The sequence below is a fragment of the Janthinobacterium sp. GW460-12-1-14-LB5 genome, from assembly GCF_059423585.1.
On sequence record NZ_JBWKYD010000006.1, the window covers coordinates 112,384 to 169,000 of the forward strand.

Below are 56,617 nucleotides of genomic sequence, written 5' to 3' on the forward strand. Positions count from 1 at the left end.
CCGCGCCGCATCCTGCCGCTGCTGCGGGCCAGCGGCGCGCTGCTCAAGCACGCCACCACTGCCCTGCCCGTCGTGCTGGCACTGGCGCGGCGTTTCAGCAAGAAAGAAACGCCGCCGTAACTATTTTTGTTCCTGGCTGCATCCAAATGGCGAGCCCGTGCGTATGTAGGATATCAACCAGCCGGTTGAGCCAACGACCAGGAGTTCGCCATGCATGCCTTCATCGCCCCACGCCATACCGCCCCCTCGCTCACCGTCCTGTGCGCCGCCCTGCTGCTGAGCGCCTGCGCTCCCATGGGCGCGCGCTATTCGCAGCAACAATTGCCGAACGCCGTGCAAGTGCCCGATGGCCACCAGGTGGCCATGCAGACGGTGGGCGTGGGCAAGATCGCCTATGAATGCAAGGCAAAGAAAGATAGCTCCGGCCATGAATGGGCCTTCGTGGGACCGGACGCGGCCCTGAACGACCGCAGCGGCATGCAAGTGGGCACGTATGCGGGCCCACCGGCCACCTGGGCCAGCCTGGACGGCTCGAAAGTGACTGCCACGCAAGTGGCCGTAGCGCCAGCCGGGGCGGGCAATATCCCGTATCAACTGGTAAAAGCCAATCCGGCCACGGGCAGCGGCGCCATGCAGGGCGTCAGCTACATCCAGCGCGTGGCCACCAGCGGCGGCGTGGCGCCAAGCAGCCCCTGCGGCATGGACACCGTCGGCGCCAAATTATGGGTGCCCTACCAGGCCGACTATATCTTCTGGAAAGCCGCATAAACACGCGCCAGGCCGGCCCAAGCCGCTTCCCGGCATGGGCCGCGCCGTCAACCGCGTCGCCTTACTTGCCCAGTTCATCCCCCATCTCGCGCCCGCGCTGCGCGGCCGCCTTGATGCCCTTGACGATGGCCGCCTTCACGCCGCTCTCTTCCATGCTGGTGAGTGCAGCATATGTCGTGCCGCCTTTCGACGTGACGCGCTCGCGCAGCAGGGACACGGGTTCGCTGGAGTTGGCCGCCAGCTGCGCCGCGCCCGTAAACGTGGCAATGGCCAGCTGCGTGCCCTGCTCCGGCGTCAAGCCCAGTTCGGCGGCCGCCTGCTGCATCGCTTCGATAAAGTAAAACACATAGGCGGGACCGCTGCCGGACACGGCCGTGACGGGGTCGATCTTCGCTTCGTCGTCGAGCCAGACGGTCTGGCCGACGGCGCGCAGGATGGCGTCCGCCGTCTTTTTCTGTTCTTCGCTGACGCCGCCGCTGGCCACCATGCCCGTGATGCCCATGCCGATCAGGGCCGGCGTGTTCGGCATGCAGCGCACGATGGCAGGGTAATCGCCGAGCCAGCGCGACAAATCGGCGGCGCGGATGCCGGCCGCGATCGACAGGATCAAGGGCGCCCGCTCGCCGTCGAGGAAGGGCAGCAATTGCGCCGCCACTTCGCGCATGCTTTGCGGTTTCACGGCCAGCACGATCACGTCCACGCCGCGCAGCGCGTCGTCCGCAGACGTCGCCGTCGTCACGCCGAATTGCGCCTGCAGTTTTTCCAGCGCGGGCGCGTGCGGGTCGATCACGTGGATGTTGCCGCCCAGGGTCAATTTGCCCGCCAGGCCGGCGATCAGGGCCGCGGCCATGTTGCCGCCGCCTACAAAGGCGATATTCAATTCTGTCGTCATGCTTGTTCTCTCTTCATCAGGAATAGTTGCGGGAACCGAAGATGGCGCTGCCCACGCGCACGATGGTGGCGCCCTCGAGCACGGCGGCGCGCAAGTCGGCCGACATGCCCATGGACAAGGTGTCGAGCGCTAGGCCGTCCGCCTTCAATTGTTCGTACAGCGTACGCACTTGCGCAAACGCAAAGCGCTGGCGCTTGACATCCGTTTCCGGCTCGGGAATCGCCATCAGGCCGCGCAAGCGCAGGCGCGGCAGCTGCGCCACGGCATGCGCCAGCGCCGGCAATTCAGCGGGCGTCACGCCGCTCTTGCTCGCTTCGCCGCTGATATTGACTTGCAGGCAGATATTCAGATCCGGCAAGCCGGCCGGCCGTTGCTCGGACAGGCGCACGGCGATCTTTTCCCGCTCCACCGTATGCACCCAGTCGAAGTGTTCGGCGATGGGGCGCGTCTTGTTGCTCTGGATGGGGCCGATGAAGTGCCAGGCAGGCCCGGCTTGCGGCAGCGCAAGTTTGACGGCCGCGATCTTGTCGAGCGCTTCCTGCAGATAATTTTCGCCAAACGCCGTCTGGCCCGCGTGCATGGCTGCCAGCACGGCGTCTGCGCCGAAGGTTTTCGAGACGGCCAGCAGGGTCACGTCCTCGGGCGCGCGCTGCGCCTCCAGGGCGGCCTGCGCAATACTGTCGCGCACGGCTTGCAAGTTCTGTTCGATTGTGGACATAATCATTTTCTAGTGTATAGGGGCGGCGGCACGGTGCGCCAGCCCATCAATGCAGGCACAGGGATTATAAATGGACATCTCCGAACTACTCGCTTTCTCCGTCAGCAACAAGGCTTCCGACCTGCACCTGTCTTCCGGCCTGCCGCCGATGATACGGGTCCATGGCGACGTGCGCCGCCTCAACGTGGCGCCGCTCGAGCACAAGGAAGTGCACAGCATGATCTACGACATCATGAACGACAGCCAGCGCAAGGCGTATGAAGAGGCGCTGGAATGCGATTTCTCGTTCGAGATTCCCGGCCTGGCCCGTTTCCGCGTCAACGCCTACAACCAGGAACGGGGCGCCTCGGCCGTGCTGCGCACGATTCCCTCGAAAGTACTGACCCTGGATGAACTGAACGCGCCGCGCATCTTCGGCGAACTGGCCATGCGCCCGCGGGGACTCGTGCTGGTGACGGGGCCGACGGGTTCGGGCAAGTCGACCACGCTGGCGGCGATGGTGAACCACGTCAACGAGCGCCTCAACCACCATATATTGACCATCGAAGACCCGATCGAATTCGTGCATGAGCCGAAAAAATGCCTGATCAACCAGCGCGAGGTGGGCTCGCACACGCATTCGTTCAGCAACGCGCTGCGCTCGGCCCTGCGCGAAGACCCGGACGTCATTTTAGTGGGCGAGTTGCGCGACCTGGAAACCATCCGCCTGGCGCTGACGGCGGCCGAAACGGGCCACCTCGTGTTCGGCACCCTGCACACCTCGTCGGCGGCCAAATCCATCGACCGCATCATCGACGTCTTTCCCGCCGAGGAAAAGGAAATGGTGCGCGCCATGCTGTCCGAATCGCTGCAAGCCGTGATTTCGCAAAACTTGCTTAAAACCAAGGATGGCGCGGGCCGCGTGGCCGCGCATGAAATCATGCTGGCCACGCCGGCCGTGCGCAACCTGATCCGCGAAGCGAAAGTGGCGCAAATGTATTCGGCCATCCAGACGGGCAGCAACGTGGGCATGCAGACCCTGGACCAGTGCCTGTCCGACCTGGTGCGGCGCGGCACGATCTCGGCGGAAACGGCCCGCTCGGCCGCCAAGGCGCCCGAAAACTTCCCCGGATAAGCCATGCAGACCAACCACGAACACTATGGCGCCATGCACGCGCTGCTGGCGCAGATGCGCGCGCGGGGCGGCTCGGACCTGTTCATCACGGCCGGCTTTCCGCCCGCCATCAAGCTCGACGGCAAGCTGACGCCGCTGACGGGTGGCGCGCTGGCCGCGCAACAGGCGGCCGGCTACGTGCGCGCCGTCATGAACGAACGCCAGGCGGCCGAGTTCGAGTCCAGCCGCGAAGCCAATTTCGCCATCAGCCCGGAGGGACTCGGGCGTTTCCGCGTATCCGCCTTCGTGCAGATGGGCCAGGCAGGCATGGTCTTGCGATTGATCAATACCGCCATCCCTACCCTGGATGGGCTCGGTTTACCCGCCATCCTGCAAGACGTGGTGATGAGCAAGCGGGGCCTCGTCATCATGGTGGGCGCCACGGGCTGCGGCAAGTCGACCACCCTGGCGGCCATGGTGGGCCACCGCAACGCGCACAGCCACGGCCACATCATCACCATCGAAGACCCCGTGGAATTCATCCATCCGCACGGCAACTGCATCGTCACCCAGCGCGAAGTGGGCGTCGATACGGACGACTGGGCCACGGCCCTGAAAAACACCCTGCGCCAGGCGCCCGACGTGATCCAGATCGGAGAGATACGCGACCGCGACACCATGGACCACGCCATCGCATTCGCCGAGACGGGCCATCTGTGCCTGGCCACCCTGCACGCAAACAACGCCAACCAGGCGCTGGACCGCATCATCAATTTCTTCCCCGAAGAGCGGCGCCAGCAACTGCTGATGGATCTGTCGCTGAATTTAAAAGGCATGATTTCGCAGCGTTTGATCCCCAACAAGGAAGGCGGCGGACGCAAGGCGGCGCTGGAAATCCTGCTCAATTCGCCGCTGATGAGCGACCTGATCTTCAAGGGCCAGGTGCACGAGATTAAGGAATTGATGAAAAAATCGCGCGAACATGGCATGCAGACCTTCGACCAGGCCCTGTTCGACCTGCACGAGGCGGGCGCCATCAGCTATGAAGATGCGCTGCGCAATGCGGATTCCGTCAACGACCTGCGCCTGGCGATCAAGCTCAAGGGCGCAACGGCGCCGGACGCTGCGCCACCCTCAACCGCCACCAAGCTGGGACTCCTCTGACATGAGCAACATCCACGATCTCCAGGCCACCGCGCTGGACGGCACGCCCGTCGACCTGGCGCGCTACAAGGGCAAGGTCTTGCTAATCGTCAACACGGCCAGCGCCTGCGGCTTCACGCCCCAATATGCGGGACTGGAAGCGCTGTACCGCGAATTCCACGAGCAGGGGCTGGTCGTGCTGGGTTTTCCCTGCAATCAATTCCGCCAGCAGGAACCGGGCTCGCATGCCGAGATCGGCGCCTTTTGCGAAAAGAACTTCGGCGTCACCTTTCCCCTGTTTGCCAAGGTCGACGTGAATGGCCCGCATACGCATCCCCTGTTTGCGCAATTAAAACAGGCGGCGCCCGGGATATTGGGTACGCAATCGATCAAATGGAATTTCACCAAGTTTTTGGTGCGCAAGGATGGCAGCGTATTTCGCCGCTACGCGACGGCCAGCAAACCGGCCAGCCTGGCGGCCGACATACGGCAATTGCTACAGGAATAGAAACACAATACTTTGATTTAAGACAATAATCATGTGAAATCGGCAAAAGCGTATTTATTTCATGCTTGATATCAATATTGTGTTTCAAATAGCAAATATCGGTGATAATGTTTACATAATTATTCGCAGATATCGATCAAAAAACGATGCCAGTCTTTGGGAAAATATTATCTTCATGGATGCGGATGGGTATTTATTCCCGCCTCTTCATCCCTATTATCTTCCTGATACTCGCCGTTTCCGCCGTCCGCTATCACGCCCTGCTCGGTACGGAAACGGCGCTGGCCAAGGCGCGCTACCAGAGCGATGCCCGGCAACTCGACCTGTTCCTCGCCAATAGCGTGCTGCCGCTGGCCGTGCATACGGACAGTCAGGCGATGCGCGACAGCGTGCGGCAAGTGCTGCGCAGCGCCCTGCCGCTGAACCGCAGCCTCGTTTCCGCCCGCTGGGACACGGCTGGCGCGCATGTCGAAGTGCTGGCCGACAACAAGCTGGCCGGCACACGGGCCACGGTGCCGGCATGGTTCGAGCGCCTGGCCGGCATCACGGCCATCCGCAGCCGCCTGACGGTGGCGCTGCCGGACGGCGGCGACGGCATCCTCGACCTGCACTACACGCCCGGCCTGCCCCTGGCGCAGGTGTGGCACAAGGTGCGCGAACAGGCCATCCTCAGCAGCATCAATATCGTGCTCGTCTTCCTCTTGCTGGGCCTGATCCTGGCGACGCACCGCCGGCTGCTGGCGCGCTTCGTGCAAGCGACCGACCGCTTCCGCGATGGCAACTTCGCCGTGCGCCTGGCGGCCGGCGCCACGCCCGAGGCGCAAGCCGTGTCGCAGTCGTTCAACGGCATGGCCGGCGATATCGAAGAGCTGTTGATCTCGCTCAAGACCAGCCAGCGCCAGCTTGGCGAACAACTGAACGAAACCGTGCACATGCAGCAGGCGCTGCAAAAGCTGTCGTGGCAAAACTACAATGATGTGCTGACGGGCTTGCCCAACCGTGCCGCGCTGGCCGCCCGCTTCGAACAGGAACTGTTCCTCGCGCGCGAACGCCAGCGCCTGCTGGCCGTCTGCCTGTTCGACCTCGACCACTTCCAGGCCATCAACGACCGCTACGGCGCCGAGGCGGGCGATGAAATCCTCAAGCAGGTGGCCGGCCGCCTGCACGGTTTTGCTGGCCAGATCCATTACGCGGCGCGCCTGGGCGGCGATGAATTCGTCATGCTGCTGTGCGGCCAGGCCAGCATCGCCAGCATCGAACAGAACGTCACGCAGCTGATGGCTGAGCTGGACCGCCCCTACCAGTGCGACCAGCAGGCGCTGCACATGACGGCCAGCGCCGGCATCGCCGTCTACGCGGGCAAGGACCTGAATACGGAAAGCCTGCTGCGCCACGCCGACCACGCCGTCTACCAGGCGAAACTGACGGGGCGCAACCAGTACCACTTCTTCGACACCAATCTCGACGAGGAAGTGCGCACCCACCACAACCAGCGCACGGAAGTGCGCCAGGCCCTGATCAACGGCGAACTGCGGCTGTACTACCAGCCCAAGGTGAACATGCGCGCCGGCACGGTGGTGGGCATGGAAGCGCTGCTGCGCTGGCAGCATCCGCGCCGCGGCGTGCTGGCGCCCGCGCAATTCCTGCCGCTGGTGGAACAGACGGACCTGATCATCGATATCGGCGAATGGGTGCTGCGCCAGGCCCTGTGGCAGATGCAGCGCTGGACGGCAAGCGGCAAGCACTGGGTGGTCAGCGTGAACATCGCGGCGCGCCACTTCCAGCAACCGGACTTCGTCTCGCGCCTGGAAACCATCCTCGGCGAATTTCCCGGCGTGCGCGCCAGCATGCTGGAACTGGAAATCCTCGAATCGTCGGCCCTGCACGACATCGAAGACGTGCGCCGCATCATCCGCGCCTGCCAGGCGCTGGGCATCACCTTCGCCCTCGACGATTTCGGCACCGGCTACTCGTCGATGTCATATTTAAAACGCCTGCCGGCGAACATCGTCAAGATCGACCAGAGCTTCGTGCGCAATATGCTCAACGACCGCGACGACCTGCACCTGGTGCGCGCCGTCATCGGCCTGGCCCGTTCGTTTTCCCTGACGGTGATCGCCGAAGGCGTGGAAAGCGTCGAGCATGGCGCGCGCCTGATCCAGCTGGGCTGCGACCTGGCGCAAGGCTACGGCATCGCCCGCCCCATGCCGGCCGACGCCGTGCTGGAGTGGGCGGCCAACTTCGTGCCAGCGCCGCAATGGCGCATCGCCCAGTACAGCGAAGCGCCTATTTGACGGGGATCAAGGCCGAGTCGATCAATTCGATCCAGTGCCGCACGGGCGTCTCCGTGCCCGACTGCAGATGGCTCAGGCAACCGATATTCGCCGATACGATCTCGTCCGGCTCGCACGCTTCCAGGTTCGCCAGCTTGTTGTCGCGCAGCTGCTGCGACAGGGCCGGCTGCAGGATCGAATACGTGCCGGCCGAACCGCAGCACAGATGGCTGTCCGCGCACAGGCGCACGTCGACGCCGACGGCGCGCAGCACCTGCTCCACCTTGCCGCGCACCTGCTGGCCGTGCTGCAGGGTGCACGGCGGATGGTACGCCACTCTTTTGCCGATGCGCCCTTGCAGCAGCGCCACCAGTTCCGCCTCGAAGGCCGGCATGATCTCGGACAGATCGCGCGTCAGTGCCGCGATGCGCCGCGCCTTGTCCGCATACTGCGCATCGTGCGCCAGCAGGTGGCCGTATTCCTTCACCGTGGCGCCGCAGCCGGAGGCCGTCATGACGATGGCTTCGGCGCTGTCGACGTACGGCCACCAGGCGTCGATATTGCGGCGCATGTCGTCCAGCGCCGCTTCCTGGTCGTTCAGGTGATGGCGCAGGGCGCCGCAGCAGCCCGCCTTGGGCGCGACGATCAATTGCACGCCGAGCGCGTCGAGCACGCGCGCCGTGGCCGCGTTGATGTTCGGCGACATGGCCGGCTGCACGCAGCCGTCGAGCAGCAGCATGGTGCGCGCATGCTGGCGCGCGGGCCATGCGCCGGCGGCGGCACCGGGGCGCAATTTGTCCTGCAAGCCTTTTGACAGCAAGGGCCGCAGCGCCTGCCCCGCCTTGTACACGGGCGTAAACAGCCAGCGGCGCGGCAAGGCTTCCTTCAGGGCGAAGCGCAAGGCCCGTTCGCGCAAGGGGCGCTGCACGCGCTGCTCGACGACGTTGCGGCCGATGTCGACCAGGCGCCCGTACTGCACGCCGGAGGGACAGGTCGACTCGCAGTTGCGGCAGGTCAGACAGCGGTCCAGGTGCGTCTGCGTCTTGGCCGTGACGGGCGCGCCCTCCAATACCTGCTTGATCAGGTAGATGCGTCCGCGCGGGCCGTCGAGTTCATCGCCCAGCAGCTGGTAGGTGGGACAGGTGGCCGTGCAAAAGCCGCAATGCACGCAGGCGCGCAGGATGGCTTCGGCTTCGTCGCCTGCCGGCGTATTCTTGATGAAATCGGCGAGATTGGTTTGCATGCGCTCAAGTCATTCTGTGCGGGTTGAAGATGCCGGCCGGGTCGAACGCCTGCCGCAGGCGCTGGTGGATTTTCTCAACGGCCGGCGCCAGCGGGTGGAACACGCCCACGGCCTTGTCGCCGCCGCGGAACAGGGTGGCGTGGCCGCCAGCGGCAGCCACCGCCTGGCGGATGTCTTGCGCGCCGGCCGCATCGGCGTCGGCGTCGAGCTTGAGCCAGCGCTGCGCGCCGCCCCACTCGATCAGCTGGCGCCCCTTGACGATTACGGCGCTGGCGTGCGGCGGCAGCGACAGCCGCCACAGGCTGCCCGCGCCCGCAAAAAAGTCGTGCGTCTGCTCGCGCAAGGACAGCCAGAAGGCGGCCGCGTCATCGGGCGCCAGCAGCTCGCCCCCCAGCGACTGCAGCGCCGCCGACACGGCCGCCTCGGCGCCGGACAGGCGCACGCTCAAGACGCCATCGTGCCAGCAGCTGGCCGATATCGGCAGCGGTTGACCGGCCCATTCATTGAGCAAGCGCAAGGCGGCGATTTCCGCGCACGCCACGCGCAAGGTCGCTTCGCGCAGCGGCAGGGGCAGCACCTTCAGCGACACTTCCAGGATCAGGCCCAGGGTGCCCAGGGACCCCGCCAGCAGGCGCGAGACATCGTAGCCGGCCACGTTTTTCATGACCTGCCCGCCAAAGGCCAGGCGTTCGCCGTGGCCATCCAGCAGCACGGCACCCAGCACGAAGTCGCGCAAGGCCCCCGCGCTGGCCCGGCGCGGGCCGGACAGCGCGCAGGCGACGACGCCGCCCAGCGTGGCGCCGGGGCCGAAGTGCGGCGGCTCGAAGGCCAGCATCTGGTTGCGCGCGGCCAGCGCCGCCTCGATCTCGGCGAGCGGCGTGCCGCAGCGGGCCGTGATCACCAGCTCCGTCGGTTCATAGTCGATGATGCCCGCATACGCGCGCGTATCGAGCACCTCGCCATCGAGCTGCTGGCCATACCAGTCTTTCGTGCCGCCGCCGCGCAGGCGCAAGGGCTTGCCCGCCGCGCCGGCAGCGAGGATCTGCTGCCTGAATTGTTCCACTATCGCTTGCAAAGGAGTCTCCGGCGGTTAAAAACGGGGCAGGTTGGCGAACGGCAGGCGCCCCGCCGTCACATGCATCTTGCCGAATTCGGCGCAGCGGTTCAAGGTGGGAATCGCCTTGTCCGGGTTCAGCAGGGTATGGGGATCGAAGGCGCGCTTGACGGCAAAGAAGGCATCGAGTTCGGCGCGCGTAAATTGCACGCACATGGAATTGATCTTTTCCATGCCCACGCCATGTTCGCCCGTAATCGTGCCGCCCACGGCCACGCACAGGGCCAGGATGTCCGCGCCGAACGCTTCGGCGCGCTCGAATTCGCCGGGCATGTTGGCGTCGAACAGGATCAGCGGGTGCAAATTGCCGTCGCCCGCGTGGAACACATTGGCGCAGCGCAAGCCATGCGTCGTTTCCATGGCGGCGATGCCCGTCAGGACTTCCGCCAGGCGCTTGCGCGGGATGGTGCCGTCCATGCAGTAGTAGTCGGGCGAGATGCGCCCGGCAGCGGGAAACGCGTTCTTGCGGCCGGACCAGAATTTCATGCGCTCCGCTTCCGACTGCGACACGGCAATCGCGCTGGCGCCCGCCCCTTCCAGCACAGCCGTCATGCGGGCGATTTCCTCTTCCACTTCCTCGTGCGTGCCGTCCGCTTCGCACAGCAGGATGGCCGCCGCATCGGTGTCGTAGCCGGCCTTGACGAACGGTTCGACCATGCGCGACGAGGTCTGGTCCATCATTTCCAGCCCCGCCGGGATGATGCCGGCGGCGATCACGTTGGCCACGGCATTGCCGCCCGTGACGACGTCGCCGAACGAGGCCATGATGACCCGCGCCGTCGCCGGTTTCGGTATCAGCTTGACCGTCACTTCCGTGACGATGCCCAGCATGCCTTCGGAGCCGATGAAGACGGCCAGCAGGTCGAGGCCGGGAGAGTCCAGGCATTCGCCGCCCAATTCCAGCACGTCGCCATCAATGGTAACAACGCGCACGCGCAGCACATTGTGCACGGTCAAGCCGTATTTGAGGCAATGCACGCCGCCCGAGTTTTCCGCCACGTTGCCGCCGATGCTGCAGGCGATCTGCGACGAGGGGTCGGGCGCGTAATACAGCGAATATTGCGCCGCCGCTTCGGAAATGGCCAGGTTGCGCACGCCCGGCTGCACCACGGCCGTGCGCGCATAGGCATCGAGGCGCACGATGCGGTTCAAACGCGCCGTCGACAGCACCACGCCGTCGGCGATGGGCAAGGCGCCGCCCGACAAGCCCGTGCCGGCGCCGCGCGGCACGATCGGCACGCCAAGTTCGCGGCAGACGCCGAGGATGGCGATCACCTGTTCCTCCGTGTCGGGCAGGGTCACCACCATCGGCAGCTGGCGGTAGGCGGCCAGGCCGTCGCATTCGTAGGGACGCGTATCTTCCGCGTCGGACAGCACGCAGCGGGCCGGCAGCACGGCCAGCAGGGCCGCGACGACGGTTTGCTGGCGCGCGGCGGTCAATCCGGATTCGGGGGCGGCATTGAGCATAGGAAAAATGAACAAAAGTGCATGGGCGTGCAACGATTGTAAGCACAAAAGTGGCGCACAGCGCATTTTTTGTCCGATTTGCAGGCAAATCCGCGGCCAGGCGGCGCGCAGTGTCGTATGCTGCCCCCATTCTTCTTGACAGGATCGACATCATGGGCAACCGACTTTCGAAAATCGCCACGCGCACGGGCGACAATGGCAGCACCGGCCTGGGCGACGGCAGCCGCACCAGCAAGGACAGCGCCCGCATCCACGCCATGGGCGACGTGGACGAACTGAACTCCAACATCGGCTTGCTGCTGTGCGAAGCCATGCCCGACGCCTTGCGCGAGGAGCTGGTGGCCATCCAGCACGACCTGTTCGACCTGGGCGGAGAAATCTGCATTCCCGGCTACCAGCTGATCAAGGAGGAGCATGTGCTGCGCCTCGATGCGTTATTGGCGAAATACAATGCGGACTTGCCGGCCCTCTCCGAATTCATCCTGCCGGCCGGTTCGCGCGCCGCCTCGCTGGCGCACGTGTGCCGCACCGTATGCCGCCGCGCCGAGCGCAGCATCGTCGCCCTGGCCAATGCGGAACCCCTGCACGAACATCCGCGCCAGTACGTGAACCGCCTGTCGGACCTGCTGTTCGTGCTGTCGCGCGTGCTCAACCGCTTCGCCGGCGGCAGCGACGTGCTGTGGCGGCATGACCGCACGCGGGGATAAGGCCGCCGCTACCGGCTGACCAGCGTGCTGGCTGGCCGGCAAAATCATTTATTTACGGCAAGTACGGATCGCAGCGGTCGTTGCACAGCATATGTGCCTTGGTGCAGGCACCTGGCGAGGTCGGATGGTTGATCATGCACTGTTCCAGTTTGTCGTCGCAGGTCAGATAGCATTCCAGGTCACCGTCGCCGGCCATCGCATACGAGGCGCTGACGCCCATGGCAAACAAAAAGAACCCCAGTTTTTTGAACATAAGCACTCCTGTTGAATTGACAGACGATCACTGACATCCATGGCGCGCCGTCTCTTACGCGCCATCCATGAGCGGGTAAGGCATCGGCGCGTCAATGACGCGGCGGGCGCAGGCACTCCTTCTGGCAAGCCTGATAATTTTCCATGCAGGCCGGCTGGCCGAATTCCACGCAATCGAGCAGGTTGCGTTCGCAGACAAAGGTGCAGTCAGGGCCAAATGCCTGGGCACTGAAGGACAAGGCCGCGCCGGCGGCGAACAGGAAAGCGGCAATCTTTTTGAACATGGTCAGCCTTTCAGGTTAAAAGTTGCAACGTCATATTTTCTTCAGCGCCGCTTCCAGCGCACCCGTATTGAAGCCCTGGATCTTGCGGTTGCCGATCAGCACCACGGGCACGCCGCCGCCACCGAGTGCTTCATGGGCTTGTTTCGCTGCCGGCGATTTCTCGATATCGAGATCGACGAATTCGATCTTGTTTTCCTTGAAATACGCGCGCGTCTTGGCGCAATAAGCGCACCAGTCCGTGCCGTACAGCACCACCTTGGCCTGCGCATTCGGGAAATACGCGGCGTAATTGCCTTCCGTGTAATCCGCTTTGAGCAAGCCAGGCAGCAAGGACAGGCCGTAACCGCTGCCCAGGCCGGCCGCCAGGATCAAGCCATACATGGCGATGGTTTTAATTTTTTTCTGCATCATAGGTGTTATCGGAGGCGTGGATGATCGAGGGGCGGCCAGTGAAAAATACGGCTACCGGCCGCCTTGCAATACAAAAAAACGGATATCAGGCGCCGATCTCGCAGACTTTCAGACAGTTTTTGTAGCTGCCTATGCAAAATGGGGACCTGTCGCCATTTTGCATCGTGCACTCCCGCCATTCTTCCTCGCAGACAGAGCAGCCGATATCCGAAGCGAAGGCATAGGAAGCACTCAATCCCAGGGTAAAAATAAATGCTGCAATCTTTTTCATTTACTACTCTCCATGTTAGCAATTGCCTCAGGCAATCACGTCAGACCAGTCGTAAGAAATTTCATCTTTGCTTGCTACAAAATCGAATATAGACCGCACTTATTTTAGAGTCAACGTTTCCTTCCGATAAATTTCCAATTTGGAAAATATATCGGGGAAGCCCCTGAAATGTGGAATTTGGAGAGATTGGAAGGCGCCAAACGTCTATACAATATCGGCGCCGCAAGCAGATAAAGGCCGGTTGCGGGCGCAACCGGCCGAGCGGCTACAGGGCTTCCAGAAAGCTCTTCAGCGCGATGATTTCCCCGGACGTCAGCTGCAATGGCTGCAGCAGGGGCGAGGTGACGGGAAACTTCGGATCGGCCGCCTGCTGCGCGTTGTGCGGCACGGGGCGCGACATGCCCGCGTTATACATGTTCAGCAAACCTACCATCTGCGGAAACAGGCCGTTGTGCATCCACGGCCCCGATTGCGCCACGCCGCGCAAACCGGGCGTGCGGAACTTGCCCACGTCCTCATCCTTGCCCGTCACCAGGTAGCGTCCCAGGTCTTCATATTTCTTGCGCCCGTAATACGTCAATCCCAGGTTGTGGAATTGCTGGTCCGTCAGCAGGGCGCCGCTGTGGCAGGTCATGCAGCGCGCCTTGGTGCGGAACAGGTGCAGGCCCAGCAGTTCACGGTCGTTCAGGGCCGTGCGTTCGCCCTCCAGAAAGGTATCGAAACGCGTGACGGGCGGCAACACCGTGCGCTGGTAGTCGGCCAGCGCCGTCAGGATGCGCGGCAAGGTCACGCCATCTTTCTTGCCGAAAGCAGCATTGAATTGCGCCGGGTAATCGTCCAGCGCGGCCAGCTTGGCCGCCAGGGCCGGCACGTCCATGGCCATCTCGTCCGGATGCTGCAAGGGGCCCAGCGCCTGCTCTTCCAGGGTGCTGGCGCGGCCATCCCAGAACAGCGGCTTGATCTGCGCCACGCCCAGCAAGCCCGGCGTATTGCGCTGTCCCAGCCGGCCCTCATGCCCGACGGAAACACGCTTGCTGTCGGCAAAGCTGTGCGCGGGACTGTGGCAGCTGAGGCAAGCCACCGCGTTCGAGCGCGACAAGCGCGGGTCGTTGAACAGGCGCTGCCCCAGCGCCGCCACGGCCGGCGCCACCAGCGGCGCGGGCATGGCCGACACGGGCGCCATTTCCTGCGGCGTCACGCCTTCAGGCACGTGCGGGAGAGGCCAGCCGGCAATGGGCCGGACATAGATCTGGCGCAGACAGGCCAGGTCCCAGCCGCTTGCGCTGGCGCAAGGTTCTACGCTGGCCGCCGCGCCTTCGCGCGCCTGGCCATCGAGGCTGAGCAACAGGGCGCCGCCCGCCAGCAAGGCGGCCAGGGCGGCCGTGGTTTTTTTCAGGTGGGATACAGTTTTCATGCGCCTGCCCATGCATTCATTAGAATCGGTAGCCGAGTTCCAGCGTGAACTGGCGGCCTTTTTCATACACGACATCGGTCGTCGACTGGAACAGGGGATTGCTGCGGTTGCTTACGTTCTCTATCCCCAGGTTCACGAAGCCCTCGCCCGGCCCCGTCTTCGGCAGCGCGTACTGCACGCGCAAGTCCCAGGTGATCGACTTGCCCACCGTAATGTCCTTGAAGACGTTGGCCTCTTCGCCGTCGAACAGCTTGGCCTCGCCCGTCGCCACCATGCCCGTTTCCGGCCCCCGCACGCGGAAGAAATTGTCGACTTTCAGGCGGTAGGCGGGGAGGTCCGTCGACAGCAGCAGGCGCGCCGTCCATGGCCGGTTGTAATTGTTGGCGGGACGATCGATCCAGCGCATGAACTTGCCCTGGTAATAGATGTATTTGCCCAGGTCGTCCGACAGTTCGTTCAGGGTGTTGTCGTAATCGGCATGCGTGCTGGTGGTGCGCGTGCGGTCATAGCCGAAGTGCAGCTGCGTGGCGCTGCCGCCCCAGCGCAGCGGGCGCGCCGTTTCGGCGGCCAGGGTCCACACCTTGCTGTCGCTGCGGCCGATGTTGTCCCAGCGGTAATTCGCGGCCGATTCCAGGTGCTGCACCATCTCGTCGCGGCCTTCGCGCAGCACGCGCTTGGCGCTCCACTTCACGCCACCCCATTGCTGGCTGATGCCCAGCATTTTTTCATCCGTGTACGGCACCTTCATCTCGCCCGTCTTGTACCAGGCCCAGTTGGTGGCCATCTCGGGCGCCGCCCAATCCTTCAGCAGGCCGCCCGCCACGGTACGCTTTTGCGCAGCGGTCTGCAGTGTCAGGCGTTTCGAGCGCGCATAGAAATCGAAGAAATTGCGGCCATAGTAGCGGTTGGCGCCCACCTCGATCTGCGTCGTGCCCTTGCCGGCCACGTCCCAGAAGGCCGACAGGCGCGGCGCGATGCTGGACTTCGGCGACAGGTCGTCCGCATCGTAGCGCGCACCCAGGCGCAGGCGCACGTCGCCCAGCCTGACGTCGTCCTGCAGGAAGGCGCCACGCGTCTTGTTGCTCAGTTCATAGGCGCCCGCGTAAAAAATGATGCGCTGCTCCAGGTACTGCCCGCGCACGTTCGGCGCCGCGTTCCAGGGCCTGGCCAGGGAGCAAAACTGCGCATCCACCCCGCCGCCCGCCATATTGCAGGAATTGATATCGCGCGACCCCGTGTATTGTTCATACTGGGTATTGCGGCGGTAGCTCGAACGCTGCGTGCCCAGTTCCAGCCCCGCCTGGAGCGTGTGCGAGGCGCCCAGCCAGTCGACGGGTTCCCACTTCAGCTTGCCCTGATACTGGGCGTTTTCCTGCTCCTGATCCACGTCGCCATAACCGCCCTCGCCGCTATTCCATGCCGAGCCGGTCGTCTTCACGCCCCAGTTCTTGTCATTCGAGTAGCGCCACAATTTCCAGATGCTGGCATCGGCACGGCGCGAACTGTCCATCCTGTTCCAGCTCAAACGGTGTTCCGCCGTGGCGTTGCCCAGCAGCGCCAGCGGGTGCGTCAAGCCCAGGTTGACGCCATTGCCGCCGCTCTGCAGGTGGAAGTTGCTGTTTTTCGAGTTAGCAAGAAAATAATCGCCGCTGGCCGGCGCATGCATGAGCGAGAAATCGGCCAGCACGCCGGGGCGGATGGTCCAGAAACCGCGCACGAAGGCATTGTCGCTGCCGCGCTTTTGTACCTTGCGATTGGCGTCGCCGGCGCTTTGCAAGCCGTTGACATAGGCGTTCAGGGGGATTTCCGAGGTCTTGCGGACAAGGCTGCCGATCAGGCTGAAATTCTCCGTCACCTTGCCCTGCAGCGCGGCGCGGTAAGTCCATTTCTCGAATTCGGGCTGCAAATCGGCCGTGGCCGAATTGGCCGCGCTGTCGCGCTGGCTGTCGTTGAGCTTGTATTGCATCCACGACGAGCGCGTGCTTTCCACGGAAACCTGGCCGGACAGCTTGCGCGTGGGCGCGCAGGTATTGGCTTTTACGACACCGCCCTTGAAGCGGCCATACTCGGCGCCGATGTTCGCGTCGAGCACCGTCACGTCGCACAGCAGGCTGGTGTCGACGGCAAAGCCCTGGCTGGCCGACGGTGGCGTGGTATTGTTGTTGGTGTTGCCGACGCTCTTGCCGGGATGGTTGGTGGGGCCGATATCGTTGTTGAGCGACATGCCATCCATCTGGTACAGATTGTCGTAGAACTTGGCGCCGTTGATGCTGATGTCGGCCGGCGCCAGCTCGCCCTGGGTGGCGGACGCTTGCTGCTTGTTATCGAATTGCACGCTGGGGTTGATGCGCAACAAACTCGTGACATTGCCGTCGATGCCATTCATCGCTTCGATCTGGCGCCGGTCCAGGCGCTGTTCGCCGACGGAGACACGTTCGGCCTGCAAGCGCACTTCAGGCAGCACTTGCGCTGCGGCGTCGTCGGGCTTGGCTTCGGCGGCAACAACAGATGGCGTGGCGGCGCTGGCGCCAAAGGCCAGGCCGATGGCCAGCACGGACTGGCGCAGGGTAAGAATGGAAGACATGAAGAACCTTCAACTACGGATGGGAAAGGGGCAGTCTCATGATGCCGCCCTTCACTTGGTCCTCCAGTGTCGTCTTCTCATGCTGCCAATTGTAAATGATAACTATTACTATTCGCATTTACAAGACAGGAAGATCAAAACTCGGCTGTTTTTTTGACGTGCGTAAAAATTTTGGGCAGCCTGTCGCATCTGCGTCACGCCGCTCGCTTATGCGGGAGCCGCCACCGTGGACGGCTGCGCATGCACATGCTCGCGCAGCAAGCCGCGCAGCAACTGCACCTGCGCCACGGCGTCGGCCTGCAAGGCAGTCAAACCCTCGGCCGCACAGGACCCGGGCGCGGATGCCGGAGGGACACCGCGCAGCAGGGCATCGATTTCCCCGCTGACCTCGGCAATCCACTGCTGCAGCTCGGGCGGCGCCGGCTCGGCCTGGGGACTCAGGCTGATGCGCGCCGTGCTGCCCGCCACGCGGCGCAGCAGCGGCAAGGTGCGCAGCGCCGCCAGGCCCACGCCGCTGCTGCGGTCCAGGCGGCGTTCGATGCGCAAGCGCTGCAAGACTTGTTCCGCGTTATTACTGGCCAGCCCCGCCTCGCGGCGCAGGCGCGCGATGGCGCTGTCCCATTTACCGCCGGCCGCCAGCACGGCCAGCAGGTATTTCAGGTTGGCCGACACGGCCTTCGCCAGGCGCTGGTCCAGGTCGTCCGCCTCGCGGTCCGGCCACAGGAAGAACGTGGCCAGCAGGGCCAGCACGCAACCGAGCACATTGTTGCCCAGGCGGCTCATCGCATACACCATCTCGCTGGCCGGCGCCGCATAGTCGGCCACCAGCACGAAGGCGGGCGTCATGAACAGCACGTGCAGGCTGTAGCTGACGCGGCGCAAGGCCATGGTGGCGACGATCAGGGGAAACACCACCAGCGAAATCGCCAGCGGGGTGTGCACGGCCAGGCCGATCAGCACGGCCAGCACGGCGCCCAGCACGCTGCCCGCCACGCGCTCAATGCCGCGCGGCCAGGTGGTCGACACGGACGGCTGCAATATCAATAAGGTCGCCATGGTGGCCCAGTAGCCGAAGGGAATGTGCAAGGCCTCGACCAGCAGGAAGCCCGCCGTCGTCGCCAGCGACACGCGCGCCGCATGGCGCCAGCTCAGCGACTGCGGCGTGGCGTTGACTTTCGCCGTCTGCCACGCCTGCCCCAGCGCCAGGAACGCCGCCTCGCGCCACGGCAGCTGCGCCGCGCGCGGCAAGCCCAGTTCCATGAAGTCGACGTTCAGGCGCAGCGGCAGCAAGGCGCCCAGCGCCGCTTCCAGGCGCCGTCCGCACGCGGCCAGGCGGCGCTGCAAGGCCAAAGGCGGCGTTTCCGGCTGGCGCTGCACGGCTTGCCCCAGGCGGCGCAGCAGCACGGCCATCACTTCCAGGCTGCGCCGCGCGCGCGGGTCCTGGCGCAGCCGCTGCTGCTCGCGCTCGCACGTATGCGTGACGGCGATCAGGTAGGCGAAGATGCGCTCGGCGTCGCTGAGCGCCAGCAGCAGGTTGTCGTACAGGGCGCTGCGGCCCGCGCGCGCGGGCGGCACGGCGGCCAGCGCCACCCGCGCCGCCTCCAGCGCGGCGCGCGCCTGCGAACGGTAGCTGGCGCCATGCGCGGCCGCGTCCGGCTGCTCCGGGCCCTGTTCCAGGAAGCGCGCATTGTCGCGCGCGATGCCGGCCAGGCGCGAATACGCGGCGCGGATAGCGCGCCGGCTCGGGCCGAACGGATGGATGCGCCAGACCGTAAAGCTGAGCACGGTGGCAAACAGGCAGCCGAACATGTACAGGCCCAGGAAAGGCGCGCTTTGCGTCATCGATGCCAATGGGTGCGTGACCATCACCACGCAGGCCGTGGCCGCCAGGATGGCCACTTGCGCCGTGGCCGCGCCCCAGATGCGCGCCAGCGCGCCGGCCCAGGAAAACAGCAGCACGGCGACGGCCGCCGTCGCCATGCCATGGCCGGCGGCCAGCGCCGTCAGGCCGCCGGCCACCGTCGACAGCAGGCCGAAGCCCAGCATCGACACGAAACGCATGCGCCGCGTGCCCGCCGCGTCGGCCAGGCAAGTCCAGAAGGCGCCGATGGCGGCCCAGGAAAAATCGGGATGGTCGAACAGCAAGCCCAGCAGCAGCATGGCGCTCGAGGCGCAGGCCGCCCGCAAGCCTTCGGACAAGTTCGTTTCGTCAATGGCCAGGCTGACCATCCACAGGGGACGGCGCTGCGCCAGGGTATCGGTGTAGGCGTGCATGCCCGTCAGCCAGCGGCTTGCCAGCATGCGCGAACGGCGGTGGAGTTTCCTGAAATGCAAGATCGGCTTTGAAAGGGTATCAAAGCGTCATCGTAGCATTCCCGGACGAAAAATGTTGCAGTGCAGCGTAAAATCCCTGCGGACGAAAAAAAACGGCACCGCAGTGCCGCTTTTCATGCGGACAAGCAACCTTAGCTGACCATCGCCAGGCGCGGTCCGGCTGCCGGGAAACGCTGCTCGATCGAGGCGGCGATGCCGGCAGCGTCCAGGCCCACGCTTTTCAGCAGCTGCACGGGGTCGCCATGGTCGATGAAGACGTCGGGCAAGCCCAGCATCAAAATCGGCTTGACGATCCCTTCCGCCGCCAGGGCTTCGGCCACGGCCGAACCGGCGCCGCCCATGATGCAGCCCTCTTCCACCGTCACCAGGTAATCGTGATCCGCAGCAAGCTGCTTCACCAGCGCCACGTCGAGCGGCTTGACGAAACGCATGTTGGCCACCGTCGCGTCGAGCTTCTCGCCCGCCGCCACGCTCGGCGCCACCATCGAGCCGAAGGCCAGGATGGCGATGCGCTTGCCCTGGCGCTTGAGCTCGCCCTTGCCGATCTCGATGCTGGTCAGTTCCGGCACGATGGCCACGCCGGCACCGGCGCCGCGCGGATAGCGGATGGCGGCCGGGCCCGGATAGTGGTAACCCGTCGTCAGCATCTGGCGGCATTCGTTTTCGTCCGATGCGGCCATGACGACCATGTTCGGGATGCAGCGCAAAAACGCCATGTCGTAATTGCCCGCGTGCGTGGCGCCGTCGGCGCCCACCAGGCCGGCGCGGTCCAGCGCGAACGTCACGTCCAGGTTTTGCAGGGCCACGTCGTGGATCAGCTGGTCGTAGGCGCGCTGCAGGAATGTCGAATAGATGGCCACGACGGGTTTCAAGCCTTCGCAGGCGAGGCCTGCGCCAAACGTCACGGAATGCTGCTCGGCAATACCGACGTCGAAATAACGGTTCGGGAATTGCTGTTCGAACTTGACCATGCCCGAGCCTTCGCGCATGGCGGGCGTGATGCCCACCAGGCGCTTGTCGTGCGCGGCCATGTCGCACAGCCAGTTGCCGAACACTTCCGTGTACGTCATCTTGCCCGGCGCCGTGGCCGGCTTGATGCCTTCCAAGGGATTGAACTTCGGCGTGCCGTGGTACAGGATCGGCTCCGCCTCGGCCAGCTTGTAGCCCTGGCCCTTCTTGGTGACCACGTGCAGGAATTGCGGACCCTTCAATTGCTTGATATTTTGCAAGGTCGGGATCAGCGAATCGAGGTCGTGGCCATCGATGGGGCCGATGTAATTGAAACCGAATTCCTCGAACATGGTGGCGGGCACGACCATGCCCTTGGCATGCTCTTCGAAGCGCTTCGCCAATTCCAGCACGGGACCGGGCAAGACGGACTTGCCAACATTCTTGGCTGCCGCATAGAACTGGCCCGACATCAGGCGCGCCAGGTGGCGGTTCAGCGCGCCCACGGGCGGCGAGATCGACATGTCGTTGTCGTTCAAAATCACCAGCAAATTGACGTCTTCCTGCACGCCAGCATTGTTCATCGCCTCAAAAGCCATGCCGGCCGTCATCGAGCCGTCGCCGATCACGGCGATCGCGTGCAGCGGGTCGCCCTTGATCTTGGCGGCCTGCGCCATGCCCAGCGCGGCGGAAATCGACGTCGACGAGTGCGCCGTGCCAAACGTGTCGTATTCGCTCTCGTCGCGCTTGGGGAAGCCGGAAATGCCGTCTTTCTGGCGCAAGGTATGCATGCGCTCGCGCCGGCCGGTGAGAATCTTGTGCGAATAGGTCTGGTGGCCCACGTCCCAGACGATGCGGTCGTGCGGCGTGTTGAACACGTAATGCAGCGCAACGGTCAGCTCGACCGTGCCCAGGTTGGACGACAGGTGGCCGCCCGTCTTGGAAACGGAATCGAGCAGGAAGCTGCGCAATTCCTGCGCCAGCGGCACCAGTTGCGAGCGGGCCAGCTTGCGCACTTGCGCTGGTTCATTGATGGTTTCTAACAGTTTCATTTATGCCTTCCGCTGCACGACCAGGTCTGCCAGCTCGCGCAGACGGCGTGCCTTGTCCCCGAATGGCGCCAGCGCCGCATGGGCGTCGCACCGCAATTGTTCTGCCAGGGCCCGCGATGGTTCCAGCCCCAGTATCGATACGTAAGTGGGCTTATTGGCGGCCGCATCCTTGCCCGCCGTCTTGCCCAGGGTGGCCGAATCGGCCGTCGCGTCGAGCACGTCGTCGACCACCTGAAACGCCAGGCCGACGGCGCGCGCATACGCGTTCAGCGCCGTCATCTCGTCCGCCGTCAAGTCCTTGCCAGCCAGCGCACCGAGGATCACGGCCGCGCGCAGCAAGGCGCCCGTTTTGAGTTGATGCATCTGTTCCAGCTGCGGCAAGGTCAAGGCCAGGCCGACGCTGTCGAGGTCGATCGCCTGGCCGCCGCACATGCCTGCCGAACCGGAGGCGTGCGCCAGCAGCTTGATCATGGCCATTTGCCGCGCCGGAGGAATGGCCGCACCGTCGGCCAGCAGCATGAACGCTTGCGATTGCAGCGCGTCGCCGACCAGCAGGGCCGTCGCTTCATCGTAGGCGATGTGCACGGTGGGCTTGCCACGGCGCAAGGCATCGTCATCCATGCACGGCATGTCGTCATGCACGAGCGAATACACGTGAATCATTTCCAGCGCGCAAGCAGCGCGCGCGAGGGTATCTTGATCGGCATCAAACAGTTCGCCAGCCGCCATCACCAGCAGCGGGCGCACGCGCTTGCCGCCGCCCAGCAGCGCATAGCGCATGGCCGCGTGCAGCTTGTGGGGCACCACGTCTGCCGCCGGCAGGAACTGGTCGAGCCGGCCTTCCACGCCCGACTGGGTCGCTTGCATCCAGTCGCCGAAGGTCACGCCGGTGTTATCTTGTACGCTGGCCATCATTGTGCGGCCTCGCCGGCATCGACGAACGGTTTCAACATGTCGCCTTCCAATACTTTCACCTGCGCTTCGACACTGTCGAGCTGGCTTGCGCAATACTTGACCAGTTCCGAGCCGCGCTGATACGCCGCGACCGATGCTTCCAGCGGCAACTGGCCCGCTTCCATTTGCGTTACCAGCTGCGCCAGTTCCGCCATTGCCTCTTCAAACGAGGCCGGCGCTGCGGCAGCGGCAGTTAATTTCTTCGACATAGACTCAGATCTCTTCGTGGCACGAGGGGCTTGTAGGGAGACGCCGGGGACTCCCGGCCAGCATAGAAGCGTTATTTTAGAACAAACCACACTATTAAGTGAAAACTTAAGCGCAATCGGCGCGCTCAAAGGGGAAGACGTTGCCAGCTTGTCAGTGGATTTTAGCGTAATCGCCCCCATTCGCCGGAAATGACACGGTAAATGACAATGTTTCTCATTAAAGTACCCTATTTGCCGGGGGGTTTTGGCAATGCCGAGGCCGATCCGCGCTATAATCGCCGGTTCTGTCCGAAATACCGTTTCAACAAATTTGAATTCAGGTCTTTGCGGATTCTTTCTCTCTGTAGCGGCTGCCAAGGAATGGCCTGGGGCACTGCTGACCGTTGTACATTTATGGGGGGTTGGGATGTCCGATCTGGCTACTCACGCCAAGCTGGCGCGTTCAAACGCGCAACTTCCGGTCCACGTCTATTTTGACGAAACGCTGTTGCAGCGTGAAATGCAGCAATTGTTCCAAGCCGGCCCGCGCTATGTCGGGCATGAGCTGATGGTGCCGGAAACCGGCGATTTTGCGACCCTGGCGTCTGAGAACGAAGGGCGCATGCTCGTGCGCAACGCCAATGGCATCGAAGTGCTGTCCAACGTGTGCCGCCACCGGCAGGCGCTGATGTTCAATGGCCGCGGCAATGCCAATAACATCGTTTGCCCGCTGCACCGCTGGACCTACGACCTCAAGGGTGAACTGATCGGCGCGCCGCACTTCCCCGAGACGCCGTGCCTGAACCTGTCGAAAACGCCGCTGCAAAGCTGGAATGGCTTGCTGTTCGAGCAAAATGGCTACAACGTGATGGAAAAATTGAAAGATTTGTCCGTCTCGAAAGACCTCGATTTTTCCGGCTACATGTTCGACCACGTGGAAATCCACGAGTGCGACTACAACTGGAAGACCTTCATCGAAGTCTATCTGGAAGACTATCACGTGGAACCGTTCCACCCGGGCCTGGGCAGCTTCGTCAGCTGCGACGACCTGCGCTGGGAATTCGGCAAGGATTACAGCGTGCAAACGGTCGGCGTGCACCGCGGCCTGCAGCAGGCCGGCTCGCCCGCCTACAAGAAATGGCAGGAGCAGGTACTGCAATTCCGCGGCGGCGAAGCGCCACCGTATGGCGCCATCTGGCTGACCCTGTATCCGAACATCATGGTGGAATGGTATCCGCACGTGCTGATCGTCTCGACCCTGTGGCCCGATGGTCCGCAAAAGACGCGCAACGTGGTGGAGTTCTATTACCCAGAGGAAATCGTGCTGTTCGAGCGCGACTTCGTCGAAGCGGAACGGGCTGCCTACATGGAAACCTGCGTCGAGGACGATGAAATCGCCCAGCGCATGGATGCGGGCCGCAAGGCCCTGATGGCGCGCGGCGTGAGCGAAGTGGGCCCTTACCAATCGCCCATGGAAGACGGCATGCAGCATTTCCACGAGTGGTACCGCAGCAATATCGAACTGTAATTAGCAGAAGGGCCGCATTGCGCGGCCCTTTTTTTATCCTCTCATTTTTTCAGGAATCCAATGCAATCGTTGTGGATGCTTTTTGCAAGTTTTATGTTCGCCATCATGGGCGTGTGCGTGAAACTGGCGTCGGATCTGTATTCGACCTCCGAAATCGTCATGTATCGCGGCATCATCGGCATGCTCGTCATGAGCTGCACGATTCTGTACCAGGGCGGCAGCTTTAAGACCACGATGCCGGGCCAGCATCTGTGGCGCGGCGTAGTGGGCGTGATCGCCCTGTGGCTGTGGTTTTATGCGATCGCCATCCTGCCGCTGGCCACGGCCATGACCCTGAACTATATGGCGCCCATCTGGATCGCCGTGATCCTGCTCGCCGGCGGCTGGTGGAAAGGCATGAAACAGGTCGAGTGGCCGCTGGTGGCGGCGATTGCCATGAGCTTTGTCGGCGTGACCCTGCTGCTGCAACCCGTGTTCGAGACGGAGCAGGCGGCCGGCGCCATCACGGCCTTGATTTCCGGCATGCTGTCCGCCCTCGCCTACCTGCAGGTGCGCAAACTGGGCTTGCTGGGCGAACCCGAATACCGGGTCGTGTTCTATTTCTCGGTCGTCAATTTCCTGGCCGGCGTGATCGGCCACGTGGCCAGCGCCGGAGGCGGCCCCGTCGTCTGGCACGCGCACACGAGCGCCTACGGCATTGGCTTGCTGGCCGCCATCGGCCTGTGCGCCACCATGGCGCAGATGGCCATGACGCGCGCCTATCGCCTGGGCAAGACCCTCGTTGTTGCTAATTTGCAATACACAGGCATCGTCTTTTCCAGCTTCTGGGGCGTGGTGATCTTTGGCGACTTGTTCGACTGGCATGGCTGGACGGGCATCGGCATCATTCTCGCCTCGGGCATCGCGGCAACCTATTACAATACCCGCAACACGGCCCGTGGCGCGGCCATTGCGCGCACGGATCCCATCGCCAGCGAAGTGTAAAGGAGCGTTCCTGATGTACACCACCTTGATCCAGGCCAGCGAACTGGCCAGCCACCTGAATGACAGCAACTGGGTGATCCTCGATTGCCGCCACGACTTGCTCAACCCGACCGCCGGCAGCGACGCGTTTGCCGCCGGCCACATCCAGAATGCGCAGTTTGCCGACATCGATACGGCCCTGTCCGGCCCCAAGACGGCGCGCGGCCCGGACTTTACGGGACGGCATCCCTTGCCGGATCGCAACGCCCTGCTGGCCACCCTGCGCGGCTGGGGCATCGCTGACGATACGCAAGTGGTGGCGTACGACGGCCAGGGCGGCATGTTCGCCGCCCGCCTGTGGTGGCTGTTGCGCTGGCTCGGCCACCCAGCCGTCGCCGTGCTCGACGGCGGCCTGGCCGCCTGGCAGGCGCAAGGTTTACCCCTGGTCACGCCCGTGGCACCGCGCCCTGTCGGCAAACTGACGGAAAAAGCCAGCCTGGTGCGCACGGTCAGCGTGCAGGACGTCATCGCCAACCTGACAACGCAAGCCATGACGGTGATCGACGCGCGCGCCCCCGACCGCTACCGGGGAGAGAACGAAACCATCGACCCCGTGGGCGGCCATATCCCCGGCGCGAAAAACCGTTTCTTCAAGGATAATTTACAAGCGGATGGCCGCTTTAAAAGCGCGGAAGAACTGCGGCGCGACTTCGGCGCCCTGTTTGATGCACCGCAAGCGGCCATCATGCAATGCGGCTCCGGCGTGACGGCGTGCCACAACCTGCTGGCCCTGGAAGTGGCCGGTTTGAAAGGCGCGTCCCTGTATCCGGGCTCGTGGAGCGAGTGGTGCGCCGATCCGGCGCGGCCGGTGGCGACGGGTAACTAAAAAAAAGCGGACCTCGGTCCGCTTTTTCATGCCCGGTGGATAACTATGACGTTATCCCCAGCGATTGATTCAACTGCTCCAGCTCCGCCTGCCACGCCTGCTGGCTGGCCGGCTTCTGGTGGCGCGGTTTTCGCGCCAGGTCTTCCGCCAGCAATTGCTCCAGTTCGCACAGGCGTTCCAGCTGCAGGTCGATGTCGGTCAGTATCGCAGACGCATGCTCCACGCGCACCACTGGCGTCAACGCTTGCCCATCTTCCACACTCAGCCGTGCATACGCGCTGGCCGCGTCCGGCCACTCTTCCAGCTGGCCATCGGCCACCACCCAAAAACGGTTGCAAGCCGTTTCGATCAGGTCGCGGTCGTGCGACACCAGCAGACAGCCGCCTGCAAAGCCGCGCAAGGCTTGCCCCAGCTCCGCCTTGCCCTGCATGTCCAGGTGGTTGCTGGGTTCATCGAGCAACAATAAATGATAGCTGGCCAGCGACAGCCCCAGGAACAGCAGCCGCGCCCGCTCGCCGCCGCTCAGGGTCGCCACCGTCTGGCCATGGCGCGCATACGGGAAACCGGCCGCAATCAAGGCTTGCTTGCGCGCCACCTGGCTGCGCGCAGCTTCGTTTTGCACGGCAAACGGGTACAGCGCGTCGGACAAATCGGCCGTATCGGCCAGTTGCCTGAGCGACTGGTCGTAATAGCCGATATTGGCCGCCTTGTGGTAGCGCAAGTCGCTGCGCTCCTCCTGCGCCTGGATCGCTTGCCAGCACAGGCGCAGCAAAGACGACTTGCCGCTGCCGTTGGCGCCCAGCAAGGCGACCCGGTCGCCCGGCTTCAGCCACAGCTGGCCGGCCTGGAACAGCACGGGAGAAGCGGGCACGGCGCGCACGTCCAGACCGTCGAGCGCCAGCAGCTGGTCGGCCGCCAGCGCCTTGCCGCGCAGGCTCAAACGCCAGGGTGCGCCATCGCTGACGAACGATTGCTCGTCCTGCAGCTTGTCGATGCGCCGCTGCATGCTTTTGGCCTTGCGCGCCATGCCGACGTTATCGTAGATCTTGCCCCACAGCGCCAGGCGGGTGCTGCTGACGGCCAGGCGGTCGATTTCCTTCTGTTCCGCCGCATGGCGGGCGGCAGCGGCCACATCGGCTTCGGCCAGCGCCGCCAGCGCGGGGCCGCACGGCAAGTCGAAGTCGTACAGGCGGCTATCGCGCAAGATCCAGCTGCGCGTGGCCACGTTGTCGAGCAGGCGCTGGTCGTGCGAGACGAGGATGAAGGCGCCGCGCCAGCGCAGCAGGAATTGCTCCAGCCACAGCAGCGACGGCAAATCCAGGTGATTGCTCGGCTCATCGAGCAGCAGCACGTTCGGCTCCTGCAGCAGGGCGCGCCCCAGCAGCAGCCGCGTGTGCTGGCCGCCGGACAGGGAATGCACGGGCACTTGCGCCGTCTCGTGCTCGAAGCCCAGCTCGGCCAGCAGGCTGTCGACGCGCCAATGCAGCTCGGGCTGGTCCAGCACGGGCGCCAGCAAGGCGTCGTACAGGCTCAGCTTGGCAAGTTCCGGCGGCAAGTGCTGTTCCACGTGCTGCAAGCGGCAGGCACGGGCATAGTGGATGGTGCCGGCAGTGGCTTCCCGCCTGCCGCTGAGCAAGCCCAGCAAGGTGGATTTGCCGCAGCCATTGTGGCCGATCAGGCCGATGCGGTCGCCCTGGCGCAAGGTAAAGGCGAGTTCATTGAAGAGGAAACCGTCGTGGGTATCCAGTTGTAAAGCTTGTGTCGAGATAAGGGTAGTCATGGCTCTTGTCTTTGTTCGGGATGCAAGCATCCGCGTTAACAGGAGCGCTAACGACAACGGAGTACCAGGAAAGGACTCGTAGAGGAGGGTAACTTTGCTCTGGCCAGGTTATCGCAGCGCGATAGAACGTGGGCAAGAGCTGGCAAATGCGCTTAAAGAGCGTGCGCGCCACAAGGCGAGCAACAAATTTTCTTCCATTATATTTTCCTCCTTTCTGGGCAAGTTAGTCAGAAAGGCAATATAGCATAGGTGGCACTGCGCCGACAGAACGGCGTATCAACCGCCGTGGCGCTTGTGCGTCAAAAACAGCACGATGCACACGCCCAGCGCGATCAGCAGCACTTGCGGGATGGTTTCACGCAAGGTGGCGCGGCGCTGCATCTGCGGCATCAGGTCGGACAAGGCAATATAGATGAAGCCGGACGAGGCGAACACGAGCACGTAAGGAATCAGATTGCTGGCGCGGTCCAGGGTGAAATAGCCGAGCAGGCCGCCCGCCACCGCCATCATGCTGCACAGCAAGTTGAACACATAGGCGCGCAGGCGCGAAAAACCGGCGTTGAGCAGCACGATGAAGTCGCCGATTTCCTGCGGGATTTCATGCGCGATGATGGCCAGGCCCGTCACCAGGCCCAGTTTCGGGTCGGCCAGGAAGGCGGCCGCGATCAAAATGCCGTCCGTAAAGTTGTGCATGCCGTCGCCGACCAGGATCATCCAGCCGGCCTTGCCCGCCTCGTGCTTGTCGTGGCCGTGCGCATGGTGGTGGCCATCGCCTTCGTGGTGGTGCGAATGGCGCAGGATGGCAAATTTTTCCAGCATGAAAAAGGCCAGCAAGCCCGCCAGCAGGGTGGCGAACAGGCTGCGCGGGTCCGCCTGGGACTCGAACGCTTCCGGCAAGGCGTGCAGCAAGGACGTCGACAACATGATGCCGACGGACAAGCTGACCATGCGCTCGACCACCTTGGACAGGAATGCAAACGAAAAGATCGCCGCCGCGGTAATGCTGAAGACGCCCGCGATCGTGGTCGCGAGCAAAATGGATATAAGGACGGGATCGATGATTTTCTTACCTCAAAATGGCGCCGGCCTACGGGCGCCCGCAATGCTGGCGTCTGGCTTGATCTGTATGATGTTGCTTATTATTCAATCTTGTGCGCGCTTGGCGGCAGCGTGGCGCAGTGAAGATGCAATTGTACTGCATTGACGCGAACCGGGCATTTTACAGCCCGGTGCGCCTTTCGGTTCAATTTCTGGAAAATTCAGGTATTTTCTGTTGCGGATCACGCCACGCCGTGTGTCTTGAACCAGGCCAGGCAGCGCGCATAGCCGTCTTTCGCATCGGCCGCCACGTAGCTGGGGCGGTAATCGGCATTGAAGGCGTGGCCCGCATCGGGATAGACGACGAATTCCGACTTGTTGCCGCCCTTGGCCAGCGCGTCTTTCATTTTGCCGATCGATTCCTGCGTAATGCCCGTATCCTTGCCGCCATACAAGCCCAGCACAGGGACCTTCAAGGTGGCGGCGATGTCGATAGGGTTGCTCGGCTGCAAGGGAGTCGGATCGCCCACGAGGCGGCCATACCAGGCCACGCCCGCCTTGACGGCCGGATTGTGCGCCGCGTACAACCACGTGATGCGCCCGCCCCAGCAAAAACCCGTGATGCCCAGGCGGCTCGTATCGCCGCCATTCTGTTTCGCCCACGCAACAACCGCATCGAGGTCCGCCATCACTTGCGCGTCCGGCGTCCTGGCGATGATGCTTTTCATCAATTCCGGAATGCTGGCCACCTTGGTGGGATCGCCCTGGCGCACGAACAGGTCGGGCGCCAGCGCCAGGTAGCCCTGCTTGGCGAAGCGGCGCGCCATATCGGCGATATGTTCATGCACGCCAAAGATTTCCGAAATGACCAATACCACGGGCAAACCCGTCTTGCCTTCCGGCTGGGCCGCGTACACGGGCACGGCCTGGCCATCGACCATCACCGACATGCTGCCCGTGACGAGGCCGGCGGAATCCGTCTTGATGACGTTTTGCGCCGCCACGGGCAGCACGGCCACGGCAAAGCCCGCCCCCAGCGCCACCTTCAGGAAACCACGCCGGCCGTCCGGCCCGGACACGCTGCTCTGGCCCAGCAAACTTTCACAATCGGTGATCATGTCGCTCATGCGCTTCTCCTGAAAATGTTGCGTTTATAAATTAGTGCGCTTCGTCCCAGTTGCGTCCTACTCCCACCTCGGCCGTCAACGGCACTTTCAGCGCGGCCACGCCCGCCATCAGTTCCGGCAGCTTGCGCTTGACCAGTTCCAGCTCCGCGTCCGGCACTTCCAGCACCAGTTCGTCGTGCACCTGCATGATCATCTTCGTTTGCAAGCCATCCGTTTCCAGCCAGCCTTGCACGGCGATCATGGCCAGCTTGATCAGGTCGGCGGCCGTGCCCTGCATCGGCGCGTTGATCGCCGCCCGTTCCGCGCCCTGGCGGCGCGGGCCGTTCGGTGAATTGATTTCCGGCAACCACAAACGGCGGCCGAACACGGTTTCCACGTAGCCGCGCGCCTTCGCTTGCTGGCGCGTGTCTTCCATGTACTGTTTCACGCCGGAAAAACGGGCAAAGTAGCGGTCGATATAGCTTTGCGCGGCCGTGCGGTCCACGCCCAGATTACCGGCCAGGCCGAATGCGCTCATGCCGTAGATCAAACCAAAGTTGATCACTTTGGCATAGCGGCGCTGTTCGCTCTGCACTTCCGCGGCCGGCACGCCGAATATCTCGGCGGCCGTGGCGCGGTGAATGTCGATGCCGTCGGCAAACGCGCGCAGCATGGCTTCATCGCCCGAGATATGCGCCATGATGCGCAATTCGATCTGCGAATAGTCGGCCGAAACGATGTGGCTGCCCGGCGGCGCGATGAATGCTTCGCGGATGCGGCGGCCTTCCGCGCTGCGGATGGGAATATTCTGCAAGTTCGGGTCGTTCGACGCCAGACGCCCCGTCACGGCCACGGCTTGCGCATAGTTCGTGTGCACCCTGCCCGTCGTGACGTTGATCATCTTCGGCAATTTGTCCGTGTAGGTCGACTTCAGCTTGGCCATGCCCCTGTATTCGAGCAGCACTTTGGGCAGCGGATAATCCTCGGCCAGCTTTTGCAGCACTTCTTCATCCGTCGACGGCGCGCCCGTCGGGGTTTTCTTGACCACTGGCAACTTCAGCTTTTCAAAGAAGATTTCGCCGATCTGCTTGGGCGAGCCTAAATTAAACGGCTGCTCGGCCAGTTCATACGCCTTCTTTTCCAGCTCCAGGATCTTCACGGCCAGCTCGGCCGACTGGATGTTGAGCAATTCGTCATCGATCAGCACGCCGTTGCGCTCGATCTTTTGCAAGACCACGGCCGTCGGCATCTCGATCTTTTCATAGATGAAGGTCAGCTTCTCATCATTGGCCACATTGCCCCACATGGCATTGTGCAAACGCAAGGTCACGTCGGCATCCTCGGCCGCGTATTTCGCCGCCTGCTCCACCTCGACCTGATTGAACGTGATCTGCTTGGCGCCCTTGCCGCACACGTCCTCGAACGGGATCGTCGTGTAGTTCAGGTGGCGCAGGGCCAGGCTGTCCATGTCGTGTTTCTTGTGCGACTCGAACACATACGATTCGAGCAAGGTATCGTGGGCGATGCCGCGCAGGGTCACGCCATGGTTGGCGAAGATGTGGCTGTCATACTTGAGGTTCTGGCCCAGCTTGGGCTTGTTCGCGTCTTCCAGCCACGGGCGCAATTTCGCCAGCACGTGTTCGCGCGTCAACTGCTCGGGCGCGCCCGCGTAGTCGTGCGCCAGCGGGATGTAGCAGGCGCTGTGTTCGGCGACCGAAAGGGAAATGCCGACCATTTGCGCCGTCATCGGTTCCAGCGAGGTGGTTTCCGTGTCGACGGCCGTCAGGGCAGCGGCATCGATCAGGGCGATCCATTTATCGAGCTGTTCATCCGTCAACACGGTTTCATACACGGCCTCGACTGCCGGGGCCGCGTCGGCGAACATGTCGCCCGTGGTGTTCGCAGTCGATGCGCCAGCCGTTGCAGGCGCGCCAACGGGCGACATCGGCGGCGGCGTGGCGCCCAGTTCGCGCAGCAGGGCCTTGAAACCGTAGCGCTGGAAAAAGGCCAGCAGCGCTTCCTTGTCTTCGTGCTTCGCCACCAGCGAGTCGGCGATGGTCGTCATGTGTTGCGACAAATCGCAATCGGTCTTGACGGTGATCAAGGCGCGCGCCTGCGGCAGCCATGGCAGGGCCGTGCGCAGGTTTTCCCCCACGGCGCCGCCCACATTGGCCGCGTTTTCCATCACGCCTTCCAGGCTGTCGTACAGGGTCAGCCATTTGACGGCCGTCTTCGGGCCGCATTTCGACACGCCGGGCACGTTGTCGACCGTATCGCCGATCAGCGACAGATAATCGATGATGCGGTTGGGCGGCACGCCGAACTTGGCCAGCACGGCCGCTTCGTCGAGCTTTTCATTGCTCATGGTATTGATCAGCATCACCTGGCTGTTGACCAGCTGCGCCAGATCCTTGTCGCCCGTCGACACCACCACGTTCATGCCGGCGGCGGCCGCCTGCACGGCCAGGGTGCCGATCACGTCGTCCGCTTCGACGCCGTCGACCATCAGAATCGGCCAGCCCATGGCGCGCACGGCTTCGTGGATCGGTTCGATCTGCAGGCGCAGATCGTCCGGCATCGAGGCGCGCGTGGCTTTGTATTCAGGATACATGTCATCGCGGAAAGTTTTACCCTTGGCATCGAAAACGCAGGCGATGTAGGCGGCCGGGTAATCGGCGCGCAGGCGGCGCAGCATGTTGACCATGCCGTGCATGGCGCCCGTGGGATAGCCGTCCGGGCTGCGCAGGTCGGGCAGCGCATGGAAGGCGCGATAAAGGTAACTGGAACCGTCGACTAACAGCAGGGTGTTTTGCATAATGCCAATAAAATAAGGTGAGCGCGCCCGCCCAGGGAGCAGAGCGGCGGGCGGGTGGAAGTTCGCCCAATTATCGCAGAGTTTAGGGCCGCGCCACCGGCCGCAACGCGTGCCGTTCTTGCTGTTTTTGCCACCCTGGCGGCCCCGTGCGGGCGCGCGGGCAGCCGCTGCCAGCCATTTCGCCGCATTTAATCAGCCGTATTAAGCAGCATTGCCTACCAGTTTGTTACAATGCCTTATAGATAAATTGACGGCATTACACCACTGCACGCGCTGCAGTCCCACACATGGAAGCGAACCCATCATGATGCGTACATCGACACTCTGGACATTCCTCGCCCTGCCCCTGCTGGCATGTTCAGCCATTGCCAGCGCCCAGACGCCGGCCAAACCGAGCGACGCGCCACCCCAGCTCGAACGTATCGAGGAAATGGGCGAAGCGCCCATCACCGTGGCGCCGGCCGCCGCCAAGCAGCAGATTACCGAAAAACGCGAAGCGGGCGTCACCAGCGAGGTGAAAGTCACCAGCGGCGGCAGCACCTATTACATGAAGCCTGCCGCCGGCGCCGACCAGGCCCACGGCGGCGCCCTGCGCGGCCCACAATGGAAAGTGCTGGAATTTGATCTGGGCAAGAAGAAACAGAAGCAACGCGACGAAGAGGCCGCGGACGCGCCAGCGCCGCCCGCACCAGCGAAGTAAGCAGCCACTCTCTTCTGCCCTGCCCCGGCCATGCGCGGGGGCAGCCGGCTTTTTTTGACCTTTTAGACCATTCCCCTCTTTCCCATGGCAGTTTTTACCGCGCTACACCTGGACGATATCGGCCAGTGGATCACGCAGTTTCCACTCGGCAAACCTCTGGCGCTCAAGGGCATCGCTTCCGGCATCGAAAACAGCAATTTCTTCCTGAGCACGGAGCGCGGCGAGTATGTGCTGACGATCTTTGAAAACCTCAGCTTCGAGCAATTGCCGTTCTATCTGCAACTGATGCGCCATTTGGCGGACCGGGGCGTGCTGGTGCCCGCGCCGATCGCCAATGCGGACGGCGAACTGGTGACGGCCCTGCAAGGCAAGCCGGCCGCCATCGTCAGCAAACTCGACGGCAGCTCGCAGATGGCGCCGCAAGCCGTGCATTGCGCCGCCGTGGGGGCCATGCTGGCGAAAATGCACCTGGCGGCGCAGGACTTCCCCCTGCAGCAGCCGAATTTGCGGGGCCTGGACTGGTGGAACAGCACCACGCCGCTGGTCTTGCACCACCTCGACGATGCCAAAGCGCATTTGCTGCGCGCGGAAATCCATTTCCAGGACGCGTTTGCCGCCTGCGATACCTATAAAGCCATCCCGCGCGGTCCCGTGCATGCCGACTTGTTCCGCAACAACGTCATGTTTGACGGCGAGCGCCTGACGGGCTTTTTCGACTTTTACTTTGCCGGCTGCGACACCTGGCTGTTCGACGTGGCCGTCACCGTCAACGACTGGTGCGTGGACCTGGCCACGGGCGTGCTCGACAAGGAAAGAGTGCGCGCCCTGCTCGACGCCTACCGGGCCGTGCGCCCGTTTACGCATGAAGAACAGACGGCATGGCAACCGATGCTGCGCGCTGCCGCGCTGCGCTTCTGGCTGTCGCGCCTGTACGATTATTACCAGCCGCGCGAAGCGGAAATGCTGACCCCGCACGATCCCACGCATTTCGAACGCATTCTGCGCGAACGTATCGCCACACCTGCCCCGGAACTGTTTTAAACATGGAAAAATTACCTGCAAGTACAGGTTGGCAATGGGTGAAACAGGGATTTTCCCTGTTTCGCCAGCAACCTGGCGGCATGTCGATGCTGTTTCTCGGCTATATGTTCTGCATGCTGGCCGTCAGCATCGTGCCCGTGCTGGGCCAAATGCTGCCCGTCATCCTGGTGCCCGTGTTTTCCGTCGCCTTCGTGCAAGGCTGCCTGAATATCGACCAGGGCAAGCGCGTCTTGCCCAGCCTCTTGATTTCGGGCTTCCGCAAGCCGGCCTTTCCGTCCCTGTTCGGCCTGGGCGTACTGTACATCCTGATGGCCATCGTTGCCATCGGCGCCTCGACCCTGGTCGATGATGGCTTGCTGTGGCAGCTTGTCACGGGCCAGCTGACGGAAGAAGCGGCGCGCGCCGCCATCCCCGAATCGCGCCTGGGTCTGGGCATCCTGCTGGCCATCGCGCTGTACGTGCCGGCCGCCATGGCCTTCTGCTTTGCCGCGCCGCTGATCTACTGGCGCCAAACCGGCCTGGGCAAGGCGCTGTTCTTCAGCTTTTTCGCCGTCTGGCGTTCGCTGTCGGCCTTCATCGTCTTCGCCGCCACCTGGTTCGCCATCAGCGTCGTCACCAGCCAGTTGCTGGCCGTCATCTTTGGCCGCACGCCGCTGATGATGCAGATGATGATGCCCCTGTCGATGATATTGACCATCATCATGCATTGCTCGTTCTACGCCGCCTACCGCCAGATCTTCGGCGTGCCTGTGGATGAGGGCAAGACGGTGTCGCTGGATAAGCCGAACGACTGATTTCGATTCTGCACAAAAAAAGGGCAGCCTGCGCAGGCTGCCCTTTTTTATTGCTGCTCTTATATCAACGCCCTAATCTCTCCAGCTTGGCAATCCCCAGGTCCAGCACCTTCATGCCGTGCTGGCCGAAGTTGATCTGCGCGCGCGCATTGCCGCCGCCGCCTTCGATATTGACGATCACGCCTTCGCCGAACTTGGCGTGCGCCACGGATTCGCCGATGCGCCAGCCGCCGCCCGTGGCTTTTTGCGCGATCTTTTGCGCAATCGCATTGTCCGAACCGAGGCTGGCCACCTTGGGCGCCTCGTCCCAGGCCGACTTGCGGTTGCCGAACCAGTTCGCCTGCACCTTCGGCGACAGCCATTTCAGCGATTCTTCCGGCAATTCGTCGAAGAAGCGCGACTTCATGTTGTAGCGCGTCTGGCCGTGCAGCATGCGCGTCTGCGAAAAGCTCATGTACAGCCGCTTGCGCGCGCGCGTGATGGCCACGTACATCAGCCGGCGTTCCTCTTCCACGCCATTGTCTTCCTTCGAACTGCTTTCGTGCGGGAACAGGCCCTCTTCCAGGCCCGTAATGAAGACGTTGTCGAATTCCAGGCCCTTGGCCGAGTGCACCGTCATCATCTGCAGCGCATCCTGGCCCGCCTGCGCCTGGTTGTCGCCCGCTTCCAGCGACGCGTGCGATAAAAATGCGGAGAGCGGCGACATCACGGCCGGCAGCGGCGCGTCGGCATCCAGAATTTCGATGCCATCCTGGTTGACGACGGGTGCGCCCGACTGCGCCTGGGCGCTTGGGCCCAGGTGGGCCGGTGCGCCCTGTCCAAAACCTTCCTCGGAAATGAACTGGCTGGCCGCGCTGACCATCTGCTCCAGATTCTCGATGCGGTCGGCGCCTTCCTTTTCATTCTGATAATGCTGGAGCAAGGTACTCGCTTCCAGCACGACTCTGACCATTTCCGGCAGAGACAATTGCTGGGTTTCAAAGCGCACGCCTTCGATCAGCTTGACGAAGCCGGCCAGCACGCTGCCCGCCTTGCCCGCCACGTACGGCACGGACGCGTACAGCGAAATGCCGTACTGTTCCGACGCGGCCTGCAATTGCTCGATCGAGCGCATGCCGATGCCGCGCGTGGGGAAGTTGACGACGCGCAAGAAAGCGGAATCGTTGTGCGGATTGTCCATCAGTTGCAAATAAGCAATCGCATGCTTGACCTCGGCGCGCTGGAAGTAGCGCTGGCCGCCATACACGTGGTACGGAATGCTGGCTGAAAACAGCGCGTGTTCGATCACGCGCGACTGCGCGTTCGAGCGGTACAGAATCGCGATTTCGCTGCGCGAGGCGCCATCAGCGATCAGGCTTTTCGCCTCGTCGATGATCCATTGCGCTTCCTGCAAGTCGGAACTGGCTTCATACACGCGCACCTGCTCGCCATGGCCCGCGTCCGTGCGCAAATTCTTGCCCAGGCGCTTGCTATTGTTCGCGATCAACACGTTGGCGCTGTCGAGGATGTGGCCGTGCGAGCGGTAGTTCTGCTCCAGCTTGATCAAGTTCTTGACCTGGAACTCGTGCTCGAAGGCGCTCATGTTGCCGACATTCGCACCGCGGAAGGCATAGATGCTCTGGTCATCGTCGCCGACGGCAAACAGGGCGCCGCCATCGCGGCTGCCGTGGCCGGCCAGCAATTTGAGCCAGTTGTATTGCAGGTTATTCGTATCCTGGAACTCGTCCACGAGGATGTGGCGGAAGCGCGCCTGGTAATGCTCGCGCAACGGTTGGTTGCGGCTCAGCAATTCATACGTGCGCAGCAGCAGTTCCGCAAAATCGACGACGCCTTCGCGCTGGCACTGGTCGTCGTACAGCTGGTACAGCTCGACCATCTTGCGCTCGTGCGCATCGTACGCTTCCACGTCCGTGGCGCGCAAGCCCTGGTCCTTGGCGTTGTTGATGAAATACATCACCGTCTTCGGCGGGAATTTCTCATCATCAATGTTATTTGCCTTCAACAAGCGCTTGATCACCGACAACTGATCCTGCGAATCGAGGATCTGGAACGTCTGCGGCAGGGCCGCGTCGCGATAGTGCGTGCGCAGCAAGCGGTTGCACAGGCCGTGGAAGGTGCCGATCCACATGCCGCGCGTATTGATCGGCAGCATGGCCGACAGGCGCGTGAGCATTTCCTTGGCGGCTTTATTGGTAAACGTCACGGCCAGGATGCCGGGCGGCGATACCTGCTGGGTCTGGATCAGCCACGCGATGCGGGTGGTCAGCACGCGGGTCTTGCCCGAACCGGCGCCGGCCAGGATCAGCGCATGCTGCGCCGGCAAGGTGACGGCGGCCAATTGTTCGGGATTGAGGTTGTGAAGAAGATTTTGCATCCCGTGATTATACCGGCATGGCTAAAAATACTGTGCATTTGTCCAGCGGTCGCGCCGGATTCGCCGCGTGCGCGCTACAATCGGCATCACTGCACAGCCGATGGAAACAACGCCCATGACACCTCCCAGCCACCTCGACGGCGCCCGCGTACTGGCCTGGGCCTGGTCCGACCTGCCCTTTGGCCACGTCGCCGATGCGCATGGCGCCGGCCCCGTCGCCATCCACGGCCTGGCCGTGTGCCGCTACGGCGACGAGGCGCAAGTCTACCGTTTCAGCTGCGATGCGCAATGGGAAACGCTGCAGGACGAGGTGTATGCCGGCGAAGACGAGGCCAGGGAGCAGCTGCCGGCACAATACCGCGCCGTGGCTGCCGCCTGGCATGGATCCTAGCGCACCAGTTTTGCCTTGCCTTCGCTGAGCGCCTGGGCGATCACCTGGCGCGTGGTCTTGTCGGCGATCTTGACGACGGCTTCCTGCTGGCGGCCCAGGTCGCCCATCTGCTTGCCCAGCGCATCCATCGGCTTGCTGCGCTGCTCCATCTGGCGCGATATCTGCTCCATTTTCTCCGCCTCGCGCTCATGCACGTCGGCGATGCGGTCGTTGACCTCTTCCATCTCTTCCTGCGCATCTTCCATCTGCTGCTGCAGGCGTTCCACATCGCGCTCGGCCGAGCGGCGCGCCGTGTCGCTCGTGGCCAGCGCCTGGCGGCGCGAGGCGTCGCCGAGCTTGCGGCCCAGCTCCTGCTGCTGGCGCCCCAGCACGCGCAGCTGTTCCGACTCGCGCGAATTACCGTTCGCCAGGCTGCGGGCGCCCATCTTGCGGCCCATTTCGCCCATGGCCTTGCCATGCGCGCCCATTTGATCGCCGAGCGCGCCCATCTGCTTGCCGAGCTGTTTCGAGGGCTGCCATGCCGCCCGCACCTTGCCCAGCAAGGCGGCATCCTGCAGCACGTAAGCCTGCCCCTGGTCGCGGAACCACAGGAATGGCCCCTTGATCGAGCGCTTGAGCTTTTCCACCTGTTGCGAGTGCATATCGCTGTCGACGACGATGACGCCCTCGCCATCCCTGGTGCCGTCGACCAGCGCATAGCTTTCGCCCTTGTCGAGCGAACGGCTGACCTGCACGCTGGGCGCGGCAGGCGGGGCCGGTGGCGCAGGAGGCTGCGGCGGCTGTACGGCCAGCGCGCTGCCGCCAAGCAGGATACCGGCCAGGCTGAGGATCAAACGGTGGGAAGTGGACATGGCTGCCTCGTCGCAAAAGTAGTGGAGCGTTGACTGTAGCGGCAAGCGGACCTGGCTTCCAGCGCGCTGCGACAGGCTGCAAAAAGACCCGACTGGACGGCAAACATGGGCGATGGATGGCAAGCGGGCAAAAAAAACGGAGGCCGCAGCCTCCGCAAAAACGCCGTGGTACGGCGTAATGTATTAGTACAGCACGACGGAGCGGATCGATTCGCCGCTCTTCATCAGATCGAAACCTTGATTGATATCATCGAGCTTCAGCCTGTGTGTGATCAAATCGTCGATATTGAGCTTGCCTTCCATATACCAGTCGACGATCTTCGGCACGTCCGTGCGGCCGCGCGCGCCGCCGAAGGCGGAACCTTTCCACACGCGCCCCGTCACCAGCTGGAATGGACGCGTGGAAATTTCCTGGCCCGCCGCCGCCACGCCGATGATGATGGACTGGCCCCAGCCCTTGTGGCAGCACTCGAGCGACTGGCGCATGGTGGTGGTGTTGCCTATGCATTCGAACGAATAGTCGGCGCCGCCGTCCGTCAGCTGCACGATGGTGTCGACGACGTTTTCCACTTCGTTGGCATTGACGAAATGCGTCATGCCGAACTTGCGCGCGATGGCCTGGCGCGCCGGGTTGATGTCGACGCCAATAATCTTGTCGGCGCCGACCATCTTCGCCGCCTGGATCACGTTCAGGCCGATGCCGCCCAGGCCGAACACGACCACGTTGGCGCCCGCCTCGACCTTGGCCGTGAACAGCACGGCGCCCACGCCGGTGGTGACGCCGCAGCCGATGTAGCAAACCTTGTCGAACGGCGCGTCTTCGCGGATCTTCGCCAGGGCGATTTCCGGCACGACGATGTAGTTCGAGAAGGTGGAGGTGCCCATGTAGTGGAAGATGGGCTTGCCGTCGATGGAGAAGCGCGAGGTGGCGTCCGGCATCAGGCCGCGACCCTGCGTGGAGCGGATCGACTGGCACAAGTTCGTTTTTTGCGACAGGCAGAATTTGCACTGGCGGCATTCCGGCGTGTACAGGGGAATGACGTGGTCATCCTTTTTCAGGCTTTTCACGCCCGGCCCCACGTCGACGACGATGCCGGCACCTTCATGTCCGAGGATGGACGGGAAGATGCCTTCCGGATCGGCGCCCGACAGGGTGTAGTAATCGGTATGGCAAATGCCCGTGGCCTTGATCTCGACCAATACCTCGCCCTCGCGCGGGCCGGCCAGGTCGACTTCTTCGATGGTCAACGGGGCGCCCGCCTTCCAGGCAATCGCTGCTTTGGTTTTCATGTGTGTCCTGTCAAAATTTTAAGGTGCGCTACAGCGCGCCAGCATTAACCATGATAGCAAGACAATTCGCCGATGACGAGTGCACGCCCGTTCGGAACGCCACGACGTCTGACAAAATCGTAGCGAGCGGATGTGAGTTGTGGCCGAGAAGCGCAGCTGTGCGCATGCACAGTGAGCATCGCCGGCCGCAAATCGCACCGCGCAGTAGATTTTCTCAGACGTTCTTCTTTGCCCGGTTCAAAAATGCACCGTGCAAGCCGTTCAGGGTTTCCTCGGCCAGCAGCAGCTGGCTGGCGATTTCATTGATCTTGCGGCGGCTGGAGCGGGCGTGGTCGCGCAGCACTTCGAACGCCGTGTTGCGGTCCGTCTGGAATTTGCCCATCAGCAAGCCCACGGCCAGGCTCGTTTCGCGTCCCGCGGCCAGCGCCGCGTTCAGGTTCAGCTCGGTACGGCGCAGCTGGCGGATCTCGTCGGCACGCGCCAGGCCCGCTTCGAACGCAGGCATCAAACGGCCTTCATCGACGGGTTTTACCACGTAGCCGACGGCGCCGTAGGCGGCCGCCTGCTTGCCCGATTCGCTGTCGCCGCTGCCGGACAGGAACATGAAGGGCACGCCCGTCTCGCCATGCAGGCGCTTGGCCAGCTCCAGGCCGGACATGCCCGGCATGTGGATGTCGAGCAAGGCCAGGTCCGGCTCGCGCTGGGCGATCAGCTGCAGCGCCACTTCGGCCGAATGGGCCAGGGCCGTCTCGTAGCCGGCATGGCGCAGGACTTCGCCGAGGAATTCCAACAGCAGCTGGTCATCGTCAACGATCAGGATAAGGCGTTTCGCGGCGGCTGGCTGACTCATGGGTGGGGGACCTCGGTAATGAATGATGCTCTTATTATATGCCGATTATTGCCCCAAATCAGCCCCGCACTCCCATGCTCACGCCGCAAATAATTGATTGAATTGCTGCACTGCAATATCCACATCATCTGCCTCGTATCCATTGTTAAATACGCTGCTGATGGCCGCCACCATGTCGGCGCCGCGCGCCACCAGCGGCGCCGCGTTCTCCGGCGTCATGCCGCCGATCACCACGCAGGGCAAAACGATCTCGCGTTTGGCTTGCAGCACGATATCGAGTGGCGTGGTCACCGGATACTTTTTCACCAGCGAGGGATAAAAGCCGCCGAAGGCCACGTAGCTGGCGCCGCCGGCCTCGGCCGTCCGTGCCAGGGCCATGTCGCCATAGCAGGAAGCGCCGACGATCTTGTCCTTGCCCAGCCGGGCGCGCACCTGCGCCACGGACGCATCCGTGCCGCCCACGTGCACGCCGTCCGCGTCGAGCTCCTCGCACAGCTCGATAAAATCGTTGATGATGAAGGGCACGCCATACTTGCGGGCCAGGGCCAGCAGGGCGCCCGCCTGCTCGCGCCGCTGGTCCGCGTCGGCGCTCTTGTGACGGTATTGCAGCAGGGCCACGCCGCCGTGCAAAGCCTGTTCCGTGATGTCGAGCAGGCGGTCGGTGTCGTCCCAGTTCGGGGTGACCAGATACAGTCCACGCATGATGTTTTCCTTATGTAAAGAATCGTTGCGGCATGCGTTGTCCGGGCGCAATCGCATACGCATGGGACAAGGCCGCATGGCAATAGGCTTGCGCCAGATCAAGCGCTTCCGGCAGCGCCTGCCCCAGCGCCAGTTGCGCCGCAATGGCCGAGGCCAGGGTGCAGCCGCTGCCGTGAAACTCGCCGGGCAGCCGGGGCCAGCGCCACTCGCGCTCGCCGCCTTCGGCGCCGAACCAGCGGTTGATGACCGTCGCGCCTTCGCCATGGCCGCCCGTCACCAGCACGTGCCGGCAGCCTTGCGCAAGCAGGTTGTCTGCTCCACCGAGGACCAGCGCTTCCGGCCCGTTCGGCACCATCACGGTCGTCACCGGCAGCAAGGGTGCCAGCGCCAGCACGGCGTCGTCCCGGCTGAGCACGTCGCCATGGCCGCTGGCCAGCACGGGATCGAGCACCACGGGCAAGTCCGGCCGGGTTTGGCGCAATTGCGCGATCAGCTGCGCGATGACGGCCGCATTCGCCGCGCTGCCGGGAATGCCGATTTTCACGGCATGAATCGCCATCTTGGCTATCAGCGCCTGCGCTTGCCGGCGCAGCAATTCCGGCGCCACAGGCTCGACAGCAAACACGCGGTCATTGTCCTGCACCGTCAACGCCGTCACGACGGGCAGCGCATGCGCGCCCTGCGCCGCAATGGCGATAATATCGGCGGCGATGCCGGCGCCGCCCGAAGGATCGACGCCGGCAAACACCAGCACCGTCGACAACGTTGGCACCATCACGCCAGGCGGCCCGCCATCGGCGACGATGGGGAAGCGGCAAATTTGCGCGGCATGCGCCCCGCCAGAAACGCTTCGCGCCCGGCCCGCACGGCCAGTTTCATGGCACGCGCCATGCGCACGGGGTCGCCCGCGCCGGCGATGGCCGTATTCATCAGCACGCCATCGCAACCGAGTTCCATGGCGATGGCCGCATCCGACGCCGTGCCCACGCCCGCGTCGACGAGCACGGGCACTTTGGCCTGGTCGATGATCAGCGACAAATTCCACGGGTTCAGGATGCCCATGCCCGAGCCGATCAGCGAGGCCAGCGGCATGACGGCCACGCAGCCGATGTCTTCCAGAATTTTCGCCTGGATGGGATCGTCGCTGCAGTAGACCATCACGTCAAAGCCATCCTTGACCAGCGCTTCGGCGGCAATTAACGTTTCCGGCATGTGCGGAAACAGGGTCTTTTCATCGCCCAGCACTTCCAGTTTCACCAGATTGCGCCCGCCCAGCAGCTCGCGCGCCAGCTGCAGCGTGTAGACGGCATCTTTCGCGTTGTAGCAGCCGGCCGTGTTCGGCAAAATCGTGTACTGGTCCGGCGGCACGAAGTCGAGCAGGCTGGGCGCGTTCGGGTCTTGCCCGATATTCACGCGGCGAATCGCCACCGTGATGATCTGCGCCTCGGCAGCGTCCGTCGCTTCGCGCGTCTGCGGCAAATCCTTGTACTTGCCGCTGCCCACCAGCAAGCGCGATTGATATTGCTTGCCTGCGATGGTCAGCAGGTCGTCATGTGTTGCGGTATTCATGTGCTTTTCCTTGTCTATTCTCAACTCAACCGCCGCCAATCGCGCGTACAATTTCCACTTGGTCCTGGGTTTCCAGTACCCTGTCCTGCCACGCCTTGCGCGGCACGACGTTGCGGTTGACGGCCAGCGCCAGCGCCTGGTTTTCCAGCGACAGCGCGGCGATCAATTGGTCAAGTGTCTGCCCCGGCGGCACCTGGTGCGGCGCGCCGTTGAGCGTGATGGATATCAATGCAGGCATCACGCTCTCCTTCAGACCTTGCGGTACAGCTCGGCGCCGTTCTTGATGAACTCGATGGCCTTGATTTCCATGCCCTGCTTGAGCGCCTTGTCTTCCGCGATGCCCATGCCGGCCGCGTATTCGCGCACTTCCTGCGTGATCTTCATCGAACAGAAATGGGGGCCGCACATGGAGCAGAAATGCGCCACCTTGGCCGAATCCTTGGGCAAGGTTTCATCGTGGAATTCGCGCGCCTTGTCCGGGTCCAGGCCGATGTTGAACTGGTCGTCCCAGCGGAATTCGAAGCGGGCTTTCGACAGGGCGTTGTCGCGGATTTGCGCGCCCGGATGGCCTTTCGCCAGGTCGGCCGCGTGCGCCGCGATCTTGTACGTGATGATGCCATCCTTGACGTCTGCCTTGTTGGGCAAGCCCAGGTGTTCCTTCGGCGTCACGTAGCACAGCATGGCCGTGCCGTACCAGCCTATCATGGCCGCGCCGATGCCCGAAGTGATGTGGTCGTAGCCGGGCGCGATGTCGGTGGTCAACGGTCCCAGGGTGTAGAACGGTGCTTCGCCGCACTGTTCCAGCTGCAAGTCCATGTTTTCTTTAATGAGTTGCATGGGTACGTGGCCCGGGCCTTCGATCATTACCTGTACATCGTGCTTCCAGGCAACCTGCGTCAGCTCGCCCAGGGTCTTCAGTTCGCCCAACTGCGCTTCGTCATTGGCGTCGTAGATGGAGCCGGGGCGCAAGCCGTCGCCCAGCGAGAACGACACGTCGTAGGCCTTCATGATTTCGCAGATTTCTTCGAAATGCGTGTACAGGAACGATTCCTGGTGGTGCGCCAGGCACCATTTCGCCATGATGGAGCCGCCGCGCGAGACGATGCCCGTCAGCCGCTTGGCCGTCATCGGCACATAGCGCAGCAGCACGCCCGCGTGGATGGTGAAGTAGTCGACGCCCTGCTCGGCCTGTTCAATGAGGGTGTCGCGGAAGATTTCCCAAGTTAAATCTTCGGCCTTGCCGTTGACCTTTTCCAGCGCCTGGTAGATGGGCACGGTGCCAATCGGTACGGGACTGTTGCGCACGATCCATTCGCGCGTTTCGTGGATGTGCTTGCCGGTGGACAAGTCCATCACGTTATCGCCGCCCCAGCGGATGGCCCAGGTCATCTTTTCCACTTCCTCGCCGATGGAAGACGTCACGGCGGAATTGCCGATGTTTGCGTTGATTTTCACGAGGAAATTGCGGCCGATAATCATCGGTTCGACTTCCGGGTGATTGATGTTGGCGGGAATGATGGCGCGGCCGCGGGCGATTTCCTCGCGCACGAATTCCGGCGTGATCTCGGCCGGGATGCTGGCACCGAACGACTGGCCCGGATGCTGGCGGCCCATCAGGTCGGCCAGGCGTTCGCCCATGGGGCCGGAAGCCTTGAGTTCGCGCAAGTATTCCTGACGGCGCATGTTTTCGCGGATGGCGACGAACTCCATTTCCGGCGTGATGATGCCTTGGCGCGCGTAATGCATTTGCGTCACGTTCTTGCCGGCAATGGCGCGGCGCGGCTTGCGGTGCAAGTTGAAACGCAGCTCGGCCAGCTTCGGGTCCGCCAGGCGGGCGATGCCGTAGTCGGAGGTGGGGCCGGGCAATTCTTCCGTGTCGGCCCGCTCCATGATCCACGGCAGGCGCGGCGTATCGAGGCCCGAGCGGATGTCGATGTTCACGTCCGGATCCGTGTACGGGCCGGAGGTGTCGTACACGTAGATGGGCGGATTCTTTTCGCCGCCGAACGACGCTTCCGTGTCGGACTGGCTGATTTCGCGCATGGGCACGCGGATGTCGGGACGGCTGCCTTCGACGTAGATCTTGCGCGAATTGGGCAGCGGCGCGATGGCAGCTTCGTCGACCGTGGCGGTGGCGGAGAGGAATTTCGGGTTGGCGTTCATTTTGGCTCCTTGGCTAGACTATTTTTAAGCCTGGAGCCAGCTAAGGAGGTTCGGAATTACGCACGCGGAAAAGCGGGGTGCAGTCATCCTAAAGCTTCCCTTCGCTGGCATTATCCAGATCAGGTTCGGAGGGTATTTCTCACCCGCGCTTGCACTGTGTTTCCACAGCGAAAGGCAGGACCCCTAGCGTTTGCCGCCTTGCGGCAGCGAGCCAATTATACGCGGTTCGCGCCGCGTGGCCAGATGATTTCTTGCCGGTGTCGTGTTTGCGCATCTGCTGCAATGCAGCAGACGGCGTCACGCTTATTTCTTCTTGCCCCAGCGCCAGCTGGTCGGTTCGCCCTTGCGCTGGCAGATGAAAATGAGCACGGCCACAATGGCCGCTTCATACACGATGTAAGCGACCAGCATGGTTTGCGGCGGGAACAGGAAGGCGCCGCAGGCGAACAGCGCCAGCGCGGCCAGGAACACCAGCCAGCCCTGCCAGGTGATGGGCAAGCCCCAGCCCCAGCCATAGGTCTTGGCGGGGAACCAGTAGGAGGGAGATTTGTCAGTCATGATTTTTCCTGGTCTGTATCGATGGCACCAAGTATAAATCAACGGTCGGCAATCAAACAGCGCGATGGCGCTCCGTGACATCGAGGCCGATGCCGCGGTAGCCGATGAAGCGGCTGCCATTGTCGAACATCGGTTCGCCGCTGACCTGCAGATACTGCGTGCTGCCGTCCAGGTTGGCGCGGCTGTAGATGAAATCGAGAAACGGTTCGCGCGCGGCGATCTTGGCGTCGAGCAAGGCGCGCTCGGCGGCATTCCAGCGCTGCGGCTCTTCCTCGCTGCCGATGCCCAGCATTTCAGCCACGGGGCCGGAAAAGCGCGTCAAATTGCCCTGCGCATCCTGCTCCCAGTACCAGTCGGACGACAGTTCCGTGAAGCGCTGGAAGCGCGCTTCGCTTTCGCGCAACTCCGCCGTGCGGTCTTCCACCATCTGTTCCAGCGATTTGTTGTATTCGGCCAGCTTCTGGTACAGCAAGCGCACTTCCAGCATGTTGTGGATGCGCGTCTTGACTTCCACCAGGTCGAAGGGCTTGCTGACGAAATCCTTGGCGCCCGCCTGCAGGGCGCGCAGCTTGTGGCCGGGCTGGGCCGTAATCACCAGCACGGGCAGGTAGCTGCCCGCCTCGAGGTCGCGCAAGCCTTCCATGACTTCGAAACCATCCATTTCCGGCATCTGCAAGTCGAGCAGGATCAGGTCGTAGCGGTGCTGCTGGTGCAGCGCGCGCACGGCTTGCGGGTCCATGGTGGACGTGATGCGCGTGTAGCCGGCATTGCGCAGCACCTGTTCCAGCAGCATGACGTTCGCCTCCTGGTCGTCGACGATGAGGATGCTGGCGTTCAGGATCTCGGTGGCTTGAAGCATGGCGGTATTCCTAAAATTGAGTGCTGAATTAGCGTATTGCGTGAGTGTCGTCGGCCAGGCCGTGCGCGGCTGCATGGTGCAGGGCCACGTCGAGCGCGTCCATGAATTCGACGACCTTGATCGGCTTGGTCAGATAACGGAAGAAGCCCGCTTGCAAGCCTTTTTCGATGTCGCGCGGCACGGCGTTGGCCGACAGGGCCATGACGGGAATGTGGCTGGTGAGGGGATCATCATGCAGGATGTGCAGCGCGCCGTAGCCGCTGATGCCGGGCAAGTTGATATCCATCAAGATCACGTCCGGCTGGTAGGTGCGCGCCAGGTCGATGCCCAGGTGCGCATCGATGGCCGTCAGCAACTTCAAGTCGCTGCGGCGGGCGATCAATTGCTCGACCAGCGCCAGGTTGGCGGGATTGTCTTCCACGTAGAGCAAGGTGCGCAGGCTTTCCTGCGGCTCCTGCACCTGCGGCAGCGCGTCGCCGTCGCCCAGCACCAGTTCCGGCGCGCTGCTGGCGGCCAGCTCGAACCAGAACGTGGTGCCCACGCCGACGGCACTGTCGACGCCGATGGTGCCGCCCATCAATTCGACCAGTTGCTTGGTGACGACGAGGCCGATGCCCGTGCCCTCTTCCGTGCTGTTTTCCTGTCCCAGGCGATTAAACGGCTGGAACAGCTGCGCCACCTGGGCCGCGTCGAGGCCGGCGCCGCTGTCGCGCACGCTCACGCGCACCTTGTCGCCATGCCCGCTGCATTCGACGGTGACGGCGCCGCCGCCCTGGTTGTACTTGATGGCGTTCGACAGCAGGTTGATCATCACCTGTTTCACGCGCGTGCGGTCCGCATGCACATAAAAAGCCTTGCCGCAGCGGGGGAAATGCATGCGGATGCCGCGCTTTTCCGCCTGCGGCGCGATCATGGCCTGGCAATCCTGCAGCACGTCGAGCAGCGACATCGCTTCCTGCGACAGGGTGACCTTGCCCGATTCGATCATGGCCAGGTCGAGGATTTCATTGATCAAACGCAAGAGATACCAGCCGCCCTTGAGGATTTGCTCGATCGAGCGCTGCTGCGGCGGGCTCGGCGGCGGCACGTCGGACGCCATCAGCTGGGCGAAACCCAGCACGGCGTTCAGGGGCGTGCGCAATTCATGGCTCATGCTCGAGAGGAATTCGGACTTGGCGCGGTTGGCCTTTTCCGCCACCAGGCGCGCCTTCTTCAGCTCGGCATTATTGGTCTCGACCAGCGAGCGCGTATACGCCTGCTGTTCGCGCAGGCGCTGGTCCAGCAGCGCCTGTTCCGCCTCGACCTGCTTGCGCACCGTGTTATCGGTGCCGATCAGCAGATAGCCGATGACCTTGCTCTGCGCATCGCGCAAGGCCGTCACGGAAACGATGGCGGGGAAACGGCTGCCATCGTTGCGGATATACGTCAGTTCATAGATGTCTTCGATGCCGCGCGTGGCCTTGAACACGAGCGCTTCCACGCCCGGCGTGATGGGCGTGTCGAGTTCGGCGCTGAGGGCGGCCGCGCGGGCGACGATTTCTTGCGCGTCGGAAATACCGGCCGGCGTCAGCTTGTCCACCACGTCGCTGGCCGCATAGCCGAGCATGCGTTCGGCGCCCACGTTGAAAATCTGGATCACGCCCTGCGCATCGGTGGCGATGCACGAGAAATTGGCGCTGTTAAAGATGGCATCCTGCAGGGCGCCCGCCTTGAGCAACTGGCGCGGCAGGCTGGCCGCCACGGTGCGCCGGTACAGCGCCACGAGCAGCATCAGCAGCAGGAAGACCAGTGCGTCGATGACGCAGGCCGTCTCGAACGGCGCGCGCCAGGCCAGCGCGCCGACGGCCAGCAGGGCGATGGCGCTGAACGAAAACGCCAATGCCATGGGCCAGCGCGACGGGGCGCGGTTAGGGTTATTTTCAACTGAGTGCATGGGTAGCCTGGGCTATGACAACAATAAAGGGGACGGAAATGCGGCGCCTAGCGGCCTTGGCGCTGGCGCACGTCCGACAGCAGGCGCGCGAATTCCTTCTTCACCACGCCATAGCATTCGCACACATTGCCTTCGAGGCCGGCGCGGTCCTGCACCGTGATATGGCCGCGCCGATAACTGATGAGGCCGCGCTGCTGCAGGCGCCCCGCCGCTTCCGTCACGCCTTCGCGGCGCACGCCCAGCATGTTGGCGATCAGTTCCTGCGTCATGGTCAGCTCGCGGTTCGGCAGGCGGTCCATGGTCAGCAGCAGCCAGCGGCACAATTGCTGTTCCACCGTATGGTGGCGGTTGCATACGGCCGTCTGCGACATTTGCGTGATCAGGGCTTGCGTATAGCGCAGCAGCAAGCGCATGACGGGTCCGGCGCGGTCGAATTCTTCCATCAGCAGATGGGCCTTGAGCCGGTAGCCGACGCCGCCCGTCTGCACGACGGCACGGCTCGGTGTCGAGTTGCCGCCCATAAATAGCGACACGCCCACGATGCCCTCGTTGCCGACGCCGGCAATTTCCGACGAGCCGCCGTTTTCCAGCAGGTAATGGATGGAAACGATGGCCGTGGTGGGAAAGTACACGTGCTGCAGCTTGTCGCCCGAGTCGTAGATCACGTCGCCCAGCAGCATGGAGACTTGCTCCAGATGGGGAGCCAGGCGCGCGAAATCGGCGTCGAGCATGGCGGCGAGCAAATGGTTTTGATTCGGGTTGTGCAGCTGGGCATGCGGACTCGACATGGGCAGGTTTCCTGGTTTCCAGTCGTCAGCTAGGGGGTGTATGAAAGGCGTCCGAACGAGGGTCGCCATGGTGTGCAGCGTAACACACTGCTTGCACGGTGGACCGACTATATTTCTTGTTGGCATGACTGTCCGTTCGGTAGCGAACGGACGCTGCATCGCTGCGCGCCCTACAGTCAATCACTGCCAGGGCTGCCCGATCACGGATCGGTAGCGGTGCTGCTTACCGGACGCCATCATGCAATCATTCTTCAAGCGCATCTCCATTTCCGTCTCCACCTCGGCCCTGATCACCCTGGCGGTCGGCCTGTGCCTGACGGCGCTGTGCTATGTCTCGGCGCGGCAGATCGAAGCGGAAAGCGCCAGGGTGCTGCTGCAATACCACGCCAGCGGCCATGCGCTGAGTGCGGCCATGCTGCCCGCGCATGGGCTGACCCTGGATGCAAACCGCCGCGGCTCGCTGTACGTGTTGCTGGGTGGAATATTATCGAGCCTGCTGGCCACGGCCTATGTGTACCAGCTGGTGTCGCGCAATTCCGTGATTGCCCGCATCACGGGCGAACGCACGGCGGCCTTGCAGTTTGCCAATTTGCGCCTGTCCGAGGATATCGCCGCGCGCATGCGCAATGAAAAGTCGCTGCGTTTGCGCGAACGCATCATCGAAGTCTCGGACAATGCCATCATCCTGTGCAGCGCCGACGCGCCCGGCTACCTGATCGAATACGTCAATCCCGCCTTCGAGCGCATCACGGGGTACGCGGCCGGCGAAGTCATCGGACAGCGACTGGAAGACCTGCAGGGGCCGGAACATGCGCGCCAGGACATGCATGCCATCAGCGCGGCCTTGAACGAACAGCGCGAAGGCAAGGCCATCGTGCGCAATTTCCGCAAGGATGGCAGCACGTACTGGAGCGAGCTGTTCGTGGCGCCCGTGCGCGACGATGGCGATGGCGCCGTCAGCCACTTTGTCGTAGCGCAATACGACATCAGCACCGTCATGCGCTTCGAGCAGGAACTGGAATTCCAGTCGCGCCACGATATCCTCACGGGCCTGGCCAACCGTTTATTGCTGCGCGAACGGCTGGAACAGGCGATGGCCGTGGCGCGCCGCAGCACCCTGCCCCTGTGGGTGGTCTTCATCGACCTCGACCGCTTTAAATTCGTCAACGACACCCTGGGCCACGACGCGGGCGATACCCTGCTGAAACTGATCGCCGACCGCCTGCGCGCCGCCACGCGCGAAGTCGATACGGTGGCGCGACTCGGCGGCGACGAATTCGTCCTGCTGCTGCCGCAACACGCCAACAGCGACCCGGGCCAGCTCATCCTGCAGCGCGTGCTGGACGCCGTGGCCCAGCCGCTGCTGGTGGGCGGCCATGAATTCTTTCTCACGTGCAGCATGGGCGTGGCCACCTATCCCGACGATGGCGACAGCGCGGAAACCCTGATCAAGCATGCCGACATCGCCATGTACCGGGCCAAGGAGCAAGGCCGCAACCACTGGCAAAGCTACGCGCCGGCCATGAATGCCAGCATGCTGGCCCGGCTGAACCTGGAAAGCGAGTTGCGCCATGCGCTCGAGCGTGGCCAGTTCCACCTCGTGTACCAGCCGCAGGTGCAGCTCGACAGTGGCAAGATCGTCGGCATGGAAGCGCTGCTGCGCTGGCGCCACCCCACCCTGGGCGCCATCGCGCCCGGCGAATTCATCCATCTGGCCGAAGAAATGGGCTTGATCGTGCCCATCGGCGCCTGGGTGCTGCACACGGCGTGCGCGCAAGCGAGGGCGTGGCAACGGGAGGGACTCGGCGGCTTGCGCCTGGCCGTCAATTTGTCTGCGCGGCAATTCCGGCAAAGCGGCTTGCTGCAATCGGTGCGGGAGATACTGGCCGTGACGGGCCTGGAAGCGCGTTTCCTGGAGCTGGAATTGACGGAAAGCATGATGATGCAGGATGTGGAACAGGCGATCGCCACCATGGGCAAGCTCAAGGCATTGGGCTTGCAGCTGTCGATCGACGACTTCGGCACCGGCTATTCCAGCCTGGCGTACCTGCGCCGCTTCCCCATCGACGTATTAAAAATCGACAAATCCTTCGTCAGCGACCTCACGCACAGCGACGACGACGCGGCCATCGTGCAAGCCATCATCGCGCTGGCGCACAGCCTGCGCCTGAAAGTGATTGCCGAAGGCGTGGAAACGGCGCAGCAGCTGGCCTTCCTGCGCCAGCACGGCTGCGACCAGATGCAGGGCTATCTGTTCTGCCGTCCGCTGGCCGCGCCCGCCTTCGAGGAATTATTACGCCAGGGCAGCACCTTGCCTGCCCTGGCGATGGGTTGAGCAGGCCTTAAAACGCGTGGCGCAAGCCGACGTTGAAGGCGCGGTTGCCCGTGCCCACTTCCGTGGCGTTGCCCACCATGTAGGCGGCATCGTTGCGGTTGCGGATGTGCGCGTAAGCAACATACACCTTGCTGCGCTTGGACAAGGCGTACGTGGCGCCGATGGCCAGCTGCTGCGCGTCGCGGTTGGCCGCATCGCGGTCATCCTTGCGCACATACGAGGCCAGCAAGGTCGTCGCACCGAGCGGCACGGACACGCCGACGATGGCGTCGCGGCTGTCGTTCGACGCGGTGGGCGCCTGCGCCGCGCCATATGGGTTTTCCGCGAAGAACATCGAGCTGCCCTCGCCCGTGTTGCGGCCATAGCCGGCAAACGCCGTGGCCACGCCGAAGTTGTAGTTACCCGCAAGAATGGTGTTGTTCGCGTCGGCCTTGCCCGGCTCGCCGGCACGGCTCTGGCGCGCCAGGCGCAGGGTCAAAGGACCGTTGACATAGCCCAGGGACAGGCCCAGCGAACGTTGATCTGCCACAACACCCGTATGTTCGCCAAAGCCGTACATCACCGTGGCGGTGACGCCGCGCAGCTCGGGCGAGGTGTAGCGCACGGTATTGTCGATGCGCGTGGCCGAGTAGCCGGCCAGGTTGGTCGCCGCGCCAGCAAAGCCGCCTTCGAAGGGGTCGGCCACGTCCGTCAGCGCCTGGCTTTGCAGGTTGTACTGGCGGCCCACGGTCAGCATGCCCAGCGGGCTATTGAGGCCGACAAAGGCCTGGCGGCCGAACAATTGGCCCGCCTGGTCCGAGCGGCCCGTGTCGCTCAGGACGCCCGCTTCCAGGGTGAACACGGCTTGCAAGCCATTGCCCAGCGCTTCCGTGCCGCGCAAGCCCAGGCGCGAACCGGCCGAGATGCCGCTGGTGAGCTTGCTGACGTCGCCTTCCTGCACCAGGCCCGCATCCATCAGGCCATACACTTCAACAGACGACTGGGCGTGGGCGGCAGGCAAGGCGCCCAGGGTGGTAGCAAGGCCGGCAACGATGGCGATTTTTTTCATGATGATTTCCTTGTAAAAGCGACACCAGGAAAGCGGCGGCCACGGCAAGGCCACAGGCGGCAAGGCGCCATGCGGGGGATGCCGTATCAAAAGACGACGCGCCGGACAACAGATCCTGGCTAAGCTGTGGCGGCAGCGGCGTGCAATGGAGGCGCCGCTTTGATTCCGCCGTGAATGGTGCACCGCTGGCGGTGCGCGTGGCTCAGGCGCCCGGCCCGAAGGGGACGCTCTGAAGGTGGCTGGCATCGCTGATGCGCTGGCCTTGAGACGCGGACGAGTGCTGGATATGAAACGTTATACAACCGCGTCTGCAGGCGCCGTCCGCAAGGGTGGGGCAGGAGGCGCCGAGGCCGGCATTGTAGCATCGGCAGCGCCCTTATTCCCGTTCTGTTGCAGGAAAACGACTCGCCAGGCCGCCAAAACACGGCCATGCGGCCGCGTTCACTTCAGCTTGTCGTACAACAACATTTGCCCGTCGCGATCCCAGGCCAGTTTGCCATCCTCAATGCCGATGACGGCGTGGAAATCGCGCATGCCCGTGTGCGGCGGATACAGCGCAAAACGCAACAGGCCTTGCCGGGCCGGCACTTTCACCGTGGTAAAGCCCGTTTCCGGATGGGACAGCACCAGGTGGCGCAGCGGCCCCGCAAACGGCACCTGCCACGGCTGCGTGCCGCTGACGCCGTTGGCAAACGCGGGCGCATCGCCCAGCGCCGCCAGAGCGATATCGGGCACGGCCTCGCCGCGATATTCGACGATGATGCGGGCCGGGCCCGTGGTGGCGTCGCCGGAGCGCGGCGGCAACAGCGCAAAGGACGCATCGGGCGAGGCCCCATCGCCCTGCAGCAGCAGTTCGCCGTCCAGCACCGACCAGCGCCCCTGCGCCGCTTGCTCATCGGCGCCGTACAGCATCCGGTAACTGAAACGCCCGTCGGCGCGCAGCACGATGTGCGACGCGACCTCGGCCCTGTGCCCCAGCGCATAGCGTCCCGGCAAGCGCCGTTGCAGCGCCAGGTCGCCAGCCTTGTCCTTGTGCGCGGGTGCAGCGGCAACCTCGGCGGGCGGCACCTGCCAGCCGCCTGCCGCCAGGATGGCCAGCATGTCATTGCGCCCCGCGGCGCGCAGCGCGCTCCAGTCCTGCGGCGCGAGTTGGCGCAGGCTGCCGGCCAGGCGCGGCAGGCGCGCAGCGAAGCGCTGGCCCAGCCAGCCGGCAAGCATGTGCTTCGGTTCGTCGGCAAAGGCGGCGATCAGGCGCGGCGCCATGGCGGGGTCGCACTGTTGCGGCGCGGCGGCAAAGCCATGCTTGAGCAACAAGTTCCAATACGCATCGGACGCGTGCAAGGCAATGTTGACCAGGTTCGGCGTGTCCGGCAGGCATACCTTGTCCAGCGACAGCGTCGAGCCGCGCGTGACGAGGGCCAGCATATCGGGATTGAGGCTGGCGGCGGCCAGGTCCAGCGCGCCACCCCATGGGTGCCCTGTGCTTACCTCGATCCGCGCGCCGCGCGCGAGGAACAGGCGCGCGGCCTCGGTGTTGCCATTGAGAATGGCCTGTTCCAGCGCGCTCTTCTGATTGGCACCGCGCCAGTTCGGGTCCAGCCCCAGGTCCAGCAGGTGCGGCAGCAGGTCGTCGCGCCGCGCGCGCAGCGCCTGCCGCAGCACCACCGCATCGCCCGGCGCGCGCCGCACACCGTCGGCACGCCGCAACATGCCGTGCTCCAGCAACAGCGGCGCCAGTGCGCGCTGCGGCGACTGCACGGCGAGCAGGGCCGCGTTCAAGCCCAACTGGCTGGCCGGCAAGCCGGCTGCCAGCATCAGGCGCACCCGCTCGACGCCGGCCGCATTGCGCACGGCACGCAGCGCCTCGTCCAATGGCGACCACTGGATGTCTGCCAGCGGCTGGCGCGCCGCCACGGCCGCCAGCAGCAATGTCAGCACCGTATTATTTTCCGGCGTCGGCGGCAGTTTCAGCGCCAGCCGCAATACGGGGAACTCGCCGCCCAGCGGATCGGCACCCAGGCCCAGCAGCAGCTTGACCATCGCCGCGTCGCCATTTTCGACGGCCGCCAGCAAGGGCGGACGATAACCGTCGCTGACGACGGGCGCGCCCATCGCGGCCAGGCGCGTGACCCAGTCCGGCCGCTGGCTGCGCACCGCATGCCACAGCAGCGTCTCCGTTTCCAGGTGCAGCGCATCGAGCGTCGCCAGCGCTCTCCAGTGCGACTCTTCGGCTGCGGGGCCGACTTGCTGCCATGGCATGCCGGGCACCACCAGCTGGCGCAGCACGTCGTCGGACGCCGGCTGATGGTTGTACATGGCGCGCATCGCCGCGTCGAGCCAGCGGTCCTTTCCTTTAGCATCATGGCGGGGCACGCGCTGCTTGAGCCAGTCCAGCGCGCCGGCGTTGCCCGCTTCGGCGGCGTAGGCGTACAGCGACTTGCCCTTGTCGTCGATAGACGGCGTGGTGCCGGTGGCCAGCATTTTATCGAGCACTTCGGTGCCGCGCGTCTGACCCAGCAAGCGGCTCCAGAGCATGTCATCGGCCAGCGGCCGCTCGGCTGGCCGGGCCGCGCCGTCTTTCTCCGTCTTTTTCTGTGAATGGCGCAGCTCCGCCATCTGCTGGTCGCCCACCAGATAGGGCATGCCCGAACCGGCGTCCAGCAAGGCGATCATGTTCGCCGTACGCTGATCCGCGTCGAGCAATTCCGGCAGCGTGCCCGCGGCTTCCTGCTGCAGCGCGTATTCCAGCGGCGCCAGCGTGTCATTTCCGGCGCCGTAGTGCCGGACATCGGCGCCATGGGCCAGCAACAGGCGCACCATCGCGGCGTTGCCATACATGGCCGCCAGGTGCAGGGGCGCGACGCGACTGCCCCCGGTGCCTTCGCCGACCGGCACGCCGCGCTGCAACAGCAGCGTCATCATGCGCAGCCTGGCCGGCAGCAGCGCGGCGTGCCGCCCGCGTTGCGCCTCGCGGTGCGCCCGCCGCTGCACCTGTTGCAGCAGAGCGTCGTCCAGACGCGGTTGCGCCTTCTGCCATGCTGATTCGGCTTCGACCAGGCTGTACGCGGGCAAGATCAAGGCGTGCAGCAAGGTGCGCTCGCCGATCCGGTAGGCGCCCGGCTCGGCGACGCCGGCCAGCAGTTTGCCGAAGGCGGCTTCATCGCCCTCGCTGGCAGCGTCGAACAGCGCCGTCACCTCGGGCGTCGGCGGCAGCTTGTCGCGCGCCTCGCGCACATAGTGGATCAGGCGTTCCATGCCGTGCACCGAGACCTGCGGCAGCGGCATGCCCACCTTCCACGCCCGCGCCAGCTGATCCGCCTCGGCGTTTTGCGCCGCGTTCATCGCCTTTGCCCAGCCGGCCACGCTGGCGGCGGCCCCCTGCTCTCCGCCCGCCGCCGCCAGCTGGCTCAGCATGGAAGCGAGCACATAGTCCTGCGGCACGCCCCGATCCATGCCGTACATCACGGCCAGCTGCAGCTGGGCCTTGGCGTGGCCGCTTTCGGCGGCCTTGCGCAGCCAGCGGGCGGCCTGCATGTTATCGAGGCCGCCTGCCTCGTTGCAGCACAGCTTGCCCAACTGGTAGGCGGCGTCCATGTCACCACCCTCGGCGGCGCGGCGATACCACTCCTCGGGCGCG

50 protein-coding genes and 1 riboswitch (2 of these 51 running past the window's edge) are annotated in these 56,617 nt (G+C 63.6%); of the genes, 16 read left to right on the forward strand and 34 right to left on the reverse strand.

The window, feature by feature from the left end; all coding sequences use genetic code 11:
- Positions 1-120, forward strand: the 3' portion of a protein-coding gene (locus AC07X6_RS07820) for a hypothetical protein (RefSeq protein ID WP_494790584.1). The gene continues 228 nt to the left of window position 1, outside the view; only the last 120 of its 348 coding nucleotides appear in the window; the start codon falls outside the window, past its left edge; its stop codon occupies positions 118-120.
- Positions 121-210: 90 nt separating this feature from the next.
- Positions 211-768 (forward strand): DUF3455 domain-containing protein, encoded by a 558-nt coding sequence (locus AC07X6_RS07825; protein WP_230541535.1) that lies wholly within the window; start codon positions 211-213, stop codon positions 766-768.
- Positions 769-829: 61 nt separating this feature from the next.
- Here AC07X6_RS07825 and proC read toward each other — a convergent pair whose 3' ends face one another.
- Positions 830-1,660 (reverse strand): pyrroline-5-carboxylate reductase, encoded by an 831-nt coding sequence (proC, locus tag AC07X6_RS07830; protein WP_494790585.1) that lies wholly within the window; start codon positions 1,658-1,660, stop codon positions 830-832.
- A gap of 16 nt (positions 1,661-1,676) precedes the next feature.
- Positions 1,677-2,378, reverse strand: coding sequence for a YggS family pyridoxal phosphate-dependent enzyme (locus AC07X6_RS07835; RefSeq protein WP_494790586.1), 702 nt, complete (start codon positions 2,376-2,378; stop codon positions 1,677-1,679).
- A gap of 70 nt (positions 2,379-2,448) precedes the next feature.
- Between AC07X6_RS07835 and AC07X6_RS07840 the strand changes: the two genes are divergently transcribed.
- The 4 genes from AC07X6_RS07840 to AC07X6_RS07855 all read left to right on the forward strand — a co-directional run bounded on the left by AC07X6_RS07840 (position 2,449) and on the right by AC07X6_RS07855 (position 7,416).
- Entirely contained in the window at positions 2,449-3,492 is a 1,044-nt protein-coding gene (locus tag AC07X6_RS07840; RefSeq protein ID WP_494790587.1) for a type IV pilus twitching motility protein PilT, read from the forward strand.
- A gap of 3 nt (positions 3,493-3,495) precedes the next feature.
- A complete protein-coding gene (locus tag AC07X6_RS07845) occupies positions 3,496-4,635 on the forward strand; it encodes a PilT/PilU family type 4a pilus ATPase (RefSeq protein WP_494790588.1) in 1,140 nt (379 codons plus the stop codon).
- Position 4,636: 1 nt separating this feature from the next.
- The gene (locus AC07X6_RS07850; protein WP_230541539.1) at positions 4,637-5,122 is read left to right on the forward strand and encodes a glutathione peroxidase; all 486 of its coding nucleotides are present in this window, start codon (positions 4,637-4,639) and stop codon (positions 5,120-5,122) included.
- Between the two features lie 185 nt (positions 5,123-5,307).
- Positions 5,308-7,416 carry a putative bifunctional diguanylate cyclase/phosphodiesterase gene (locus tag AC07X6_RS07855; RefSeq protein WP_494790589.1) on the forward strand — a complete coding sequence of 703 codons (2,109 nt, stop codon included), beginning with the start codon at positions 5,308-5,310 and terminating at the stop codon, positions 7,414-7,416.
- Here AC07X6_RS07855 and glcF read toward each other — a convergent pair.
- From glcF to AC07X6_RS07870, 3 genes are read right to left on the reverse strand one after another with little or no spacing between them, the layout of a single operon-like run.
- Entirely contained in the window at positions 7,409-8,638 is a 1,230-nt protein-coding gene (glcF, locus tag AC07X6_RS07860) for a glycolate oxidase subunit GlcF (protein WP_494790590.1), read from the reverse strand. The genes AC07X6_RS07855 and glcF overlap by 8 nt on opposite strands.
- 4 nt (positions 8,639-8,642) lie before the next feature.
- Positions 8,643-9,713 carry a glycolate oxidase subunit GlcE gene (gene glcE, locus AC07X6_RS07865; protein WP_494790591.1) on the reverse strand — a complete coding sequence of 357 codons (1,071 nt, stop codon included), beginning with the start codon at positions 9,711-9,713 and terminating at the stop codon, positions 8,643-8,645.
- Between the two features lie 15 nt (positions 9,714-9,728).
- A complete protein-coding gene (locus AC07X6_RS07870) occupies positions 9,729-11,219 on the reverse strand; it encodes an FAD-linked oxidase C-terminal domain-containing protein (RefSeq protein ID WP_230541543.1) in 1,491 nt (496 codons plus the stop codon).
- A 152-nt stretch (positions 11,220-11,371) separates the two neighbouring features.
- On the opposite strand from AC07X6_RS07870, the gene AC07X6_RS07875 reads away from it, so the two are divergent.
- Positions 11,372-11,926, forward strand: coding sequence for a cob(I)yrinic acid a,c-diamide adenosyltransferase (locus tag AC07X6_RS07875; protein WP_230541544.1), 555 nt, complete (start codon positions 11,372-11,374; stop codon positions 11,924-11,926).
- 52 nt (positions 11,927-11,978) lie between these two features.
- Here AC07X6_RS07875 and AC07X6_RS07880 read toward each other — a convergent pair whose 3' ends face one another.
- The 10 genes from AC07X6_RS07880 to AC07X6_RS07925 form a co-directional block, all read right to left on the reverse strand.
- Positions 11,979-12,179, reverse strand: coding sequence for a hypothetical protein (locus tag AC07X6_RS07880; RefSeq protein ID WP_230541545.1), 201 nt, complete (start codon positions 12,177-12,179; stop codon positions 11,979-11,981).
- 91 nt (positions 12,180-12,270) lie between these two features.
- Positions 12,271-12,462, reverse strand: coding sequence for a hypothetical protein (locus AC07X6_RS07885; protein ID WP_099403302.1), 192 nt, complete (start codon positions 12,460-12,462; stop codon positions 12,271-12,273).
- Positions 12,463-12,492: 30 nt separating this feature from the next.
- Positions 12,493-12,873: a glutaredoxin family protein gene (locus tag AC07X6_RS07890; protein ID WP_230541546.1), complete on the reverse strand. Its 381-nt coding sequence runs from the start codon at positions 12,871-12,873 to the stop codon at positions 12,493-12,495.
- An 85-nt stretch (positions 12,874-12,958) separates the two neighbouring features.
- Entirely contained in the window at positions 12,959-13,144 is a 186-nt protein-coding gene (locus AC07X6_RS07895) for a hypothetical protein (RefSeq protein WP_077399643.1), read from the reverse strand.
- 265 nt (positions 13,145-13,409) lie between these two features.
- Positions 13,410-14,558: a cytochrome-c peroxidase gene (locus AC07X6_RS07900; RefSeq protein ID WP_494790592.1), complete on the reverse strand. Its 1,149-nt coding sequence runs from the start codon at positions 14,556-14,558 to the stop codon at positions 13,410-13,412.
- A 19-nt stretch (positions 14,559-14,577) separates the two neighbouring features.
- Positions 14,578-17,142 (reverse strand): TonB-dependent receptor, encoded by a 2,565-nt coding sequence (locus AC07X6_RS07905; protein WP_494790593.1) that lies wholly within the window; start codon positions 17,140-17,142, stop codon positions 14,578-14,580.
- Positions 17,143-17,349: 207 nt separating this feature from the next.
- The gene (locus AC07X6_RS07910) at positions 17,350-19,443 is read right to left on the reverse strand and encodes an FUSC family protein (protein WP_494790594.1); all 2,094 of its coding nucleotides are present in this window, start codon (positions 19,441-19,443) and stop codon (positions 17,350-17,352) included.
- Between the two features lie 164 nt (positions 19,444-19,607).
- Positions 19,608-21,476, reverse strand: a complete 1,869-nt coding sequence (dxs, locus tag AC07X6_RS07915; RefSeq protein ID WP_494790595.1) for a 1-deoxy-D-xylulose-5-phosphate synthase — start codon at positions 21,474-21,476, stop codon at positions 19,608-19,610.
- A complete protein-coding gene (locus AC07X6_RS07920) occupies positions 21,477-22,388 on the reverse strand; it encodes a polyprenyl synthetase family protein (RefSeq protein ID WP_442908088.1) in 912 nt (303 codons plus the stop codon).
- Positions 22,388-22,639, reverse strand: a complete 252-nt coding sequence (locus AC07X6_RS07925) for an exodeoxyribonuclease VII small subunit (RefSeq protein ID WP_034784821.1) — start codon at positions 22,637-22,639, stop codon at positions 22,388-22,390. Before AC07X6_RS07925 ends, AC07X6_RS07920 begins: the two co-directional genes overlap by 1 nt.
- A gap of 406 nt (positions 22,640-23,045) precedes the next feature.
- Between AC07X6_RS07925 and AC07X6_RS07930 the strand changes: the two genes are divergently transcribed.
- Genes AC07X6_RS07930 through AC07X6_RS07940 form a run of 3 tightly spaced genes read left to right on the forward strand, consistent with a single transcriptional unit; the run spans position 23,046 to position 25,995 of the window.
- Positions 23,046-24,146 (forward strand): aromatic ring-hydroxylating oxygenase subunit alpha, encoded by a 1,101-nt coding sequence (locus AC07X6_RS07930; protein ID WP_152284338.1) that lies wholly within the window; start codon positions 23,046-23,048, stop codon positions 24,144-24,146.
- Positions 24,147-24,206: 60 nt separating this feature from the next.
- Entirely contained in the window at positions 24,207-25,130 is a 924-nt protein-coding gene (locus tag AC07X6_RS07935; RefSeq protein ID WP_230541553.1) for a DMT family transporter, read from the forward strand.
- Positions 25,131-25,143: 13 nt separating this feature from the next.
- The gene (locus tag AC07X6_RS07940; RefSeq protein ID WP_494790596.1) at positions 25,144-25,995 is read left to right on the forward strand and encodes a sulfurtransferase; all 852 of its coding nucleotides are present in this window, start codon (positions 25,144-25,146) and stop codon (positions 25,993-25,995) included.
- Positions 25,996-26,038: 43 nt separating this feature from the next.
- Here the strand turns inward: AC07X6_RS07940 and AC07X6_RS07945 are convergent, their stop codons facing one another.
- Together AC07X6_RS07945 and AC07X6_RS07950 are read right to left on the reverse strand one after the other, a co-directional pair.
- Positions 26,039-27,775 carry an ABC-F family ATP-binding cassette domain-containing protein gene (locus AC07X6_RS07945; RefSeq protein ID WP_494790597.1) on the reverse strand — a complete coding sequence of 579 codons (1,737 nt, stop codon included), beginning with the start codon at positions 27,773-27,775 and terminating at the stop codon, positions 26,039-26,041.
- A gap of 276 nt (positions 27,776-28,051) precedes the next feature.
- Complete coding sequence (locus tag AC07X6_RS07950) at positions 28,052-28,810, reverse strand: ZIP family metal transporter (protein ID WP_494790598.1); 759 nt, start codon at positions 28,808-28,810, stop codon at positions 28,052-28,054.
- On the opposite strand from AC07X6_RS07950, the gene AC07X6_RS07955 reads away from it, so the two are divergent.
- On the forward strand, positions 28,722-28,979 hold the full coding sequence (locus AC07X6_RS07955; RefSeq protein ID WP_494790664.1) for a hypothetical protein: 258 nt from the start codon (positions 28,722-28,724) through the stop codon (positions 28,977-28,979). The two genes, AC07X6_RS07950 and AC07X6_RS07955, sit on opposite strands and share 89 nt — an antisense overlap.
- Positions 28,980-29,055: 76 nt before the next feature.
- On the opposite strand, the gene AC07X6_RS07960 is transcribed toward AC07X6_RS07955, so the two are convergent.
- Both AC07X6_RS07960 and polA read right to left on the reverse strand, forming a co-directional pair.
- Positions 29,056-29,940: a dienelactone hydrolase family protein gene (locus tag AC07X6_RS07960; RefSeq protein ID WP_494790599.1), complete on the reverse strand. Its 885-nt coding sequence runs from the start codon at positions 29,938-29,940 to the stop codon at positions 29,056-29,058.
- A 31-nt stretch (positions 29,941-29,971) separates the two neighbouring features.
- Positions 29,972-32,734, reverse strand: a complete 2,763-nt coding sequence (gene polA / locus AC07X6_RS07965; RefSeq protein WP_230541556.1) for a DNA polymerase I — start codon at positions 32,732-32,734, stop codon at positions 29,972-29,974.
- A 304-nt stretch (positions 32,735-33,038) separates the two neighbouring features.
- On the opposite strand from polA, the gene AC07X6_RS07970 reads away from it, so the two are divergent.
- The 3 genes from AC07X6_RS07970 to AC07X6_RS07980 all read left to right on the forward strand — a co-directional run bounded on the left by AC07X6_RS07970 (position 33,039) and on the right by AC07X6_RS07980 (position 35,269).
- Positions 33,039-33,434, forward strand: a complete 396-nt coding sequence (locus AC07X6_RS07970) for a hypothetical protein (RefSeq protein WP_211551790.1) — start codon at positions 33,039-33,041, stop codon at positions 33,432-33,434.
- A gap of 84 nt (positions 33,435-33,518) precedes the next feature.
- Positions 33,519-34,475, forward strand: a complete 957-nt coding sequence (locus AC07X6_RS07975; RefSeq protein WP_494790600.1) for a homoserine kinase — start codon at positions 33,519-33,521, stop codon at positions 34,473-34,475.
- Positions 34,476-34,477: 2 nt separating this feature from the next.
- The gene (locus tag AC07X6_RS07980) at positions 34,478-35,269 is read left to right on the forward strand and encodes a BPSS1780 family membrane protein (RefSeq protein ID WP_230541558.1); all 792 of its coding nucleotides are present in this window, start codon (positions 34,478-34,480) and stop codon (positions 35,267-35,269) included.
- Between the two features lie 64 nt (positions 35,270-35,333).
- On the opposite strand, the gene AC07X6_RS07985 is transcribed toward AC07X6_RS07980, so the two are convergent.
- Positions 35,334-37,643, reverse strand: a complete 2,310-nt coding sequence (locus AC07X6_RS07985; RefSeq protein WP_494790601.1) for a UvrD-helicase domain-containing protein — start codon at positions 37,641-37,643, stop codon at positions 35,334-35,336.
- A gap of 115 nt (positions 37,644-37,758) precedes the next feature.
- On the opposite strand from AC07X6_RS07985, the gene AC07X6_RS07990 reads away from it, so the two are divergent.
- A complete protein-coding gene (locus AC07X6_RS07990) occupies positions 37,759-38,034 on the forward strand; it encodes a hypothetical protein (protein WP_494790602.1) in 276 nt (91 codons plus the stop codon).
- Here the strand turns inward: AC07X6_RS07990 and AC07X6_RS07995 are convergent.
- The 12 genes from AC07X6_RS07995 to AC07X6_RS08050 all read right to left on the reverse strand — a co-directional run bounded on the left by AC07X6_RS07995 (position 38,031) and on the right by AC07X6_RS08050 (position 49,597).
- Complete coding sequence (locus tag AC07X6_RS07995; protein WP_494790603.1) at positions 38,031-38,885, reverse strand: hypothetical protein; 855 nt, start codon at positions 38,883-38,885, stop codon at positions 38,031-38,033. The two genes, AC07X6_RS07990 and AC07X6_RS07995, sit on opposite strands and share 4 nt — an antisense overlap.
- A gap of 183 nt (positions 38,886-39,068) precedes the next feature.
- Positions 39,069-40,175, reverse strand: a complete 1,107-nt coding sequence (locus AC07X6_RS08000; protein ID WP_034749160.1) for an S-(hydroxymethyl)glutathione dehydrogenase/class III alcohol dehydrogenase — start codon at positions 40,173-40,175, stop codon at positions 39,069-39,071.
- 214 nt (positions 40,176-40,389) lie between these two features.
- On the reverse strand, positions 40,390-41,025 hold the full coding sequence (locus AC07X6_RS08005; protein ID WP_070290035.1) for an ANTAR domain-containing response regulator: 636 nt from the start codon (positions 41,023-41,025) through the stop codon (positions 40,390-40,392).
- Between the two features lie 78 nt (positions 41,026-41,103).
- Complete coding sequence (thiE, locus tag AC07X6_RS08010) at positions 41,104-41,727, reverse strand: thiamine phosphate synthase (RefSeq protein ID WP_494790604.1); 624 nt, start codon at positions 41,725-41,727, stop codon at positions 41,104-41,106.
- A gap of 10 nt (positions 41,728-41,737) precedes the next feature.
- On the reverse strand, positions 41,738-42,502 hold the full coding sequence (thiD, locus tag AC07X6_RS08015) for a bifunctional hydroxymethylpyrimidine kinase/phosphomethylpyrimidine kinase (RefSeq protein WP_494790663.1): 765 nt from the start codon (positions 42,500-42,502) through the stop codon (positions 41,738-41,740).
- Complete coding sequence (locus AC07X6_RS08020) at positions 42,502-43,296, reverse strand: thiazole synthase (protein WP_494790605.1); 795 nt, start codon at positions 43,294-43,296, stop codon at positions 42,502-42,504. Before AC07X6_RS08020 ends, thiD begins: the two co-directional genes overlap by 1 nt.
- Before the next feature lie 25 nt (positions 43,297-43,321).
- Positions 43,322-43,525, reverse strand: a complete 204-nt coding sequence (gene thiS / locus AC07X6_RS08025) for a sulfur carrier protein ThiS (protein WP_215406019.1) — start codon at positions 43,523-43,525, stop codon at positions 43,322-43,324.
- Between the two features lie 20 nt (positions 43,526-43,545).
- Positions 43,546-45,459 carry a phosphomethylpyrimidine synthase ThiC gene (gene thiC / locus AC07X6_RS08030; protein ID WP_494790606.1) on the reverse strand — a complete coding sequence of 638 codons (1,914 nt, stop codon included), beginning with the start codon at positions 45,457-45,459 and terminating at the stop codon, positions 43,546-43,548.
- A 79-nt stretch (positions 45,460-45,538) separates the two neighbouring features.
- A riboswitch (TPP riboswitch) is annotated at positions 45,539-45,654 on the reverse strand.
- Between the two features lie 108 nt (positions 45,655-45,762).
- Entirely contained in the window at positions 45,763-46,017 is a 255-nt protein-coding gene (locus tag AC07X6_RS08035) for a hypothetical protein (RefSeq protein WP_230541563.1), read from the reverse strand.
- 52 nt (positions 46,018-46,069) lie between these two features.
- Positions 46,070-46,876: a response regulator gene (locus AC07X6_RS08040; protein ID WP_494790607.1), complete on the reverse strand. Its 807-nt coding sequence runs from the start codon at positions 46,874-46,876 to the stop codon at positions 46,070-46,072.
- Between the two features lie 28 nt (positions 46,877-46,904).
- Entirely contained in the window at positions 46,905-48,809 is a 1,905-nt protein-coding gene (locus AC07X6_RS08045) for a hybrid sensor histidine kinase/response regulator (protein WP_494790608.1), read from the reverse strand.
- A gap of 47 nt (positions 48,810-48,856) precedes the next feature.
- The gene (locus AC07X6_RS08050) at positions 48,857-49,597 is read right to left on the reverse strand and encodes a Crp/Fnr family transcriptional regulator (protein WP_076568319.1); all 741 of its coding nucleotides are present in this window, start codon (positions 49,595-49,597) and stop codon (positions 48,857-48,859) included.
- 238 nt (positions 49,598-49,835) lie between these two features.
- On the opposite strand from AC07X6_RS08050, the gene AC07X6_RS08055 reads away from it, so the two are divergent.
- The gene (locus AC07X6_RS08055) at positions 49,836-51,932 is read left to right on the forward strand and encodes a putative bifunctional diguanylate cyclase/phosphodiesterase (RefSeq protein WP_494790609.1); all 2,097 of its coding nucleotides are present in this window, start codon (positions 49,836-49,838) and stop codon (positions 51,930-51,932) included.
- Between the two features lie 7 nt (positions 51,933-51,939).
- On the opposite strand, the gene AC07X6_RS08060 is transcribed toward AC07X6_RS08055, so the two are convergent.
- Together AC07X6_RS08060 and AC07X6_RS08065 are read right to left on the reverse strand one after the other, a co-directional pair.
- Complete coding sequence (locus AC07X6_RS08060) at positions 51,940-52,980, reverse strand: porin (protein WP_494790610.1); 1,041 nt, start codon at positions 52,978-52,980, stop codon at positions 51,940-51,942.
- A 441-nt stretch (positions 52,981-53,421) separates the two neighbouring features.
- Positions 53,422-56,617 carry the 3' portion of a hypothetical protein gene (locus AC07X6_RS08065; RefSeq protein WP_494790611.1) on the reverse strand. The gene runs 626 nt beyond the window's last position, so 3,196 of the gene's 3,822 nt are visible here — the last part of the coding sequence; its start codon lies beyond the right edge, outside the window; its stop codon occupies positions 53,422-53,424.

What these genes read in the sequence shown, in the direction of transcription:
- AC07X6_RS07825 (WP_230541535.1), top strand. Translation starts at nt 211, where the DNA reads ATGCATGCCTTCATCGCCCCACGCCATACCGCCCCCTCGCTCACCGTC.
- proC (WP_494790585.1), bottom strand. Translation starts at nt 1,660, where the DNA reads ATGACGACAGAATTGAATATCGCCTTTGTAGGCGGCGGCAACATGGCC.
- AC07X6_RS07835 (WP_494790586.1), bottom strand. Translation starts at nt 2,378, where the DNA reads ATGTCCACAATCGAACAGAACTTGCAAGCCGTGCGCGACAGTATTGCG.
- AC07X6_RS07840 (WP_494790587.1), top strand. Translation starts at nt 2,449, where the DNA reads ATGGACATCTCCGAACTACTCGCTTTCTCCGTCAGCAACAAGGCTTCC.
- AC07X6_RS07845 (WP_494790588.1), top strand. Translation starts at nt 3,496, where the DNA reads ATGCAGACCAACCACGAACACTATGGCGCCATGCACGCGCTGCTGGCG.
- AC07X6_RS07850 (WP_230541539.1), top strand. Translation starts at nt 4,637, where the DNA reads ATGAGCAACATCCACGATCTCCAGGCCACCGCGCTGGACGGCACGCCC.
- AC07X6_RS07855 (WP_494790589.1), top strand. Translation starts at nt 5,308, where the DNA reads ATGGGTATTTATTCCCGCCTCTTCATCCCTATTATCTTCCTGATACTC.
- glcF (WP_494790590.1), bottom strand. Translation starts at nt 8,638, where the DNA reads ATGCAAACCAATCTCGCCGATTTCATCAAGAATACGCCGGCAGGCGAC.
- AC07X6_RS07870 (WP_230541543.1), bottom strand. Translation starts at nt 11,219, where the DNA reads ATGCTCAATGCCGCCCCCGAATCCGGATTGACCGCCGCGCGCCAGCAA.
- AC07X6_RS07875 (WP_230541544.1), top strand. Translation starts at nt 11,372, where the DNA reads ATGGGCAACCGACTTTCGAAAATCGCCACGCGCACGGGCGACAATGGC.
- AC07X6_RS07880 (WP_230541545.1), bottom strand. Translation starts at nt 12,179, where the DNA reads ATGTTCAAAAAACTGGGGTTCTTTTTGTTTGCCATGGGCGTCAGCGCC.
- AC07X6_RS07885 (WP_099403302.1), bottom strand. Translation starts at nt 12,462, where the DNA reads ATGTTCAAAAAGATTGCCGCTTTCCTGTTCGCCGCCGGCGCGGCCTTG.
- AC07X6_RS07890 (WP_230541546.1), bottom strand. Translation starts at nt 12,873, where the DNA reads ATGATGCAGAAAAAAATTAAAACCATCGCCATGTATGGCTTGATCCTG.
- AC07X6_RS07895 (WP_077399643.1), bottom strand. Translation starts at nt 13,144, where the DNA reads ATGAAAAAGATTGCAGCATTTATTTTTACCCTGGGATTGAGTGCTTCC.
- AC07X6_RS07900 (WP_494790592.1), bottom strand. Translation starts at nt 14,558, where the DNA reads ATGAAAACTGTATCCCACCTGAAAAAAACCACGGCCGCCCTGGCCGCC.
- AC07X6_RS07905 (WP_494790593.1), bottom strand. Translation starts at nt 17,142, where the DNA reads ATGTCTTCCATTCTTACCCTGCGCCAGTCCGTGCTGGCCATCGGCCTG.
- AC07X6_RS07910 (WP_494790594.1), bottom strand. Translation starts at nt 19,443, where the DNA reads ATGCTGGCAAGCCGCTGGCTGACGGGCATGCACGCCTACACCGATACC.
- dxs (WP_494790595.1), bottom strand. Translation starts at nt 21,476, where the DNA reads ATGAAACTGTTAGAAACCATCAATGAACCAGCGCAAGTGCGCAAGCTG.
- AC07X6_RS07920 (WP_442908088.1), bottom strand. Translation starts at nt 22,388, where the DNA reads ATGGCCAGCGTACAAGATAACACCGGCGTGACCTTCGGCGACTGGATG.
- AC07X6_RS07925 (WP_034784821.1), bottom strand. Translation starts at nt 22,639, where the DNA reads ATGTCGAAGAAATTAACTGCCGCTGCCGCAGCGCCGGCCTCGTTTGAA.
- AC07X6_RS07930 (WP_152284338.1), top strand. Translation starts at nt 23,046, where the DNA reads ATGTCCGATCTGGCTACTCACGCCAAGCTGGCGCGTTCAAACGCGCAA.
- AC07X6_RS07935 (WP_230541553.1), top strand. Translation starts at nt 24,207, where the DNA reads ATGCAATCGTTGTGGATGCTTTTTGCAAGTTTTATGTTCGCCATCATG.
- AC07X6_RS07940 (WP_494790596.1), top strand. Translation starts at nt 25,144, where the DNA reads ATGTACACCACCTTGATCCAGGCCAGCGAACTGGCCAGCCACCTGAAT.
- AC07X6_RS07945 (WP_494790597.1), bottom strand. Translation starts at nt 27,775, where the DNA reads ATGACTACCCTTATCTCGACACAAGCTTTACAACTGGATACCCACGAC.
- AC07X6_RS07955 (WP_494790664.1), top strand. Translation starts at nt 28,722, where the DNA reads ATGCGCTCGACCACCTTGGACAGGAATGCAAACGAAAAGATCGCCGCC.
- AC07X6_RS07960 (WP_494790599.1), bottom strand. Translation starts at nt 29,940, where the DNA reads ATGAGCGACATGATCACCGATTGTGAAAGTTTGCTGGGCCAGAGCAGC.
- polA (WP_230541556.1), bottom strand. Translation starts at nt 32,734, where the DNA reads ATGCAAAACACCCTGCTGTTAGTCGACGGTTCCAGTTACCTTTATCGC.
- AC07X6_RS07970 (WP_211551790.1), top strand. Translation starts at nt 33,039, where the DNA reads ATGATGCGTACATCGACACTCTGGACATTCCTCGCCCTGCCCCTGCTG.
- AC07X6_RS07975 (WP_494790600.1), top strand. Translation starts at nt 33,519, where the DNA reads ATGGCAGTTTTTACCGCGCTACACCTGGACGATATCGGCCAGTGGATC.
- AC07X6_RS07980 (WP_230541558.1), top strand. Translation starts at nt 34,478, where the DNA reads ATGGAAAAATTACCTGCAAGTACAGGTTGGCAATGGGTGAAACAGGGA.
- AC07X6_RS07985 (WP_494790601.1), bottom strand. Translation starts at nt 37,643, where the DNA reads ATGCAAAATCTTCTTCACAACCTCAATCCCGAACAATTGGCCGCCGTC.
- AC07X6_RS07990 (WP_494790602.1), top strand. Translation starts at nt 37,759, where the DNA reads ATGACACCTCCCAGCCACCTCGACGGCGCCCGCGTACTGGCCTGGGCC.
- AC07X6_RS07995 (WP_494790603.1), bottom strand. Translation starts at nt 38,885, where the DNA reads ATGTCCACTTCCCACCGTTTGATCCTCAGCCTGGCCGGTATCCTGCTT.
- AC07X6_RS08000 (WP_034749160.1), bottom strand. Translation starts at nt 40,175, where the DNA reads ATGAAAACCAAAGCAGCGATTGCCTGGAAGGCGGGCGCCCCGTTGACC.
- AC07X6_RS08005 (WP_070290035.1), bottom strand. Translation starts at nt 41,025, where the DNA reads ATGAGTCAGCCAGCCGCCGCGAAACGCCTTATCCTGATCGTTGACGAT.
- thiE (WP_494790604.1), bottom strand. Translation starts at nt 41,727, where the DNA reads ATGCGTGGACTGTATCTGGTCACCCCGAACTGGGACGACACCGACCGC.
- thiD (WP_494790663.1), bottom strand. Translation starts at nt 42,502, where the DNA reads ATGGTGCCAACGTTGTCGACGGTGCTGGTGTTTGCCGGCGTCGATCCT.
- AC07X6_RS08020 (WP_494790605.1), bottom strand. Translation starts at nt 43,296, where the DNA reads ATGAATACCGCAACACATGACGACCTGCTGACCATCGCAGGCAAGCAA.
- thiC (WP_494790606.1), bottom strand. Translation starts at nt 45,459, where the DNA reads ATGAACGCCAACCCGAAATTCCTCTCCGCCACCGCCACGGTCGACGAA.
- AC07X6_RS08035 (WP_230541563.1), bottom strand. Translation starts at nt 46,017, where the DNA reads ATGACTGACAAATCTCCCTCCTACTGGTTCCCCGCCAAGACCTATGGC.
- AC07X6_RS08040 (WP_494790607.1), bottom strand. Translation starts at nt 46,876, where the DNA reads ATGCTTCAAGCCACCGAGATCCTGAACGCCAGCATCCTCATCGTCGAC.
- AC07X6_RS08045 (WP_494790608.1), bottom strand. Translation starts at nt 48,809, where the DNA reads ATGCACTCAGTTGAAAATAACCCTAACCGCGCCCCGTCGCGCTGGCCC.
- AC07X6_RS08050 (WP_076568319.1), bottom strand. Translation starts at nt 49,597, where the DNA reads ATGTCGAGTCCGCATGCCCAGCTGCACAACCCGAATCAAAACCATTTG.
- AC07X6_RS08055 (WP_494790609.1), top strand. Translation starts at nt 49,836, where the DNA reads ATGCAATCATTCTTCAAGCGCATCTCCATTTCCGTCTCCACCTCGGCC.
- AC07X6_RS08060 (WP_494790610.1), bottom strand. Translation starts at nt 52,980, where the DNA reads ATGAAAAAAATCGCCATCGTTGCCGGCCTTGCTACCACCCTGGGCGCC.